This window comes from Kutzneria chonburiensis (genome assembly GCF_028622115.1).
Taxonomy (GTDB): Bacteria; Actinomycetota; Actinomycetes; order Mycobacteriales; family Pseudonocardiaceae; genus Kutzneria; species Kutzneria chonburiensis.
In genome coordinates, this window is record NZ_CP097263.1 from 1,304,073 (window position 1) to 1,359,882 (window position 55,810).

A 55,810-nucleotide genomic window follows, 5' to 3' on the forward strand; every position below is an offset into this window, starting at 1 on the left:
CAAGGCCGACTACGTCGTGGTGTTCGCCTGGAACTACGCGGAATCCGTGCGCCGCAACGCCTCCGCCTTCGTGGCCGGCGGCGGCCACCTCATCCTCCCGTTCCCCGATCTGGTCGTGGACTGAAAGGGCTGTCATGCGGATCTTTCTCACCGGCAACGAGGGCTACCTGGGCTCGGTCGTCCAGGAGGAGCTGATCGAGGCGGGTCACACGGTGACCGGGCATGACGCCGGGTTCTTCAGCACCGACGGCGAGCGGCGGGCGTGGGACATCCGCGACATCACCGCCGACGACCTGCGCGGGCACGACGCGATCGTGCACCTGGCCGGCCTGTCCAACGATGCGGCCGGAGAGCTGTCCGAGGACGTCACGCTGGAGATCAACCAGCGCGGCTCCATCCAGCTGGCCGAGCTGGCCCGTGAGGCCGGCGTCGAGCGGTTCGTGTTCGCCTCCTCGTGCAGCGTCTACGGCGACGCGCACCAGCCGGAGCTGACCGAGGACGGCGAGGTCCGCCCGCTGACGGCGTACGCGCGCAGCAAGCTCGTGGCCGAGCGGGCGATCGTCGCCCTCGACGGCCTGTGCGCGACGGCGCTGCGTTTCGCCACGCTGTTCGGCGCTTCTCCCGCGCTGCGCAACGACTTGATGGTGAACCGGATGGTCGGCACGGCCGCCCGCTACGGCAAGATCACCGTGACCGGCGACGGCGCCGCCACCCGTCCGCTGCTGCACGTCCGCGACGCCGCGACCGCGATCGTCAGCACGCTGGAAGCCCCGGCGGCCGCTGTCCGCGGGCAGGTGTTCAACGTCGGCGTGCCGGGGGCGAACTACACCATCCGCTCGGTGGCCGAGCTGGTGACCGATCGGTTCCCGGCGGCGGAGATCAGCTTCGCCGGCTCGCCGGACCACCGTAGCTACACCGTCTGCTTCGACCGCTTCACCTCGACGGTCACGGCGTGGCAGCCCCGGTACGACGTCGAGTACGGCATCCGCGAGGTGGCCGAGTACCTCGAGCACGCCGAGCCGTTCCCGCGCATCGGCAACCCGTGGGGCCGTGGCGAGCGCAGCTCGTGGCTGCACCTGCTGCGGCAGGAGAACGTGCTGACCGACGCGTTCCGCTGGACCCGAGCCCATTCCTGAGGGGGAACCGCCATGCCGCTGTCCGTTGTCGTCCCGGCCTACGACCAGGCCTACAGCCTGGAGCTGGCGCTCGGCTCCCTGAGCCGGCAGACCCTGCCGGTCGAGGACTTCGAGATCGTCATCGTCGACGACTGCTCGACCGAGGACCTGGCCGCGGTGGTCGACCGGTTCGCCGACGTGCTGGACATCCAGTACCTGCGCAACGAGGTCAACCTCGGCCGCGCCCGTACCCGCAACCGGGGTATCGCCGCGGCCCGGCACGACGACCTGATGCTGCTGGACTCGGACTCCTACTGCGCACCGGATCTCCTCGAGCGGCATCACCGCTTCGCCGACCGGCCGGCCGGGCAGATCCTGCTCGGCCGGCGGCTGGAACCGGAGTGGGATTCGCTGTCCACCTTGGCCCGTGGCGATTTCCCGTCGGCGCACAGCCCGCTCGAGCAGGATCCGCGCTACAACCTGGGGTTCGAGCCGGACACCTTTCTCGACAGCCGCACGCCGTGGCTTTTCGCCTACTGCAACAACATGTCCGTGTCGCGCAAGCTGCTCGACACGGTCGGCGGCTTCAACGAGGACTTCCGGCGGTGGGGCTACGAGGACAACGAGCTGGCGTACCGGATCTTCCAGCACCACGGCCGTGCGTCCGGCTACTTCCGGTACGACGCCGACGCTGTGACGTACCACCTGCCGCACTGGCGGAACTGGAGCGTGGACTGGGCCGGCGCGCAGGGCTACGTGCCGTACATGAAGGAGCGGTACCGGCACTTCGACGTCGAATTCCTCGGTGCGCCACCGGCAGTGCTGGCGCGGATGGTGCCGTACTACGAGCAGTGCCTGGAGGCGCTGCGCACGGCCGGGTCGGTTGTGCCTTCGTTGCCGTCGGCCGGGCGGGAGCTGTGGTTCGGGTTCGGGGTCGGTCGAGGGTGCGACCACGCGGCACCGGTCGGTGCGGACAACCTGCACCTGATCGGCGTTTCGACGCCGTTCGCCGAAGGGGCGTACGACCGGGTGGTCAACGTGGACCTGTGGCGGATGCTCAACGCCGCCGACATGTCCGCGCTGCTGCTGGAGGGCTTCCGGCTGGCCGGCGAGGTGACGCTGGTGTGGTCAGCCGCCGTGGACGCCCCCGTGGCGACGGACCTGGATTACGTGGTGGCGATGTTGCGGCCGCACTGCCGGCTCGAGGTGCGGGCGGGGGAGGGGTTCGCGCTGCTGCACTGTCGGCCGCTCGGCGGCTGAGGCGCAGGTCACTTGACCTGAGTGAACAGGTCTGTCTAGTCTCGGTCAGGGATTGAACAGACCTGTCTACTCATTCACGGAGTGTGTGCCATGACCCAGGCCATCACACGGAGCCGCGCCGCCCGGCCGACGGTCGGCGCCCCGGTCGCGAGATCGGGAACCCGGGGCACCGGCACGCTGGTGCTGCTGGCCTCGGTGGTCATCTCGCTGCTGGCCTCGTCCAGCGCGCCGATCCCGCTGTTCGCCGTCTACCAGGCCGAATGGGGCTTCTCGCCGATCACCACGACGATCGTCTTCGGCGTGTATGCGGTGTCGGTGCTGGTCTCGCTGCTCACCCTGGGCAAGCTGTCCGACCACATCGGCCGCAAGCCCGTGCTGATCACGGCGCTGCTGGTCCAGGTGGTCACGATGATCATCCTGGCCACCGCCGACGGCGTGCCGGCGCTGGTGATCGGCCGCGTGGTGCAGGGCCTGGCCACCGGTGCCGCGGTGGGCGCGCTCGGCGCGATGATGCTCGACGTCGACGCCAAGCGCGGTCAGCTGACCAACGCCTTCACGCCGGGCATCGGCACCGGTAGCGGCGCGCTGCTGTCGGCGTTATTGGTCAACTTCCTGCCGGCTCCCACGCAGCTCGTCTACTACGTGCTGGTCGGCGTTTTCCTGCTTCAGGCGCTGGGCATCGCCCTGGTCCGTGAGACGGTGACGCGCGCTCCCGGCGCGCTGGCCAGCCTGAAGCCGGAGATCACCGTGCCGCGTGCGGTCCGCGTGCATCTGCTGGCGGCCACTCCGGTGCTGTTCGCCGTGTGGGCGCTGACCGGTCTGTACGGTGCGCTCGGCCCGGCTCTGCTGGCCAAGCTGCTCGGCGGCAACAACACCGTTCTGGCCGGTGTGCTGGTGTTCGGCTTCGCCGGCATCGCCAGCGTGATGGTGCTGGTGCTGCGGAACGTCGGCGCGATGGCGGTGATGCAGACCGGTGCGATCCTGCTGTTCGTCGGCGTCGCGGTCAGTCTGGTCGCGATCGGCACGGGTTCGGTGGCGCTGTTCTTCGTCGGGGCATTGATCAGCGGCGCGGCCTTCGGCGCCGGCTTCCAGGGCGGCATCCGTATCGTGGTGCCGCAGGTCGCGCCGCACGAGCGTGCCGGCACGCTGTCACTGCTGTACGTCGTGTCCTACCTCGGCCTTGGCGTTCCGGCCGTGGCGGCCGGCGTGCTGGCCGTGCACGGCCCCGGCCTGTTCGGGGCGGCGACGATCTACGGCATCGCGGTGATGGTGCTCGCCCTGGTGGCGCTGGCCGCCCTGGTCCGGGCACGCCGCACCGCCGTGGCGTAAACTGAACAGATCTGTCTGGTATGAGGGAGTGGATGTCAATGGCGACCAACTCGGGCCAGGCGACCGCCGGCCGCGTGACCGCCCGCGAACGTCTGCTGGCTGCCGCTGACGAGCTGTTCTACAACGAGGGTGTGCACACGGTCGGCATCGACCGGGTCATCGAGCACGCCGGCGTGGCCAAGGCCTCGCTGTACAACACGTTCGGCAGCAAGGACGAGCTGATCCACGCGTACCTCAAGTCCCGGCAGGACCGCATCGCCGGGTACATCCAGATCGCCGTCGACGCCGCCGACACCCCGCGGGAGAAGGTGTTGGCGGTGTTCGACGGCCAGATCGCGGCCTACGCGGAGAGCGGCTACCAGGGCTGCGCCTTCTACCGGGCCAGCGCCGAATCCCGGCCCGGCGACCGGATCGACCTGACCGCCCGGGACTACCGGGCCTGGGTCCGCGGCCTGTTCGTCGATCTGGCGGAGCGGCTCGGCGCCCCCGATCCGGAGCTGTTGGCCACTCAGCTGCACATGATCTACGACGGCAACGGCGCGGCCACCCGCAACGACCGCGGGCCGGGCAGCAACGCCGTCGCCAAGGCCACCGCCGCCGTGCTCCTCGATGCCGCGTTGGCTCACGCGTAGGGGTCGGTGACGTCGCGCAGCCGACCAAGCAGTTGCCGTAGCTGCGCCATGTGGCGCTTGCCCAGGTGGGCCTCCCATTCCGCCTCGACCTCGGCCACCGCGGCGGCGGTGATTGGCAGCGCTTCCCGGCCGCGGGCGGCGATGCGGACCAGGCGGGCGCGTTTGTCGGTCGGGTCCGGCACGCGCTCCACCCAGCCGGCCTTCTCCAGTTGGTCGACCAGGAAGCCGGCGGTCTGCTTGGTCACCTGGGCCTGCTCGGCCAGGTCGGTCAGGCGGGTGCCGTCGGGTCCGATCCGCTGCACGATCTTCATCTGCGCGGTGGTGATGTCGTCGTAGCCGGCCCTGACCAGCGCGTCGATCACCCGGTTCTCCAGCCAGCGGTACGGGATGTACAGCAACAGGCCGGTGTTGAGCCCGTCCTCGGCCACTACGCCTCCCTTGACATGGTCAGAGTCTCTGACTAATTTGGTCAGAGTCTCGTACCAATATAGGGGAGGCGCGCGGTGGATCCGGAGCGGAGCTGGCTGGTCGTCGAGCAGGAACGGCGGTATCTGGCCGACCTGCTGGAATCCCTCGACGAGACGGAGTTGAACCGACCGTCGCTGTGCGACGGCTGGCGCATCCGCGACGTCGCCGCGCACGTGGCGCTCGCACCGCAGCATCCAGGACCGGGGGAGATGCTGGTCGGGGCGGTGCGGGCGCTCGGCCGGTTCAACAAGCTCAACCACGACATGGCCGTGCGGCACGCGTCGCGGCCCGACGTCGACCTGGTCGCCGACCTTCGCGCGCATGCCGGCTCGCGGCGGCTGCCCGTGGTCACCAGCCTGGACAACATCGTGTTCGACGTCCTGGTGCACGTCCAGGATGTCGCGATCCCGTTGGGGCGTCAGCACTCCATGCCCGTCGATGCGGCCGTGTTCGGCGCCGACCGGGTGTGGCGGATGGGCTGGCCGTTCCACGCTCGGCGCCGGCTGGCCGGCTCACGCCTGGTCGCGACCGATGCCGAGTGGAACGTCGGCGAGGGGCCGGCCGAGATCCGGGGGCCGATCGACGCGCTGCTGATGCTGCTCACCGGTCGGACCGTGACCGGTCTGGAGCGCGTCTAGCAGCTGCGGGCGAACTGCCAGGCGTTCTGGCCGTTGTTGCCGGGAACCGCGTTGTAGTTCCACTCCGTGGCGTACCAGAGACGGCCCTGGTAGGCGACGATCGAGCCCCGGTCGTACGCCGTGTTCCACTGCCAGTCCGCCACCGCGCACCTCGTCGTGGTCGTCGTCCGCTGCGTGGTGGTCGTCGTCGTGGCGTGCGTCGTCGTTGTCGTCGGGCGCGCAGTCGTCGTGCGCGGCCGGGTCGTCGTGGTCGTCGTCGGCGGGGGAGTCGTCGTGGTTGTCGTCGGCTCCGTGGTGGTCGTGATCGACGACGACGCGGCCAGCGGCGTCGGCGAGTCCAGCGTCGGCGAGGGCACCGGCTCGGCCACGCCCGCGGCGACATTCGCGTCGAAGGTGTTGGTGGCCAGGAAGATCAGCACCGAGCACACCAGCGAGCCGCCGGTCGCCGCCCACACGAGCAACCGATCGCGCCGGCGGGTGTCACCGCCCGGAGGTTCAGGGTCCATCGGGTCCATTGCGGCGGGAGCATACGCTCGGCTCCGAGGCGGTTCGCGACCGACTCGCCGTGCCGCTCCCTGCCTACAACCCGTGCACGGCCTGGTGGGTGGCGGCGTCGATGACGCGGCGGTTGGCCAACTCGTCGGCGCCGAGCAGGGCGCTGGCGGCGGTGACGATGCCCTGGATGAGACGGGCGCGGAGCGCGGGCTGGTCGATGCCGAGGTCGGTGAGGGCGTCGACGAGCGGGGCGAAAAGGCGGGCGTGCTCGGCCATGATGCGCTCCTGCGCGGCGGGCCCGAGGGCATGGCCGGCGAGGACGACGAGGGCGGTGTGCCGGCCGTCGGTGAGCATGCGCAGCTGAGCCCGGACGAAAGCGGCGACGCGGTCGGCTGGGTCGCTGTGGCGGAGGACCTCGGCCTCGAGCTCGGTGATCCACCGCGGCAGCTCGTCCTCGACCATGGCGGCGACGAGGTCGTCCCGAGAGCGGAAGTACTCGTAGAGGCTGGGCCGGGACAGACCGACCTGGGCGGCGAGGGCGGACAAGGTGAGCGCCTCGGTCCCCTGCTCGGCGACCAGCACCCGGGCGGCCTCGAGCAGCGCGCGCAGGCGCTGCGCACGGTGTTCGGCGACGGTGGGGGCGCTGATCTTCGGCACGAGCGGAGTCTACCCGCTGTTGCCGACGTCACGTCGGCAAAGCATTGCCTAAGTTTCCCGACGCTGTGTTGGAATAGTTGCCGACAAGGTGTCGGAAAGAGGTGCTCATGCGGTTTCTCGCCTGGCGCGAGGTGCGCCACGCGCCGGTCAGGTTCGCCCTGATCGCGGGCCTGGTCGCGCTGACGGCCTTCCTGGTTTTCGTCCTGACGGGACTGACGGTCGGCCTCGGCGCGGCGGACGTGTCGGGGCTGCAACGACTGTCGGCGGACGGCATCGTCTACGCCAAGGGCTCGGCCGGCGACCTGTCCCGCAGCAGCCTGCCGGCCGGCGACGCGGCGCTGATCGCCAAGGTCGACGGGGTCAAGGACGTGCGGCCGATCGGCTTCACCCTGGCCTCTCTGACCAGCGGCCAGCACAGCGTGCCGGCGGCGCTGCTGGCCTCGGACGACGCCGGAAGCGGTGTGGTGCTGGACAACCAGGCCCGAGACAAAGGCCTGAATCCCGGCGACACGGTCCGCGTGCAGCCGGGCAACGTCCCGCTGACCATCACCGGCTTCACCGATCTGGGCAGCGTCCAGCACTCGGCGGTGGCCTCGATCCCGCTGGCCGACTGGCAGCGGCTACGTAACGCCAATGGCGTTACCGCGTTTGCCGTGTCCACAACGGACGATGCCGTGCTCGACGCGATCGCCAAGGCGCTGCCGGACACCGAACCGCTGACGAAGGCCGCGGCGATCGACGCGGTTCCGGGCTATCAGGCCGAAACCGGCACGATCGGCCTGATCAGGACCTTCCTGTACGCCGGTGCGGCGCTGCTGATCGGCGTCGTGTTCTGGATCCTCACCCTGCAGAAGGAAGGCCCGCTGGCGGTGCTGCGGGCCACGGGCGCGTCCCGGCGGCTGCTGATCGGTGCGCACGCGACGCAGGTACTGGCGACGGCACTGACCGGCGTGCTCGTCGGCGCGGCGGCCGGCGTGGCGATGGGTGCCGTGATGCCGCCGAACGTCTTCGTCCTGCCGCCCGGTGACGCGGCCACCGCCGGCGCGTTGCTGCTGGTCGTGGCCCTGGCCGGCGCGGCGGCATCGATCCGCCGGCTGTTCACCGTCGACCCGCTGCTCAGCCTGGGAAGGACCGCCTGATGACCGCCGTACTGCACGACATCCGCCACGGCTACGGCGACGTCGAGGTGCTGCACGGCATCGACCTCGACCTGCCGGCCGGCCATCTGGTCGCCCTGCTGGGCCCGAGCGGCTCCGGAAAGACGACATTGCTGGCCATTGCCGGCGGATTGCTCACGCCGACCGCCGGCACCGTGCACATCAACGAATCGCCGCTGTACGTGAGAGGTAAGGTCGACCGAAAGGCCGCCGGAAACACGGCCTACGTGCTCCAGGCCTCGGCCCTGATCGGATTCCTCACGGTGATGGACAACCTTCTCGTCCGAGATATCACCACCGGTAAGAAGCCCGACCGGAAAAGGGCGGAAGAACTGCTCGACGCGGTGGATCTGGCGGCGAAAGCCGGTCGGTATCCGTCGCAGCTCTCCGGTGGTGAACGGCAGCGTGCGGCGGTCGCGGCCGCCCTCTACACGCAGGCCCCGGTGATCCTGGCCGACGAGCCGACGGCGGCCCTGGACCGCGAGCGCGGCCGTGCGGTGATGGAGCTGCTGGCCGCGCACGCCCACGACCGGGACGCGGCGGTGCTGGTCGTCACCCATGACGAACGGGCCCTCGACCTGGCCGATCGGGTCGTGCGGATCGAGGACGGCCGCCTGGGCTGACACCGTATTGTTCGGCTTCGCGGGAGATTTGCCAGACAACCGACACTGTTCAACGATCGAGGTCGACGAACATCGGGGGGTGTCTGGCCATGCCACGAAACGAGCGGCCGCTCGACCCGGGCGACACGCCGCTGCTGCGGTTCGCCGCCGGTCTCCGGCGGCTGCGGGAATCGGCCGGCGGCCCGGTCTATCGGGAACTCAGTGTCAAGGCGCATTATTCGGTCGCTGTGCTGTCCGAGGCGGCCGGCGGCCGGAAACTGCCCTCATTGGCCGTGACACTGGCCTATGTCGACGCCTGTGGCGGCGATCTGGCCGAATGGGAGCGGACGTGGCGGGACGTGGCCGAGGCGCAGGAAGCCCCGGCTGAACCGGACAGTGGTGAGCCGCCGTATCTGGGTCTGTCCGCTTTCCAAATCGAGGATGCCACGCGATTTCACGGCCGCGGCGCGTTGCTGGCCCATTTGTCCAATCAGATCCTCAACCGCCGGCTGGTGGTGGTGTTCGGGGCGTCCGGCGCCGGCAAGTCCTCGTTGCTGCGCGCGGGTCTCGCGGCGGCGAGCCTGCGCGACGGGGTCGACGGCCTCGGCTCGCAGCCGACGGTCGTCTTCGCCCCCGGCGCGCACCCGATCGACGAGTGCGCGCTGGGGCTGGCCGGTCCGACCGGCACCTCGCCGTCCGAGCTGCGGGCGGAGTTGCGGGCCGACCCGGCCGCCCTGCACCTCCGTCTGCGGCAGGCGATGGAGCGGGAGGAGGCGGTCCGCGACGCGCTGATCGTCGTCGACCAGTTCGAGGAGGTCTTCACCCTCTGCGTCGACGAGGACGAGCGGCTGGCGTTCATCACCGCCCTCCTGCACGTCGCCGCGGCGCCGTCCGGCCGGGCCCGGCTCGTGCTCGGCGTCCGGGCCGACTTCTTCGGCCACTGCCTGCAATACCCGCAGCTGCGCCAGGTTCTCGGCGAGGGGCCGGTGCTGGTCGGCGCGATGACCGCCGACGAGCTGCGGCTGGCCATCACCAAGCCGGCGATCGACCTCGGCTACACCGTCGAGACGGCCCTGGTCACGCGGCTCGTCTCGGAGGCCACCAACCAGCCCGGCGTGCTGCCGCTGCTGTCCCATGCCCTGCTGGAGACGTGGCGACGCCGTCAGGGCATCACCCTCACCGCCGCCGGCTACGACGCCGCCGGCGGCATCAGCCACGCCCTCAACCGCACCGCCGAGTCTGTCTACTCTGGACTGACCGACGAGCAGCAAACCGTTGCCCGCCAGGTCTTCTACGTCTCACCGCGCTCGGTGACGGCACCGAGGACACGCGCCGCCGCGTCGACCGGTCCGAGCTGGACCACGTCAACGGTCTCGACGAGGTGCTCGACGCGTTGGTCGCCGCCCGGCTCGTCACCGTCGACCGGGAGAGCGTCGACATCGCCCACGAGGCCCTGATCAGCCACTGGCCCCGGCTGCGCGAGTGGCTCACCGAGGACCGTGACAGTCTCCGCGCGCACCGCCAGCTCACTGAGGCCGCCGAGATCTGGGACGGCCTCAACCGCGACGACGGCGCCCTCTACCGCGGCGCACGCCTCCAGCTCGCCAGGGATTGGGTCCGCTCCTGCACACCGTCGCTGTCGCACCGCGAGCAGGCCTTCTTCGACCGCAGCGTGGACGTCCGTGAGCAGGAGCAGTTGGCCGCCAAGCGTCAAACGCGACGGCAGCGACGGTTGATGGCGTTGCTGGTCGTGCTGCTTCTGGCGCTGTCCGGCACCACCGCGTACTCGCTGATCAGCCAGCAAACCATTGCCCAGCAACGGGACGACGCCACCATCCGCAACGTGATCGACAAGATTCCGGCGGTCGCCACGGACAACCAGCCGCTGGCCGACGAACTCGCGCTCGCCCTCTACCGCTACGCGCCCTCGGATCGGACCCGTGGCCTGCTGCTGAGCACGAGCGTCAACTCGACGCGCGTCGGGGTCGGCCGGTCGGACGAGCGTTTCGACCCCGGCAATGCCCTGAGCGCCGATGCCAGTCACTACGTGTTCGCGGCGGACGACGGGACGGTCGTGCTGCAGGAGCTGGGCCCGGGCGGAACCACCGTGCGGTCGCAGCTGCCGATGCCGCCGGGCATCGTGGGCGCGGTCGCCGCGGTCACGGTCGCCACCGACGTCCGGCACGTCGCCGTTGTGTACAAGGAAAGCACGAACGCCGAGACGGTGGCGCTGTGGGACGTCGCCGACGTCGGCCACCCGAAGGTGCTGCGCACCTACAAGACCGACAACGAGGTCCACGCGATGTTCAGCCCGGACGGCCGGCTGCTGGCGATCGGGAGCATCGAGGGGCCCGGCATCGACCACGGGCCCGGCGACCTGACCGTGTTGGTGCCGGCGGACCGGGACACGCGCCTGTGGGATGTGACCAACCCCGTGGCCGACGCGCCGCTGGCCCAGCTGCCGGTGTCGGCCATGGAGATGCAGTTCTCCGCCGACGGCGGCTCGCTGCTCACCGGCATGGTGACGTCGCCGACCGTCCACAAGAACGGAGGTGGCATGGTGATCGGCATTGGTCCGGCGGAGATCTGGGATGTGAAGCAAGCACTGCAAGGCAAGCCGCCGACGCCGGCAGTGATCGACACCGCCCAGGAGGCGGGCGCCACGGCGTTGTCCGCGGACGGCAGGCTGATCGCTGTCGCCCGGGGCGGAAACTCCGTCGCGTTGTGGCGGCACGACCCACCCGGCGCGCCGGTGAAGATCGGCGACATCACCGTCGGCACCGATCCGTTGCAGCCGGCTTTCAGTCCGGACGGACGCTACCTCGCGCTGGAGGATCTCGCCGGCACGGTCAAGGTGTGGGACGTCAGTGACAGCACGCGACCGGCGCTGGCCGCCACCGTCTCCCGGGCCGGGGCCGGCCTGCTCCGCTTCACCACCGACAACCGGCTGGCCATCGTCGGCAACGGTGCCGTGACGACCATGGGGATGGATGTCGATGTCGCGGCCAAGAAGGTCTGTGCCGAGGTGCGGTACGCGCCGATCGCGCGCAGCCTGTGGAACTGGGACAGCTACTTCCCGGCGATGAGTGTGCCGGAGCCGTGCCCAACCTAGCCCTGCCACTCCCAGGAAAGGCGGGGCGCAGCCATCGGACCGGTCGACGCGGCAGGCTTGAGCTGCGAGACCGAGACGATGGAGAGGTACGAAGCAATGAGCCTTGGCACGATCACGCCGGCGGACGGCCTGACGCTGACCCGCATGGGGTACGGCGCGATGCAGCTGGCGGGGCCGCACGTGTTCGGCCCGCCGAAGGACCACGATGCGGCGATCGAGGTGCTGCACGCGGTGGTGGCGGCGGGGATCACGCACATCGACACGGCCGACTTCTACGGCCCGGTGGTGACCAACGAGCTGATCAGGGAGGCGCTGCACCCGTACGCGGACGGGCTCCACATTGTGACGAAGGTGGGCGCGCGGCGCGGGGCGGACGGCGGCTGGGTGCAGATGCAGCACCCGGAGGACCTCAAGGCGCAGGTGCACGACAACCTGCGCAACCTGGGCCTTGACGCGCTCGACGTGGTCAACCTGCGGGTGGGCGGGCACGACGAGTCGGACGACGACCCGATCACGGAGCAGTTCGGAGCGCTGGCCGACATGCGTGAACAGGGCCTGATCCGGCACCTCGGCCTGAGCGGCGTGAACGCCCGCCAGCTCAAGGAAGCCCAGGCGATCGCCCCGGTGGTGACAGTGCAGAACCTGTACAACATCGCCGACCGCCGGCACGAAGCGCTGCTCAACCAGTGCGAGCAGGAGAACATCGCGTTCGTGCCGTTCTTCCCGCTCGGCGGCTTCTCGCCGTTGCAGTCGGATGCGCTGACGGCCGTGGCCACCCGGCTCGACGCATCGCGGCAGCAGGTCGCGCTGGCCTGGCTGCTCCAGCGGTCGCCGGCGATCGCGGTCATCCCGGGCACGTCATCGGTGGCGCACCTGCGGGAGAACATCGCGGCCGCCGACTTGCGACTGGACGCCGCCACCGTCGCCGAGCTCGACGCGATCGGGGGCTGACGTGACGACGGTCCGGCAGGCCGTGGACGGCGCTCAGGGCCTGCCGGAGCTCACCGAGGTTATCGGCTGACGGTGAACTGGTCGACGGCAGTGCCGTCCTCCGTCAGCGACCGCACGGTCATCTTCGCCGGCGTGGTCGCCGTGCCTGGCACGACGTCAACGGCGACAAGGCAATACCCGGTGTAGCGGACGCGGGACCACGTCACCTTGATCGTCTTGTCGTGACCGCCCTCATCGGACACCTTCATCGGCTGCGTGCCGTCATTGCTGGTCTCGTGGCCCATATAGGTGTCCGAGCCGGGGAACTTGTAGATGCCGCCGCCCCCGCCGCCGGCCACCACGTAGGTCGTGCCGTCCTTGGCCGGGGTGACGGTGTCGCCCGAGGCCAGCTTGCGGGTGGCCTTGCCGGCGCGGATCGGGTCGGTGCGCTCGTAGATGTGGTTGTGTCCATTGAGGACGACGTCCACCTTGTACTGGTCGAACAGCGGCGCCCACTGCTGCTGCGCGCCGAGCTCGGCCCCGTTGTCCTGGCACGTGGAGTACAGGCACTGGTGGAAGTACACCACGATGAAGTCGATGGTGGCGTCGGCCCGCATCGCCTTGAGCGTGTTCTTCAGGAACGCCAGCTGCTTTCCCTTGGTGTAGTTCAGGTTGGCCGGCGTGTTGTAGCAGATGTCGTTGCCGTCCAGGCTGATCAGGCCGACGTTCTGGTAGCGCCACGAGTAGATGCCGGTCGAACCGCTCCAGGCGTTGTCCGGCATGGAGAAGCGGGCCCGCACGCCGCCGTAGCCGTCGGCGGCGTACCACGGCTCCATCTCGTGGTTGCCGATCGCCATCATCCACGGGATCTGCGCGGCGGCCGGCTCGTTCTGGTTGAAGAAGTGGTCCCAGATGCGGGCGTCGTACTCGTCGGTGGTGTCGCCGCCGCCGCTCGAGTTGGCGTAGCTCAGATCGCCCATGTGCAGGTGGAATGCGGGGGACAGGCCGGCGATCAGCGTGGTGGTGGCCGTCGCGTTGTAGCCGACGCCCTGGTCGCCGAAAGCGGTGAAGCCGAAGCCCTTGCCCTTGCCGACGGCCGGCGCGGTGTGGAACGTGGCGACGCCGTCGAGCCGGCCGGCCGGGTCGTAGCCCTGGTGGCCAACCACGTAGTAGTACGTGGTGTCCGGGACGAGCTGGTCGAGCCGGGCGTGCAGGTAGTACTGCACAACGGTTTTCGGCTTGATCAGCGGCTCGTCCTCGGTCGGCTTCTGCCAGGACAGCTGGCTGGTCAGCGTGCGGACCTCGGCGGCGATCGCCTGGCCGAGGTCGGTCGGGCTGGTGCCGATCCGGATGAACGGCGCCGTCACCGCGGCCGGCACCTGCCAGGACACGACCACCTGCTGTGAGGGGTCCGCGCCGAAGGCGATGTGCCGGCCGAAGGGCCGCAGCGACGAGCCCGCGACCTTGTCCACGGCCTTGGGCGTAGGCAGGTTCGTTGCGGCCGAGGCGGTCGCCGGCAGCACGCCGCCCACCGCCAGCGCCGCGCCACCGACCGCCCCGGCACGGAACAGCGCGCGCCGCGAGTAGCGAGCCGTGTACTGCTCATGTTGCTCGGCCAACGTGAGCCGGCGTCCAGATGTCTCCCGCATGAACGAAAAAGTTAGGAAAGTTTCCTATTTAGTGTCAAGAGTCACATCGGTGGCCGCGATCGGTGGTTATCGGCCTGGAGCTGCGTGGAACCGGTGTCGAAACTCGTCACCGGCGGTCACGGTTGATCGAGTCAGGCGTGGCGGCCGGCGTGGGATCGGACATTTCATTTCCGCGATGGGGAAAGTCGGCGGGCCGCTAGGATGGCCGGCAATGCCAGGGTCGTAGCGCAGAGGCAGGCGCATCGGACAGCTAATCCGGAGCTCACGCCGGTTCGAATCCGGCCGCCCTGGCAGGCTCGGTCCCGTAGCGCAGGGGCAGGCGCCCCGCCCTCTCCAGGCGGACACGTCGGTTCGAATCCGGCCGGGACCACGGACTCGGGCAGCGTGTGCTCGCGGACAGCGCGAGCCACGTCGTCCGTCATCGCTTTCCGGGGGCGACCCCGGGACCCCCGATGCCGGGGAACGGAGGGGAGCATGATCACCGAGGCCGAGCTGGCGGTGTTCCACGACACAGTGGCCCGGCTGCGGGCGCTGCCGGCCGACGATCCCGTGCGCCTCAAGGCGGAGCGGGTCGCGGAGTCGTTCTCCCGTGACGGGCGGCAGCAGCGGAAGAAGGTCCGCTCGGCCGAACGGGCGCAGGCCGATGCGGCCATCGACGCCGTGACGGCGACCGGCGGGCGCGACCGCCGCGAGGACGCGCCGCTACGGCCTGACCCGGAGGCCGTCGCCCGGCCGTTGGCCCGGGGTCGGCGTTGCTACATCTGCAAGGAGCCGTACCAGCTCGCCGATCCGTTCTATCACCGGCTTTGTCCGCTTTGCGCCCGGGAGAACCTGGATCGGCGGGAGGCGGTCGCCGACCTGAGCGGCCGCCGCGCGCTGCTGACCGGGGGCCGGGTCAAGATCGGCTTCCAACTGGCCTTGATGTTGCTGCGGGACGGGGCCGAGCTGCTGGTCACGACGCGGTTCCCGCGTGACGCCCAGCGGCGTTTCGAGGCCGTGCCGGGCAGCGCCGAGTGGCTCGATCGGCTCACGCTCGTCGGGATCGACCTGCGGGATCCGCGCCAGGTGCTCGGCCTGGCCGAGTCGCTGCGTTCGGACGGCCGGCCGCTCGACATCCTGATCAACAACGCCGCCCAGACCGTGCGCCGGCCGCCGTCGTCGTACGCCGCGCTCATCGGCGGCGAGACCGGCGCGCTGCCGGCGAACGCCTTGCTGGCGCCGGGTTTCAGCCCCATGCTCGCACTGGGGCCGAGTCACGGTGCCCTGGCGCTGGCCGAGATCGACGAGGCCGGGCTGCTGCCCGACACGGCGCCGGTCAACTCCTGGTCCGCTCGGGTCGGTGAGCTCGATGCCGCTGAGGTGCTGGAGACGCAGCTGGTCAACGCCCTCGCGCCGACGCTGCTGTGCGACCGGCTGCTGCCGCTGCTGCTCGCGTCGCCCCGGCCACGTCGCTACGTGATCAACGTGACCGCCGTCGAGGGGCGCTTTGCCGTGCGCAACAAGACTTCCGGTCATCCGCACACCAATATGGCCAAGGCGGCGTTGAACATGCTGACCCGCACCGCCGGGCCCGATCTGGCCGCCCAGGGCGTGTACATGTGCTCCGTCGACACCGGCTGGATCACCGACGAGAACCCCGCCCCGAAGAAGGCCCGGCTGGCCTCCGACGGTTTCCGCACGCCACTGGACATTGTGGACGGTGCCGCCCGCGTGTACGACCCCATCGTGCGTGGCGAACAGGGCACGCCTTTCGCTGGCGTGTTCCTCAAGGACTACCGGGAGGCCGCGTGGTGAGCCAGCTCGAGCCGTTGCTGACGTGGCTGCGTACCGGCGTGGCCACCGCCGAGCGGCTGGACTTTCCGACTGGCACGGCGTTGCCGGACGGGCGGCTCGACCTGTGCAAGTCGGCGATCGGGTCGGAGGGGGCGGCGCTGGTGGCGGAGTCGTTGCGGCCCGGTGTGGTGCGACACCTGCTGCTCGGCACTGACGGTCTCGGCGACGGCGCGGCCGAGGTGGCAGCGGAGGCGGTCTCGCGCGAGGTGGAGACGCTTTACCTGGGCTGCAACGGCATCACGGCCGGGGGAGTGTGTCGCATCGCTGACAACCTGCGGATGTCGCCCCAGGCCAGTGCGGTGACGGGCATCTGGCTCAAGCGCAACCCCATCGGTGACGGGGATGCGGTGGCGGCGATCATGGAGTCGGCCCGGTCGCTGCGGACCATCGACCTCGTTCAGACCGACCTCGACGCCGATGCCGTCGGTCGGGTGGTGGCGGCGGTCATCGCGGCTCAGCAGGCCGGCCGGCGGATCGAAAGGCTTTATCTGGGTGGCAATCCGCTCGGACCGGCCGGTGCGGTGCACCTGGCGGCGTTGCTGGCGGCCGATACCGTGAGCGAGCTGTACGTGTCCGCCGCCCAGCTCGGTGACGACGGGGCGAACACCATCGCCGATGCCGTCAAGCCCGGTCGGCTGCGCCGAATCTCCCTGGCCAGCAACGGAATCGGTCCGCAGGCCGCAGCACGCCTGGTCATCGCCGCGGCCCGGGCCGGCGTCGAGGTCTGCGACCTCGGGCGGGTCCGTGCGGCCAAGGTCCTTGGTGCCCAAGGAAACCGGCTCGACGAGTCCGCCACCACCGCCATCGCCGCCGCCTTGATCGCGCCGCACCGGTTGCAGCACCTCGTGCTGACCAACACCGGCCTCACCAGCCGCGCTGCTCATCGCCTCCTGGACGGCGCTCAGCACGCCGCCACGCCCACCCGCTTCGCGCTCGGCAAGGGCGTTGCGACCAGCATTCGGCAACGCCTCGATGCCTTGAGCGCCACCATTCCCGCTCGTCCTCCGGTGCCGGAGGACGTGGCGGCGGTGCGCAGTGTGCACCGCCAACCGTTGGCCTAGCGCGGTATCTTCGCGAAGACCTCGATCCAGAAGCGCTGTCGGTCCTCGGCCACGCCGACCAGGTACGTGGCCCGTAGCTTGGGCGGCAGCAGGGCGACCAGCCGCGTGACGACCTTGCTGTGCCGGCGCAGCTGGGAGAGCTCGGCGTTGGCCAGCACCTGGTGCACGAGGTCGCCGCCGTTGCCGCCCTCGGGCGACGCGGCCTCGGACCGTAGCCGGGATTCCCAGTGGCGCACGTCGGCGGCGATCTCGGCCAGACCGGTGACCTGGCGGTTGGCCAGGCGATCGATCAACGCGGTGAGCGGCACGGGGGCGTACTCGCCGTCACCGAGATAGATCGTGGCCAGTTCCAGGGGCAGGCCGCGGCGGTGGAGCTTGACCAAGCGCTCCAAGGTGCGCTTGGTGATCCACTCCCGGCCTTCGTCGTCGATGTCGTGTTTCCACCACTCCAGCACGGTTTCGGCGACACTGCCGTACTGGGCGATCAGCCACTCGTTGGCCGGGATGTCGCCCGGGTCGACCTGAAGCGACACGGTGAACCGGGTGGCCTGGGCGATGTTGTTGCGGGAGACCAGAAGCTTGCGGCCCAGGTGATACGGCGGATTCTGGATCGCCACCTGGGCCCGCAGCCCACGGATCGGCTGGCCGGCCAGCGACCACTCCTGCGTGATCTCCATCAGCCGGGCGAAGGCCGCCTTGTCCTTGGGGCGGTTGTACTCGTCCCACACGATCGCCTTCGACCCGTCGCCGGTGAACGGCCGCGACAGCAGGTTCTCCAGCGTGCCGTCGGCGGTCGGCAACGGCACGCACAGGTCCTCGACATTGGTCACCGGCAACGAGAAGTACAGCGGCTCGTGGCCGAGTTCGGTGCGGATCGTCTCCCGCACCAGTTCGGTCTTGCCGCAGCCGGGCGGCCCCTGGAGCAGCACGCACCAGCGGTTGCGCAGCGCCGCCCGTAGCACCTGCCGCACCGGATCCGGGATTGTCGAAGGGTTTTCGACGCCGAGAGCAGTGGCCAACCGGTCGAGGATCTCCTTCGTGCGGTCGATGCTTTTCTGCCCGCGCGTCTCGGCCAGCCGCAGCCGCTCGCCGTTGACCAGCGGCAACGCCCAGCGCAGCGGGAATCCCTCGCGCGCGTTGGCCAGGACGTGCTCCATCGTCCTGGGGGACAACAACTCCCGCAGTTCCGGGCCGAGCGACTTCCACACGTCGAAGAACGGCTGGAGGTTCCAGTCGCGATGGCGGGCCGCCAAGGTCGTGCGCCAGGCGGTGTCGTTCGCGGTCACCCGCACGGTGACCATGCGGTCGAGGATGGCTAGATCGCTGCGCCGGGCCGAGGTCTCGGCCAGCGACTCGTTGTCGGTCAGGAACACGCCGACACAGCCGAGTTGCCGCAGATCGTGCTCGCCGAGCGTCCAGTTGCAGGCGATCTGCATGAGCTGCGACTGGATGGTCTCGCCGGCCTGGAGCGAGTCGTCGATCAGCAGTACGAACGGCTTGCCCGGCCGCAGCTGGCTCATCACCAGCTGCCGCAGCACCAGCTCGCCGTCCTCCCGCACCGGGGCGTTGACCAGCAGGTCGTCCGGCGTGAGATTGGCCGCCGGCACGAACACCAGCGCGGTGTCCGGATAGGACTCCCTGATGTGCGAGAAGAAGGTCGCCGTCTTGCCGATGCCGTGCGGGCCGAAGACCTGCCCGGTCTGGCCGATGTCGATCATCGCGTCGATGAACGAGGCCAATCGGGAGCCGGTATCGGGCGGCGTCCGGTAGGTCGCGTTGGGCCGCCAGGTCTGGGACGTCGTCATCGGCTCGGTCTTCCGGTCACGGGCCGCACGCGGTGGCAGGCCATGGGTGGGGTGTGCGTGTCGGGCCAGTCGTCGCCGCCCTCGGTGATCAGCCAGATCCACTTGTCCGGCTCGGCCGGCGTCACGTGTGGGGCGTAGCCGTCGGTCAGCATGATCACGGCGTCCGGGCGTTCCTCGAAGTGCTTGCCGTCCACTGTGGACTTGCCTTCCACGTAGTCGACGACGTTCTGGAAGCTCGTTCCGCCGCCGCCGAGCACGCGCTCGCCCGGCTTGAACGGCATGACCACGCCGTCGAAGGACAACCAGTGCGCCTGCACGCCGTCGATGCCGCCGACCAGCTCGATCATCCAGTCCACCACACCCTGCGGCATGGAGCCGGAAGTGTCGTAGGCGATGACCAACACCTTGTCCCGCACCGGACCGCAGCGGGACAGCATGGGCTCGTGGCCGAGCATCGCCAGCACCGCGCCGCGCTTTTTGGGGTACACCAGGCGTTCGCCCTCGCGCAGCTTGGAGCCGAGCACGTCGACCAGCCAGCGTTGCCACCAGTCGACCTTGCCCGTCTTCGCCGTCGTGCCGCGCAGCACGCCCGCGCCGAGCCTGTCCCAGGCCTTGCTCGCACCGTCCTCGGTGCGCCCCATCAGGTCCAGCAGCTCCTGCTCGGCGCCGGAATTGCCCCGACGGGCGGCCAGCAGCGAGTTCAGCAAGGTCGACGACACCACCGAGTCGACCGTCTCCTGGTCGGACGGAATCTGATGCGTCACGTGCACGCACAGCGGCGGCGGCACCGGCGGGTGCTTCATGCGCTTGAGTTCGGTGTAGACGGTCAGGTCGGTATCGACGAAGTCCCGGTACTCCAACGGAACCAGGCCGTGTGCGGTCAAGTCCTCCCGGTACAGCGCGTGGATCTTCGCCGGCTCGATGCCGATCGGTTTGCCGTCCAGCACCGGCAGTCCCTGCTTGAGTCGAACCAGGCCGACGTGGTTGATCGCGACCTCGGCGGCCAGCGTGAACACCGGGTCGTCGCGGAGTTCCTGGTCGGCGAACAGGTGTCGGTGCACCAGGTGCCGAGCCTCGTGGAACAGCGCGAATTTGACGCCATCCAAGCCGATGCCGACGAAGAAGTCCGGGTTGAACAGCAGCAGGCAGGTGCCGTCGCCGGAGGCCACCACCGCGGCGGTGTCGACTGCCGTGGTGGCGATCTGGTGCGGGCACTTGGCGAACAGCCACGAGCCGACCACCGAGTCGTTGAGGCCGAAGTCCAGCAGGGCAGCCTCTTTGAGGCGCCGCGCCTCGGCGATCACCTCGGGCGCGGCCGGCCGCCAGTCGGCCAGCGCGCGGCGATCGGTCAGGTCGACGACCGGCAACCGCTTGCGGTGCTCCATTTCTCCCTCTGTAAGATCCGAGTCGACGGGTCGTAGCGCAGAGGCAGTCGCGCCACTATCGCATGGTGGATACGCTGGTTCGAATCCAGCCGCCCGTCACCTACTTGCAATGGCTCCGCAGGTGCGGAGCAGTTCCGGCAGCGTGCCGGCGAACGTCGGCAGCAGCTGGGCCAGCACCGCCCAGGCGTCCGGGTCGGCCCCGATCTCGGCTCGTACCAACGGCGCCAGCAGCGCGGCCGCCTCGCCCGCCCGCTGCGGGAACAGCTGGGCGCCGGCTTGCAGCACTTCGAGCATCCGCTGCGGCGGCCGGCTTTGCTCGACGTACTCGCGCAGCTCGACGATGCCCGCGTCGCGCAGCCGGTTGGTGAACTTGGCGTGCGACCCGAACTGGGCCCGAACCTCAGGCGGGCAGTCGATCCGCTCGGCCAGCGCCCACCGGGTGTAACCGGACAGCGGCTGCACCCGGTCGGCCCCGGCCACGTTGTCCCAGTCCCGCACGCCGACCGCCTGGACCGCCTCCCGGGCCAGGCCCAGCGTACGCGCGTGGCGCAGCTCGCCGATCACGCCCCGCGGCCCGGCGAAGATCTCCGGCTCACGATGCGTGCACGACCTCCCCGGGCAGGTCGTCGGCACCGTCAGCGGCTCGCGGGCGGGGCCGAATGCCCGGCCCCGCAGGATGTCTCGCTTGAGCACGTCGGGGATGGTGTGCTGGTGGAACACCAGCAGGTTGGTGGCCGGGTCGTCCCGCTCCAGCATCCAGAACCACACCACTTTAGGTGCGTCGAGGCGGAGCAGGTCCTGCGCCGCGGTGCTGTCCGCGTACTGCTTGGGCAGCTGGATGCCCAAGCGCTCGCGCACGGCCGCGGCGTCCTTCGGTTCGATCAGCGAGAGCAGGAAGTGCACGCCCGCCCCGTAGTTCCCACCCTTCACCGCGGAAGTATCGCAGAGCCCCCGGCCCGGGCACGCCGTATTTCCGGTGGGAGCGGTCATACTCGGCGGGTGCGCAACGAGTTCTCCGGGATCGCGCGGAACGTCGTGCAGGCGCGGCGGATCAGCGGCGGCGTGCACTTCCACGAGTCTCGGCCGGTGCCGACCGGTCTTGCCGGGCTCCCCGCCGTCGACCGCCTCACCGGCCGGTCCGCCGAACTCGCCGTCCTCGCCGCCGTTCTTTCGCCCTCCAGTGAGCAGGCCGTGTGCACCATCGCCGGGCTCGGCGGCGTCGGCAAGACCACCCTCGCTGTCCACGCCGCCCGTCAGGCCCAGTTCGCCGGTGGCGTGCTGTTCATCGACCTGCACGGCTACGACTCCACCCGCCGCGTGAGCGCTTCATCCGCTTTGTCGACTTTGTCGCGGATGCTCGGCGTGGCCGACGAGCACATCCCCCAGCAACAGGCCGACCTCGAAGACCTCTACCGCACGGTCTTGTCCGCCCTTGCCGACGACGGTCAGCCCGTCCTCGTGCTCGCCGACAACGCCTCCGACGTCTCCCAGGTGCTGCCGCTTCTTCCCGGCCGCCCCGAGCACCGCATGCTCGTCACCGCCCGCGTCACCCTGCCCATTCCCCGCGCCCGCCGCCTTTCCCTCGACGTTTTGCCTGTTGCGGACGGCGTCGAAGTCCTCGACCACGCCCTCCGCGCCGCCAATCCCTCCGACACCCGCATTTCGGACGAGCCCGTCGAGGCCGCGGCTTTGGTCGACCTGTGCGGTGGCCTGCCCCTGGCCTTGTGGATCATCGCCCAGGTCCTCGCCGACCACCCCGATCGCCCGGTCGCCGACCTGGTCTCGACCGTCGCCGACGAACAGGACCGGCTAGGGGAGTTGGCCTACGGCGATTCGTACGCGGTCCGTTCGGTGTTCATGGCGTCGTATCGGAGCCTCCCCGACGAACAGGCCCGCCTGTTTCGCCTGTTCGCGGCCCATCCCGGCCCCTTTCTCGACCGAGAGACTGCCGCTGCGCTCGCCGATCGGCCCGAAACCGCCACCCGCCGTCTGCTGGACGGCCTGACCCGTGCCCACCTGGTCCGGGAGGAGCATGGTTGGTACACCATGCACGACCTGGTCCTGCTCTTCGCGGTGGAACGCTTTGCCGAAGACAACGACGAGTCCGCGATCGAACGCCTCGCGATGCACTACCGGGACGTGGTGAAGGCGGCGGTGAGCCACCTGGAGCCGGACTTGGCCAGCTCGGACCGATTCCGGGACCGGGCTGGTGCCGTCGCCTGGCTGGACGCCCAACTGCCCAACACGATGGCCGTCGCCGAACTGGCCGGCGACGGGGGTTTGCCCGAAGTCGTACGGGACATCGGCCTTTCCCTGGTGCCCTACTTCGACTTCCGGCGGTACTGGCTGACCTGGGCGACGGCCGGCGAACTCGCGCTCACCGCCGCCCGCATCCTGGGCGACGCCACGGCCGAGGCGGACGCGCTGAACAGCCTCGGCCTCGCCTATCAGGGGCTGCGCGGCCGCGGCGACGACGCGATCGAGAGTCTCGAGCAGGCTCTCGCAATCCACGGGTTCCTTGGCGATCGGGCCGGCATGGCGGCGGCGTTGACCAACCTGGGCAACGCCGAGCTGCACCGGGGCCGCCCGGATGAGGCTGCCGATCGGCAACGCCAGGCGGCCGCGTTGTACCGGCAGCTCGGCCACCGTCGCGGCGAGGCCGCCACACTGGTGAACCTCGCCGCTGTCGAAGAGAAACGCGGCCGTTTTCGGGAGGCGTTGGCGACCTATCGGACTGCGGTGCCGGCGGCCGTGGCCAGCGGCGACCGTCATCGCCTTGCGGCCACCTTGTCGAGCATCGCGGGTGTCCTGGTGAAAATGGGAGACACCGCGCGGGGAGAGGAGGAACTCGAGCGCGCGCTGTCGCTCCACCGCGAGCTGGGCGACCGGGAAGGCGAGGCATGGTCGCTTCGGACAATGGCCGGCGCCTATGCCGACGCCATGCGGTTCGACCAGGCCATCGACGCCTATCAGCGGGCACTGGCCATTTTTCGGGAGGTCGGCGACATGTTCGAGGAAAGCGAGACGCTGATCCGGATGGCTGAGATCTACCGGCGGGCCGATCGCCACACCGAAGCGATCGAGCACGGGTTGCGGGCGATCGACCGGCACCGGGAGCTCGGCGACGAGTTCGGCGTGGCCACGATCCTGAGCTACCTGGGCCGGGCCCACCGCGCACTCGGCGAGCCCGACACGGCCGCGGACTGCTTCGAACGGTCGATGGCGATCTTCGCTGAGATCGACGCTCCGGAGGATCTCGAGTTTGTGCGAGAACTAGCTGACCGCGGCGTGTCGGGAGGCCAGGACCTCGCGGGCGGCGGCGGCGATGGCTTCGGCGTCGATGCCGGCGGCGCGGAGTAGTTCCTCGGGGGTGCCGGAGGTGGGCATGATGCGGACCGCCAGTTTGCGCACGATCACGGGCTCGTCCAAGCCGGCGAGGGCGTCCAACACCGCGTCGCCGAGGCCGCCCTCGGGCCAGTGGTCCTCGGCGACGATGACGGCGTGGGTGTCGCGGGCGGCGGCGATGAGGGTGTCGGCGTCGATGGGCTTGATCGAGTAGCAATCCACGACGCGGGCCTGGATGCCTTCGGCGGCAAGGAGTTCGGCGGCGCGGTCGGTCTCCTCGACCGTGATGCCGCAGCCGATCAAGGTGACGCGATCGTCCGAAGTGGACCGGAGGGTGCGGCTGCCGCCGATGTGCACGTCCTCGTCGGGGGACGTGCGGACGAGGGTCTTGCTGCGAAGGGTGCGGAGATAGGAAATGCCCTTGCGAGTCGCCATTTCCTCGACGAGACGGGCGGTCTGGTTGGCGTCGGAGGGGTGCAGCACGGCGCTGCCGTGCACCGCCCGCAACGAAGCCATGTCCTCCAAGGCCATCTGCGACGGGCCGTCAGGACCGATGGAAACGCCGGCGTGGGAGCCGGAAAGACGGAGGTCGGCACGGGAGATGGCGGCCATGCGGATGAAGTCGTAGGCCCGGGAGAAGAACGCGGCGAAGGTCGAGGCGAACGGCACCCAACCGCGGGCCTGCATGCCGACCGCGGCGGCGATCATCTGCTGCTCGGCGATGTACATCTCGAAGTAGCGGTCGGGATGCGCGTGCGCGAACTCCTCGCTGTGGGTGGAATTCGACACCTCGCCGTCCAAGGCCACCACATCGCCGCGCAGAGACCCGAGGGCGGCCAAGGCCTTGCCGTAGGCCAACCTGGTCTCGACGTGAGAACCGGTGTCCCACACGGGAAGCGAACCACCGGGCACCGCAAACGTATGCGGGGAGCACGATTCAGGCTTGGCCACCGACACGCTGAGATCCCGGACGCCGCCCAACTCGGCGATGGCGGCCTCGGGGTCGTCCAAAGGCTTGCCGTGCTTGCCGGGCAGGTCCTCGACCGCCGCGACACCCTTGCCCTTCTTGGTCCGGGCGAACAACACTGTCGGCCGGTCGGTCACCTCGGCCGCGGCATAGGCGACCTCGATGGCCTCGACATCGTGCCCGTCCAACGTGATCGCGTGCCAACCGAACGCCCGCGCGCGGGCAGCGTAGGTCTCGACGTCCCAGCCGAGCATGGTCTCGGTGGTCTGCCCCAACCGGTTCACGTCGACAATGGCGACCAGATTGGACAGTCCATAGTGGGCAGCGTGCTCGAAGGCCTCCCACATCGACCCCTCGGCCATCTCGGAATCCCCGCACAGCACCCAAACCCGGTACGGCAGACGGTCAAGCTTCTGCGCGGCCAAGGCGATCCCGACACCGACCGGAAGCCCCTGGCCCAGCGAGCCAGTGGCGACGTCGGTCGGCGGAATCCGGGGAGTCGGGTGCCCCTCCAGCCGGCTGCCGAACTGCCGGTACGTGGCGAACTCGTCGGCGTCGATCGCCCCCACCGCCTTGAGCATGCTGTAGTACAGCGGCGACGCGTGGCCCTTGGAGAAGATCAGGTGATCGTTGTCCGGAGCGTGCGGATTGTCGTAGTCGAGGCGCAGGTGCCCGTCCAGCAGCACCGCCATCAGGTCCGCCGCGGACATCGACGAGGTCGGGTGGCCCGAGCCGGCGTCGGCCGCCAGGCGGACCGAGTCGACCCGCAGCTGCTGCCCGAGCTCGCGCCGGAAATCGGCCTGGTTGTCGCTCATACGGGTGGGCTACCCCGGCTCGGCCGGCCTCAACGTCGGATCGGCCACGAGTTTGAGCCGTGTCGACGGGGTACCCGGACAGTCATGACGAGCCCACCCGATCCCGACCTGACCACCAGCGAGCAGCTCGACGAGGACGAGCTGGGCACCGATCCGCTGGAGGGCGGCGTGGAGCCGCCCGAGGACTGGTCGGCGGCGGACCGGTTCGGCACCACGCCCCGTGAGGAACGCGAGGGCGAGACGCTGGACCAGCGGCTCGCCGAGGAGGAACCCGATCGGTACGCCAACCCGAGAGAGGCAGTGATGTCCGAGCAGCTGCGCGGCCGTACGGTCGCGATCCTGGCCACCGACGGCGTCGAGCAGGTGGAGCTGACCGAGCCCATGGCGGCCGTGGAACGGGCCGGCGGCGTCGCGAAACTCGTGTCCATCAAGGACGGCGAGATCCAGGGGATGAATGCCGACGTCAACGCGGCCGACACGTTTGCCGTCGACGTCGCCGTCGATGACGCCACTGTGGACGATTTCGACGCGCTGATCCTGCCCGGTGGCACCACGAATCCCGACAAGCTGCGGCAGAACGACCGGGCCGTGTCGCTCGTGCACGACTTCTTCGAGGCCGGCAAGCCGGTCGCGGCCATCTGCCACGGCCCGTGGCTGCTGGTCGAGGCCGACGTCGTGCGTGGCCGGACCTTGACGTCGTACCCGAGCGTACGGACCGACATCCGCAACGCCGGCGGCACGGTGGTGGACAAGGAAGTCGTCATCGACGGCGGCCTGGTCACCAGCCGAAACCCCGACGACCTGCCGGCGTTCTGCGAGGCGCTGGTGCGGGAATTCGCCGAGGCGCGGACGTGACGCTGGATTGGCACGGACCGCCGACCGGGCCGACGGTGCTGGTCCTCGACCCGGCCGGGCTGGCCGATCACGGCGCGCTTCCGGCGACGTGGCGGCCGCTGGCCGAGCACCTGCGCATCGGTTGGGCCCGCTACACCGGCTTGGACGGCATCGATGCGCTGCTGGCCGGGCTCGGCCCGGTGCACCTGGTGTCCAGCGGCGCGGGAACCGAGGCCGTGCTGCGGCTGGCGGTGCACCACGCTGACCAGGTGAACTCGGTGGTGATCGTCGATCCGACGCCGACGGCCGAGGTCGTGCGGTCTGAGCTGGCCGAGAACGGCGTTGTGCTGCGGACCTTCGTGAGCGACGAGTCCGTGCGGGTGGAGCCCGCGCCGCTGGGCCACCCCGATGTGGTGGGCCGGGTCGTGGAGACGCTGTTGGCCGTCGAGCCCGAGCATGGCGAGCTGGCCGACGACTGGGAGAAGGTCCGTGCGCAGGTCGCCGAGGCGCTGCGACGGGCCCGCGAGACGAGGTTGTGAAACGCGCTACCCGTTGTTTGTGCCCCCGGGGCGCGTGGGTAGGCGATCTTCATGACCCGAATGGAGGAGAACGCTGTCCGACTGCGCCGGCCACTCGTGTGGGTGGTGTTGGCCGTCGTCTGCCTGATCGTGGTGAACGCCCCGGAGGCCGGGCTGATCCCCGTGCACGACCCCGTCATCTCGAAGGCGATCTCGTTGTCCGGCGCCCTGTTGTTCGTGATCGCCGGCGTCTTGGCGACCAGGCGGATCGCCGACTACGTCGACGCCCGCCTGGCCCGCCGCGGCATGGGATCCGCCGGCTCGGTCCTGGCCGTCGTCATCTCCGCCGTCGGCTACTGCATCGTCGTGTTGACCGCCTTGAGCGTGTTGGCGATCCCCTTGCAGCAGCTCGTCGTCGGCGGCGCCCTGACCGGTGTCGTCGTCGGTATCGCCGCCCAGCAGACCCTCGGCAACGTCTTCGCCGGCCTGATGATCCTGATGGTGCACCCCTTTCGTGTCGGCGACACCATCGAAGTGCGGTCCGGCGCGTTGAACGGGCCGTTCACCGGCCGGGTGCGGGCACTGGGGCTGACCTACGTGACCCTGGCCGCCGAGAACGGAACCCTGCTGCTGCCCAACGCAGGCGTCCTGGCCGCCGGCGTCACCGTCGGCCTGCACGAGGCGGAGTGAGGTGGTCAGTCCTGGCGGGCGCGCGGTTCGAGGGCGCGGCCCACGTCAGTGCGGCTGGTGACCCCGAGCTTGGCGTAGGCCCGGCGCAGGAGCCGACTGACAGACTGCCGGCTGAGCGACAGCTGATCGGCGATCTGCACGGCCGTCCTGCCTGCCGCCGCCAGCGTTGCCACGTCGAGTTCGCGCCGTGTCAGGCCGAACGGCGGGTTGGCTGCCCGTGTGTAGACGTCCGCGAGGCCGGCGTCGACGTCGAAGCCCACCGGCTCCGGATCAGTCTCGTGTGCATGCCTTACCGCGTCTCGGGCGGCGGTCTCGTCCGGCTCGGTCATGACGGTTCGCCTCGTTTCGTGGTGTTGGTCAGCTCTGTGATGAGCGGTCGTAGCTGGTCGACCATCTCTTTTGTATGTGAGCCCACAGTGGATTCGTTCATGTCCAGCCACCTTGCGATCTCGCGGTATGTCCAGCCGGCAAGAAAGCGGAGGGCGGCAACCTCTCGTCGCCGTCGCGGCTGTCGGTCGATCAGCGCCCGGACCCGCGACAGCACGGCGAGATCGTCGAGAATCCGGTCATACCCCGGCTCGTCGCCGCCATGGTCCAGCTCGGCTGGTTCGAATCGGCTCTGGGCGCGATACCAGGTGGCGACCTTCTTCACCGCAATGCCGATGACGTACCGATGGTTGGCGTCGAGCGAGCGCATGGCGTGCAGGTCCCAGCGTTCGAGCATCACGACGTAGGCATCCTGGGTGGCATCGAGGGCGACGTGTCGATCGCGGGACACCCGTAAGGCCGCTCGCAGCGTGCTTTCCACGGTCTTGCGGTAGAAGGCGTCGAAGTCGGGGCGGCTCACCGGGGCGGCACCGTGATCTCGAGGCACGCCCCGGCAACGTCCCGGTCGACGATATGGATGCCGGCGGAAGCGTCCCGGGCCAGCTGTTCCAGACCGGCGCGGCGCGATCGGTCGCGGATCAGCGCGACGATGGTCCTTGCCGCGACGGGTGTCGCCACCATCGCGAATCCCCAGAAGTCGGCCATGTGGTGCCCCCTTTCACCACCTAGTCGGAACCGGCCGTCATTTTGTCCAGCCGCAGCTGTGGCAGTCCGAGAATCACTCGTTCGGCCGAGCGGTATCGTCCAGGCGACGTGGCCTGGGAAGGGGAACCCGTGCAGGAGCTGTTCTCGATCAGCGGCAAGGTGGCGCTGGTGACCGGGGGAACCCGGGGGATCGGGCGGATGATCGCGGAGTGCTACCTGCGCGCCGGGGCGAGGGTGATCATCTCGTCGCGCAAGGTGGAGGCGTGTGAGCGGGCGCGGCGGGAGCTGGAGCGGTACGGGGACGTGACGGCGGTGCCGGCGGACGTGTCGGACCGGGCGCAGTGCGAGCGGCTGATCGGGCAGGTGGGGGACGAGCTGCACGTGCTGGTGAACAACGCGGGCGCGACGTGGGGAGCGGCGTTCGACGAGTTCCCGGACTCGGCCTGGGACAAGGTGATGGGCCTGAACGTGCGGGCGCCGTTCGTGCTGACGCAGCTGGCGAGGCCGCTACTGGAGGCGTCGACGACCGAGGAGGATCCGGCGAGGGTGATCAACATCGGCTCGATCGACGGCCTGGTCGTGCCGGGGTTCAAGAACTTCTCCTATAGTGCCTCGAAAGCGGCGCTGCACCACCTGACCCGGCACATGGCGGCCGAGCTGGCGCCGAAGATCCTGGTCAACGCGATCGCGCCGGGGCCGTTTCCGAGCAAGATGATGGACGCGGCGCTGGCCGAACGCGGCGACGAGATCCGGGCCAAGAGCCCGGTGGGCCGGATCGGCCGTACGGAGGACGTGGGCGCGGCGGCGATCTACCTGGCGGCGCCGGCGACGACCTTCATGACGGGCGCGGTGATCCCGCTGGACGGCGGCCTGAGCACGACGATCGGGCTGGGCGTCGAGCTCTGACCGATGCGGGACAGGAGGACCTGTCCCGCACCGTAGAGCCCTACGTCAGTTCGGGTCTGGCGCGCCGGGTCCACGTGCGGACCCGCCGCAGCACCGGATGCCGTTGCCGGGACAGGAGTTGCTGGCCGCGCTCGGCCAACAGTGGGGCCCGCACGGGTACGTCGACACAGTCGGCGTACGCGGAAGCCCCGTGCTCGAACGGGAAGAGCGCGAGCACCTGCCCGATCGGGCGTGGGGCGTCGAACAGCAGGTGACAGGTCGGCGTGACGCGGGCGTTGACCTCGATGAGCCAGGCCGTCCCGTCCGCGTCGATGACGAAGTCGAGACCGCAGAACCCGCTGAGTCCGAAGTGCCGGACGATCCGCCGGGCAGCCTCGGCCATGCCGGCATGATCGATGACCCGTACCACCGCTGACGGCCCGCGCAGCTCCTCGGCGAGCACAACCTCCAGGCACACCAAGGAAAGCAGCTCGCCGTCACGGCAGGCCACGGTGGCGATGGCGTCCTTGCCGGCCCGGAACCCCTGCGCGTTCACGATCGGCTTGCGGCGCAACACCGTCGCCGCCAGGGAATGCAGCTCCCGGTTGATCAGAGCGCGTTTCACGGCCACATGCGGCGCCGGCGGACGGGAGATCGCCCGCCACGACCGGGCCAGCGACGCCTGCTCGACCACCGCGACACCCCGGCCACCGGAGCTGCCGTCGGTCTTGAGCACCACCGGAAACTCGTGCAGCACACCAGGATCGGTGATCACGGAGGTTTCCGGCGCGTCAACCCCGGCGGCCCGCGCGTTCTCGGCCACGCCGGTCCGGGACATCAACTTCGTCCAGTCACCCAGCGACCGCGCCAAAACGGCGTCCGGACGTCGAGAATGCAAGCGGCGCAACAGAACCAGCGACCGCTCGTCGTCGCACATGACCAGATCCGGGCTGGACGCGGCAATCGCCCGTGCGATCGAGCGCAGCGGCCGCGTCCGGTGCAGCACGTACGAACCGGCCAACCCGTCGACCACGTCCACCGGATGACCGGACGGCCGGCACACCGATACCGTGAAGCCGGCCTCGGTCATGGCATCAGCCAACCGCGCGGCGGAGAACCACCGCATGGTCGACACGATCAGCACCCGCTCGAAGCCCGGCGCCGGCCGAACTCCCGGCCCCTTGTTCAGGTGCCGCGCGATGCCGTCGCCCACGTGCGCTGCCGCCTCGGCCGAGCTGACGATCGTGAGGTGATCACCGACGATCCGCCGCACATACATCTCGCGGGCCAGTCCCTGCCAGCATTCGGCCGTGTCGCAACCGAAATGCCGATTGTCGGTCGCGGCCAGCACGGTCACCGGGCCGTCGTAGAACGTCGGCTGGTAGCGCGGCATCGCCCGATACGCCCGCTCGCCGGCCTCCGTCTCGCCGGTGGACACCGAGGTCGCCTCGCCGCCGGATGATCTCCGGGCCAGCCGCCGCAGCAACCGCTGCCCACGCAACCCGAACTCGCCCAATGCTTGACGTAGCGGCAACTGACGGATCCGTGCCAGCTGGTTCATGCCCCGCCGGCGCATCGCGATCAGCCACAGGCGACGGTTCCAGAACCGCTCGTCGAAGATCGCCTCGATCAGGAACACCTGCCCCGGCTGCCGGCCGGAAGCCTTGAGCTGCTGGGCGATCTCCCACGCGATCAGCCCGCCGAACGAGTAACCGCCGAGGTGGTAACCGGAATCGACGACCTCGTCCAACGCGACGATCATCAACTCGGCCATCCGCTCGACCGTCTCGATCGCCTCGCCGTCGTCGTCGACCAGCATCGGCGCCGCACAGTAGACAGTCTCTGTCCCGGTGTAGCCGGCGATCACACCGGCCAGCTCCTCCGGATCGCCCTCCAGGCCCGGCACGAGCACCAGCGCGCCGGCGGAACCCTCGCGGACCAGGTCGATCCGCACCCCGCCGGCCTTGTAGACGATCACCGGACCAGCCATCGTCTGCGGCGGGAGCCGACCAGGCCGGGGCGGTCGGCCAGATGGTGCGCGACCCGCGGCGCCACGTACTCGGCGCCGACCATGAACCGCATCAGCGGGCCGAAGGTGTTCACCGCGGCCGGTCCGACGAAGTACAGGCCACGCACGGAACTCTCGAACCACTTGGACACCATGGGCATCCGGGCGTGGCTGCGGACCGCGCGCCGCAGGCCGTCGTCGAGGAACTCCAGCCGGGCCAGGTCGGGATAGTAACCGGTTGCTGTCAGCACGTGATCGGTGGTCAGCGTCTCGCCGCCGAGGTTCAGCTCTACCCGGCCGTCAACTTCGCGCGCGGCCACGATGGACCGTCCGAGGTGGGTCTGCACGTTGGCGTCGAAGCGGGCTTTCATGTGCCACGGTGACTTCGGGCCGAGGTGTGTCTTGATCAGTCGCAGCCGGAATTCCCCTGGCAGGAAGCGGAACAGTGACGGCATCGCCTCGCACAGCCAGTTCCGCAGGCCGGGGCCGACGCCGGAGGACGGGCTGCGGAGCTTCTCCCACAGGCCGCGCGGCTCCGGCTTGCCGCCGAACTTCACCACATTGCTTCGCGCCACCAACGAAACCGTGGCGCCGTTGTCGCTGAGCAGCACGGCGGTGTCCACGGCCGACGAACCCGCGCCGATCACCGTCACGTGCTTGCCGGCGAACTGGCTCAGGTCGTGGTGGTCGTAGGCGTGGCTGACCAGCTCCGGGCGCAGCCCGGCCAGCTCGGTCGGCCGCACGGCGAAGTGGCTGATGCCGACCGCGCACACGACACGGTCGGCGAGCACTTCTTGACCGTCCGTCAACTTCAGTCGGAAGCCGTTGCCGTTGCGCGACAAACTCGTGACCAGAACTTCTTCGAGATCCGGCACGAACCGGCGCTGGAAGTCCACCGCGTAGTCGCTGAAGACCTCGAGCGGCACCGGGATGTCGGTCTCGTGATACGGGATCGAGCGCTCCTGGCAGTACTCGACCAATGTGCCGACTGCCTTGGGTCCGTACACGTTTGAGGCGAAACCGTCCGATTTGAGCAGCATTCCGGCCGGCATGTGGCTACGCCACGTGTCCAGCGGAATACCGAAAACGCGAGTGTTCACACCGTAGTCGCGCAGATACGCGGCGATGGACAGCCCGTACGGCCCGGCCCCGATGACGGCAACGGATGTCACGCGTCCTCCACTGTGGATGAGAGTTGCGCGTGAAGTCGCCGAAGCCGATCTCCGCGTTACCACCCGGGTCGGCGACCGGTCGAGGGTACTTCCGTCCAGAGTCGTAGGACCCTGTGGCAGCCCTTCGACCACTGGCTGCAAGCACCCGTGTTCGCTGTGAATGCGAACGTGGTCGATCCGGCCCTCGCGCGGGACGCGTACCCGACCCATGCTCGGCTCCGGTAGACCACGCCGGGTGCCCGCCGCGCGACTACTCGGCGGAAGTGATCGCCTACCGTCGGATTCCGTGACAGACTCGGCTCACTGCATCTGAGCCCGAGGGGGACTCTGTCGTGGGAACACGTCTGCTCACAGTCATCTCGATCATCGGCCTGGCCGCCGTCATCACGCCCGCGGTCGCCGATGGCGCGCCGGCGCACATCTGCCGGTGGGAGGCCAGTGCCCTGGCGTTGCCGGCCGGTGTCGACCGCGGCTGGGTCACCGGCTCGTCGGCCAACGGCTCGTTCGTCGGCGTCGTCAGCGATCACGGTGGGGCACACCAGGTTGCCGTCTGGCGTAACGGTAGTCCGACCTTGGTCGGCGGCCGCGGCGTCGACACCGAGGCGTTCGACGTCAACGACGCCGGCGACCTTGCCGGCGCGACCTACCCCGAGGTCGGTGTGTCGACCCCGGTGATCTACCACAACGGCGCTTGGTCGACGCTGAGCAACGGCACCCGGTCGCTGAACGGCGAGGCCGTCGGCGTCAACAACGCCGGGCAGGTCGTCGCCACCGTGCTCGACGGCGCCCGGGTCCACGTCGGCGTATGGAACGTTGATCACCCCGATCAGGTCACCTACCTCGACCTGCCGCCCGGCGAGGACGCCGCGTACACCGCCATCGACGAGCTGGGCAACATCGTCGCCTCCACGTGGAGCGGCCGGGCTTTCTTGTTCACCGCCGGCCGCTCCACCGTCGAACTGCAGGCCGAGACGCCTCACGACTGGATCGAGGCTCGGGGCGTGCACGACGGTCACATCGTCGGCCGTTCCGGTTCCAACGCCGTTGAGTGGGACTTCACCGGCGCCGTCGTTGCCGACCTTGTCGAGAACGGCAACGCTTTCGCCGTCAACGCCGCCGACCAGGTCGTCGGTGACAGCGGCGCCAGCCACTACCTCTGGCACCGCGGCCAGGTCGACGGCGTGCTCGGCGCGCCAGAGGGCGCCAGCTCGTGGAGCGCCGCCACCATCACCGACTCCGGCGTGGCCGCCGGCTCCTTCACCAACGGCACCCCGCTCCCCGCGCAGTGGAGCTGCCAGGGCTGAACCTCAGGCCTGTCCGAGGGCATCGGCCAGGCGGCCGATGCCCTCGGTGATCTCGTCGGGGCCGGAGATGTCGGCGTAGCTGAGGCGGACGTGGGGTTCGGCGGCCTCGGCGGCGAAGTAGGGGCGGCCGGGGGAGACGGCGACGCCGGCGCGGAGGCAAGCGGTGACGAAGGTGGACTCGTCGGTGCCGTCAGGGAGCCGAAGCCAGAGGTAGTAGCCGCCGGCGGGGGAGCGGACGTCGAGGCGGTGGGAGTACAAGGCGGAGACCATGGCGTCGCGGCGGTCGCGAAGGGCGGCGGTGAGGCCCCGGAGGTGACGGTGCCAAGCGGGCGTGCCGACGAGGTCGAGGGTGGCTTCCTGGAGCGGCCGAGGAACGAAGAAGGTGTCGACGACCTGGTGGGAACGCAGGCGTTCGAACACGGGACCGCGGGCGATGAGCGCGCCGACGCGAAGGTTGGGGGAGGTGGGCTTGGTCAACGAGCTGATGTGCACGACGGTGCCGTACGGGTCGTCGGCGACGAGCGGCGGTGGCAGCGGGAGGCCGTGCCCGAGGCGGCGCGCGTAGTCGTCCTCGATGACGAAAGCGCCGGCGGCATGGGCGATCTCGACGAGCCGCTGCCGACGCTCGGGGGCGAGCGCGGTGCCGGTGGGGTTGTGGAACAGGGGCTGGCAGTAGAACACCCGAGCGCCGGTGGCGGCGAAGGCGTCTTCGAGCAGGTCGAGCCGTACGCCGTCGTGGTCGAGCGGCACCGGCATGGGGCGTAGGCCGGCGGCCCGGGCGACGGAGAGTGCGCCGGGGTAGGTCGGGGACTCGACGAGCACGGGCGAGCCGGGTGGCGTGAGGGCGTGCAGGGCGGTGGCCAACGCGGCCTGGCCGCCGGCGGTGATCAACACCTGTGCCGGGGTCAGGCCGACCTCGCGGGCGAACCACGCGCGTAGCGGCGTCAAGCCTTCCAACGGCGGCCGCTGCCAAGCGCCGGGGCGCCGGGCGGCGCGGGCGACGGCAGCGCCGAGGGCCCGCTCGGGTTGCAGCGACGGGTGCAGGTAGCCGCCGTTGAACGCGACGCCCGCGCCACCGCCCGCCTGCTCGCCACCCGTGAAGGCATTTTCGCCGGTTTTTCCGCCGGTGCCAACGTTTTCGCCGCCTTGCGGCTGCTGCGCACCGATCTGCCCGGGGCGACGATCGCCGTCGTCGTCCCGGACTCCGGGCTGAAGTACCTGTCGACCGACCTGTGGCCAAGTTAGGGCCGGTACTGCGCAAGGTGTTCGGCGCACAGGTAGAGCGTGAGGCCTTCCGGTGTGTCGTAGCGGGACAGGCCGCCCCACTGCTCGTCGGCGTCGAGTTTGGTCAGCATCGCCCGCAGCGCCCGGAAATCGGCCTCGGTACTGGCATGCGCGGTCGGGGCGGTGTCGCCGGACGGGTCGCCGGGCAGCGTGCGGTCGTGGTCGATGTCCTTGGGCAGCTGGTTGGCCAACTCCTTCATCAGGTCGCAGTCGGACTTGACCTGCTGGTTGAGGACATCGACCGCGACACCGAGAATCGGGCCGGCCAGCGGGGCGGCGTGTTTGAGGACGCGGATCAGGGTTTGCAGGTGTGGCCCCAGTTTGACGAACCACTCGCGCGGCTGGGTGATCGCGTACACGCCCTGGTTGCCCGGCAACCTATGCCACGCACCGGGTTCCTCGCAGTAGAGGTGGATCTCGTACACCGAGCCGGTGATCCGGCGACGGTCGGCCGGCACGATGGCGAACACGCTGGGGCAGCGGGCTTCGTGCAGGTTCTGGAAGCCGCGCTGCATGCGCAGGAACATGCGCTGCATGACGTCGTTCTGCTCGCCGACCCGGTCGCCGAGCTGTTCAAGCAGGGTCTCGATGCTGGATCGGCTGGACGGTGCCAGCCCGAGCAGCAGCTCCGGCACCGACACCATCTTGGCCGAGTGATGGCATTCGATCTCGTATCGCGGCGGGGTGAGGGCCAGCCGGTTGCGGAGGTTCTCGTAGTCGAACATCTCCGGGCAGTCCTCGGTGCAGCGGCACGGCACGCGACGCGTGATGTGCAGGCCGGGGAAGCGTTCCAGGGTGAGGTTCAGGCCGTCGTCCAGCACCATGAAGAAGCCCGCCGGCGACGGGCCACGCACCGCCAGCTCGACGACATTGCGCTGGCGGTCGGCGCTGACCAGCGCCAGGTGCTCGCCGTCGCTGTGGCCGAGCAGCGCACCCGTACGCCAGTGGACGCCGCGGCTGAACCGGTGCGAGCGGGCGATGAACCAGGTCGGGATGCCCGGCGGTGTCGTGTTGAGCTGGTACACCACCTTGATCTCACGGGCGTTCGGCTGCCGCCGCATCTCGTCCCACTCCGGGTGGTAGTCCGGCGGATCCCATTGCAGCCGTTCGACCACAAGGCTCAGGTCACCCGGCTTCGACGGATCCACCCGGTAGGACAGGTCGTACTTGTCCATCATGCCAAGGAAGTGGTCGCGCACTCCGCGATCAAGGTCCCGCCACAACGCATTCAGGTGCTCGCGCGTCAACAATCCATGCTTGCCAGCAACTTCCGCGCTGTCCAGCACCCGGCTGATGTAGTCGTTCACCCAGGCCGGGCGCAGCACCACGATCTCGCTCAGCTCCGGATCCTCGGCGTAGTACAGGATGTCGCCCAGCTCGTGCAGGGCTCGGGCGATGAAGCTCTGCCGTCGGGTGTCCGTCACCCCCGCCGCCGCCATGATCTCCCACATCCGCGCCGGCGTGATGTGATTCTCCTTGGTGGCCCGCAACGCATCCGCCGCCGCCAGCCACGTCGTCGGCCACTCCGCCCCCATCAGCGGCAGCCCCGCCGCCTGCCTTCCCAGCAGCTCCCGGAGCCCCGCAACCCCATCCCTCGACGCGTTGTCCACACTCACACTGTCGGCGATGTTCGGGTACTTCTTCCTCAGCTCCGCCAGCGGCAGATCCACCGGCCGATCCCCGATGTGCGTAGCCACCAACACAATCGGCGACTCCGGCGCCCGGGCCGTGATGATGTCCAGCCAGTAGTGCAGCTTCCCCTGCTCCCACCCCAGCCGCGCGTTCCACAGCAGCACGAACAACGACCGGTTGGTCAGGAAGAACTGATGCGTGGCATGGTAGATCTGCTGACCCCCGAAGTCCCACGCACTCAACCGCATTCGCACGTCCTGACTCGGGTGATCAAGCTCGAGATCCCTGATCAACAGGCCATGCGTCGACGGCTCCTTCGGGTCGTGATCGTCCTCAGCCAGCGCCTTCACGAGGGATGTCTTGCCCACACCCCCTTCGCCCACCACGAGGAGCTTGGAAACCCACTGCGCCTCACTGCCCCGAGTCCTTTCGCGCAGAAACTCCAGCACGGACTCGGATCCGCCGGCAGTGACCTCCGGCGGCGGGCTCACCAACGGATTGCCGGTCACGATGAGGTCGACCAGGTTCGGCAGTTCGACCAGGCAGTCGGGCAATGCGCGCAACCAGTTGCCACCGACCTGAAGCGTGACGAGGGAACGCAGCTCGGCGATGCTGTCGGGCAGTCCGGTCAGCAGGTTGTCGTTGAGGTACACCCGTTTGAGGTCGCGCAGGAGGCCGATGGTCGCCGGCAGCGCTTCGAGCTGGTTGCCGCCGAGGAACAGCTCGGTCAGCTTGGTCAGACTGCCGAAGTCATCGGGTAGCTCTGCCAGGTGGTTGGACGCGAGCATCAAGGTCTGGAGATCGGTCAACCGGCAGAAGCTTGCGGGCAGCGACGTGAGGTCGTTGTCGGTGACCGAGAGGGCGGAGAGTTCGGTCAGGTGGCCGATGTCCTCGGGCAGTGTGGAAAGCAGGTTCCCGGCCACGTGGAGGGCTCGGAGTTGGGTCAGCCCGGTCAGCCAGTGCGGCAGACGGCCGAGGAAGTTGTCGTTGAGCAACAGCGTTCGGAGGCCGTCGAGCTCGCCGAGGCTGTCGGGGAGTTCCACGAGGGCGCACGCGGTAAGGTCGAGCAGCGTCAGCGAGGTGAGCCGGGTGAAATCCACGTCGATCGTCTGAAGCCGGTTCCCGCGCGCTGACAGGTAGGTCAGGGCTGTGAGGCCCCCGATCCAGGCCGGCAGGCGGGTGAGCCCCGTGTTGTCGCATTCCAGTTCGGTCAGGCTGGTCAGGTCACCCAACCAGTCCGGCAGCTCGGGGATCGGGTTGTCGGTGATCCACAACCCGGTGAGCTCGGCCCGCCGCAGCCACTCGGGTAGCGACGTGAGCTTGTTGCCCGACAGGGAAAGCCGGGCCAGCAGATCAAGGTCGGCCAGCTGCTCGGGCAGCGCGGTGAGACCGTTTCCGCCCAGGTACAGTTCGGTCAGGCTGGTCATGCTGCCGAGCCACTCCGGCGCGTGGTCGACGCCGATGGAATGAGCGTTCAGAGCCGACAGCCGAGGCAGGTCCCGGAGCCACTCGGGCAGCTCGTGGATCTTGCAGCCCTCGACGGCCAGCTCGGTCAGCAGGGTCAGCTCGCGCATTCCGTCAGGCAGCACGGACAGCGGATTGTGGTTCAGCCACAGCTTCCTGAGCTCGGTGAGACCGGCCAGCCAGTCCGGCAGCGTGGCGATCCGGTTGTTGTTCAACGCCAGCATGCGCAGCTCGGTCATTCCGTGCAGCTGCTCGGGCACGGTCTCGAATTCGTTCTGGCTGATCCACAGCTCGGTCAGTCTACCGAGCTGCCGCAGCGAGTCCGGCAACTCGCGGAGCGCGTTGACGTGCAGGCGCAGGCACCGTAGCGAGGTCAGGTTGCCCAGCCGGTCGGGAACCGCGGTCAGACCACACTCGCCGAGGAACAGGTGCGTCAGCCCGGTCATCTCGCCGATCCAGGCCGGCAGGTCGCCGAGCGGGTTGGTCTCCACATCGAGCCTGGTCAGGTCGTCCAGGTCGCCGATCCAGCGCGGCAGCGTGGTGAGCTTGTTACCGTCGATCCGCAGGTTGTTGAGGTGCGGCGGGGCGGTGAAGTCGGTCGGCAGCTCGCGCAACTCGTTGTTGCTGAGCCAGAGCACGCTGAGCCCGGTCAGGTTGCCGAGCCACGGTGGCAACTCGGTCAGGTGGCTGTCGCTGATGGCGAGCGAGCTCAACGCGGTCATCTCACCGAGCCAGTCCGGCACGCCGCGCAACGAGTTCCCCTGGGCGTACAGGCGGCGAAGGTTCGGCAGCCGGCGGAGGCTCGACGGGAGTTCGGTCAGGCGGTTGTCGTTGACCCAGAGCGAATCCAACGTGGTCAGGTCGGCCAGCCAGTCCGGCAGCGCGGTCAGCCGGTTCTGGTGCAGCCGCAGCATTTCCAGGCTGGACAGGTCCCTGATCCAGGCGGGCACCTCGGTCAGCCGGCACCAGCCGAGACCGAGTTCGGTCAGCTCGGTCAGCGCGCCGAGCTGGTCAGGCACGGCCCCAAGGCGATTGCCGTCGACGCTCAACGACGTCAAGCCCGAGGGGAGGTCCGGTAGCACGGTCAACCGGTTGTAGTCGAGGTCGAGTTCGGCCAGCGCCGGCATGTCGGCCAGCCAGGCCGGCAGCGTCGAGAGGTGGTTGCTTTCCAGGTCGAGCCGGGTGAGTCCGCGCAGACCGGAGACCCAGTCCGGTAGTGCCCGCAAGCCTGAGTCGCCGATGCCGAGTTCGGTCAGCGCGGTGAAGTTGCCGAGCCAGTCGGGGAGGTGCCGTAGCTGGTTTTCGCCGACGTACAGCTCGGTGAGAGCGAAACCGGAAAGCCACGGGGGTAGCGCGGCGAACTGGTTGTCTTGCAGGTACAGCTTGGTGAGGTCGAACCCCGCGAGCCAGTCGGGGAGTTCACGCAGGCGGTTGCGGCCGAGGTCGAGCTCGGTCAGGCCGGTCAGGTTGGCCAACCAGTCCGGTACGGCCGTCAGTCCGCAGGTCTTGAGGTGGAGGGTGGTCAGGCCGGTCATGGTGCCGAGCCACTCGGGCAACGCCGCGAAGCGGTTGGCATCCAGGTAGAGATTGCTGAGGTCGAGGTCGGCGATCCACCGGGGTAACTCGGTGAGGCGGTTGTTGTCGAGATCGAGTCGGCGGAGGCCGGTGAGGCGTGACATCCAGGGCGGCAGCGCGCGGAAGCGGTTCTCACCGAGGCGGAGGTCGGTGAGGGGAAGGTCGGCGAGCCACTCGGGGAGGGCGCGCAGGTAGTTGGTCTGGAGGTCGAGCTTGGTGAGCGACGTGAGCTCGGCGACGCGGGGCGGCAACTCGGCGAGGTGCAGGTCGCTGAGGTCGAGGAAGTGGCCTGAGCGGCCAGGGCCTCGTCGATGCGGCGGTTCGCGGCCTCGGGACCAACCATCATGATCGGTAGTGAAGCACCGGGGGTGGACGGTGTCGGTGGTATGCGGCGGATTCGCCCGGGTGGCTCAGCCGCTGAGAGCGCTCACGGCGGCGAAGGAGTCGAGGTAGTCTCGCCAATGGGTGATCTTGCCCTGCTGCACGGTGATGATGGAGACGAAGCGGTTCTCGTACGGGGCGCCGGTGGCGACGAGGGTGCCCTGGACGCGGTACTCCAAGACGGTGACGTGCTGCTGGGGATCGCGGTAGACGCGAAGGTCGTCGCCGCGGGAGAGGCGGATGGAGTCGCCGTAAGGGCGATAGAGCTCCATGAGCGCCGCCCGGCTGTCGATGCGGCGGGGGTAGCCGGGGACTGTGACGACGTATTCCGTGACGGCGTCCTCGGCGAAGAAATCGAAGAAGTGGGCGCCGTCGACCTGGCCAAGAAGGCCCTGGCGGATGACGTCGAAGAAAGGGTCCAGTGCGGTGTAGTCGTCCATGGATCTGACGGTAGGACGTGACCAGGTCAGATACTGTCCTGGTCATGGCGGGACCGTCGGACCGGGTGCTGAGGCTGCTGTCCGTGCTGTCGACCCGCCCGTCCTGGACGAACCGAGAGCTGGCGGAACGGCTCGAGGTGACCGAGCGGACGGTGCGGCGGGACGTGGCTCGGCTGCGGGAGCTGGGCTACGGGATTGAATCGGATGCGGGGCCGTGGGGTGGGTATCGCCTCGCCGCCGGCACGGCGATGCCGCCGCTGAGTCTGGACGACGACGAAGCGCTGGCGGTGGCGGTGGCGCTGCGGGAAGTGGCGCTGAAGGGAACGCTGGGCAGCGATCAAGCGGCGTTGTCGGCGTTGTTCAAGCTGCAACGGCTGCTGCCTCGACGAGTGGCCGACCGGCTGGGGCGGTTTGCCGATGCCTTTGTGCATACGCCGCAGGGAACGCCGGATCCGGTGTCGTCGGGGGTGTTGCTGGAGCTGGCGAGCGCGTGCCGGTATCAGGAGCGGCTCCGGCTGGCGTACCGGGATCGCAACGACCGGCAGAGTACGCGCGAGGTCGAGCCGTATCGGCTGGTGCGGACCAGCAACCGCTGGTACCTCGTGGCGCTGTCGGCCGGAGAGTGGCGCACGTTCCGGGCTGATCGGGTCATCGAAGCTCACCGAACTGGCTCACCGGCGCGGATTGCCGATCCGCCGGATGCGGCGCGCATGGTCGCGGACATGCTGACCAGCCACTATCCGGTGTACGCCACGATCTACCTGCCGATGTCGATGGGCCAGGCACAGCAGCTCATCCCGCCGGGCTCGGGCGTGCACGAAGCCGAAAGTAACGGTACACGCGTTACTCTCGGCGGCACCGATATCGACGCGCTGGCCACGCGGCTGCTGGAGCTGGCCACGCCGCTGACGGTGCTGGCGCCGGACGAACTCCGCTCGGCGCTGCGCGAGCGTCTTCAGGCGCAGCTGGCCGCCCTGACGGGCTGACCGGGAATAACGCGGCACCCGTCGGACATGATCCGGTCATGACGGTCGACTTCTCGGTCCTCGACAACCCGGTCCGCAGCTCGCTGAGCGGCCCGCACGCGCGGTTCGCCGAGCAGCACGGGCAGGTGCTGCGCTACCAGCCCGACGTGGCCCCGTTCATGGCGCTGCCCGACCGGCCGGACGAGGCGGCGTGGCGTGACCTGGCCGACTTTGCCGGCCCCGGTGCGGAAGTCGTGCTCACCGCCGGGTCGGTCACGCCGCCTGAGGACTGGGAGGTCGTGGCCGAGTTCCCGGCCGTGCAGCTGGTGGACGACGGGGTCGTGGGCGTCGAGTACCCCGAGGCCGTACGGCTCGGGCCGGCCGACGTGCCGGAGATGCTCGACCTCGTGGCCCGGACGCAGCCGGGGCCGTTCCTCCAGCGCACCGTCGAACTGGGCACCTACCTGGGCGTCCGCCGCGACGGCGCGCTGGTGGCGATGGCCGGCGAGCGCCTGCACCCGCCGGGTTTCACCGAGGTCAGCGCGGTCTGCACCGACCCCGGCCACCGCGGGCAGGGCTACGCCGCCCGGCTGGTCCAGGCGGTGGTCGCCGGCATCAAGGACCGCGGCGACATCCCGTTCCTGCACGCCACCGCGACCAACGAGAACGCGATCCGCCTGTACGAGGCGTTGGGCTTCCGGCTGCACCGCCGCCCGGTGTTCAAGGTGACGCGGGTGGGCTCGCTGGAGAAGGTGGGCTGACGGGACGTCAGGAAGGGGTCCTTCCTGACGTTGGACGCGAGGATCGGTCCCTTGATCAAGGTTTAGCGCGGGGGTTCGAGACGGGCCAGCCAGGTCGTGAGGAGTTCCTCGAGCTGCGTGGCCTCGGCGGGGGAGAGGTCGGCCAGCACGCGGTGCTCGTTGCGCATGTGGGCGGCGAACGCCTCGTCGATGAGGGCACGGCCGGCCGGCGTGAGGGCGACGACCCGGCCGCGGCCGTCGGCGGCGCTGGGACGCCGGGTGACGAGACCGGCGGTTTCGAGGCGGTCGAGGCGCTTGGTCATGGCCCCGGTGGTGACCATGGTGAACGCCGCCAGCTCGCCGGGCGCGCGTTCGAACGGGTCGCCGGCCCGGCGCAGTGCGGCCAGCACGTCGAACTCGCCCTCGGACAGCCCGAACCGCTGGTACACGGCGTTGAGCTGGTCGGACAGCAGCACACCGATCCGGTGCAGGCGGCCGATCACGCCCTGCGGGGACACGTCGAGATCGGGCCGCTCGCGATGCCATTCGGCCTGGATCCGGCCGACGTGGTCCAGAGGCTGCTGCGTCACAGCGCCTAGGATAGCTTCCCGGGAAGGTATAAAGTAGCTTCCATGGAAGCTACCGTGAAGTGGAGCCTGGTGGCGGCGATCGCGCCGGTGGCCTGGGGCACCAACTACTTCGTCACCCACGAGCAGCTGCCGGCCGGATATCCGTTGTACGGCGCGGTGTTCCGGGCGCTGCCGGCCGGACTGCTGCTGCTCGCGGTGGCCCGTCAACGCCCGAAAGGCAGCTGGTGGTGGAAGTCGTTGGTGCTGGGCGGGTTGAACACCAGCGTCTTCTTCACCCTGGTCTACCTCGCCGCGCAGGCCCTGCCGACCAGCCTGGCCTCGATGATCATGGCGACCTCGCCGGTGATGCTGATGCTGCTGGCCTGGCTGATCAACGCCGAGCGCCCGGGATCGGCCGCCCTGATCGGCGCGGTGATCGGCATCGGCGGCGCCTGCCTCATGCTGGCGACCTCAGCGGCTCATGTCGACCTGGTCGGCGTGCTTGCCTCGATCGCCGCGATGGCGTTGTCCTCACTGGGATACATCCTGGCCAAGCGCTGGGCCGGCGAAGTCGACGTGCTGGCCTCCACGTCGTGGCAACTCACGTGGGGCGGTCTGCTCCTGCTCCCGTTCGCCGTGCTGTTCGAAGGCGCCCCGCCCGCCCTCAGCCTCAACGCGACCCTGAGTTTCGCGTACGTCACCGTGGTCGCGACGGCCATCGCCTTCGCCGCCTGGTTCGCCGGCCTCAAGCACCTGCCGGCCGGCACCGTCGGCCTGATCGGGCTGCTCAACCCGGTCACCGGCGTGCTGCTCGGCACGCTGGTCGCCGGCGACGGCCTGACCGGGCAACAGGTGGCGGGAATCGCCTTGGTGCTGGTCGGTCTGCTGCTGGGACAGCCGGTGGTGAAGCGCCTGTTCGGCAAGGAAACCCTTTTGTCCCCCATCGGGCAGAAACAGTACTGATGGCGGGTTGATGGCCGTACGGGCAACCGGGAACCTGTCGATGGCCCCGACGGGCGGGGCCACGAAAGGAATCCCCATGAGACGCCGGGCAATCCCTGCTGCCCTCTCGCTGGCGGTCGGGCTATTCGGACTAGTGGCGGTGACCCCGCCCGCACAGGCCGCGGCCTGCGGTGACCAGGTGATCGGCAACGCCGACTTCGAGACCGGGACCGCGCCGTGGACCGGCTCCACCGCCGCCATCGTGGCCGGCACGACGGCCGAGCCGGCGCACGGCGGCACCCGCCTCGCCCGGCTGGACGGCACCGGCGTCACGCACACCGACACGCTGTCCCAGTCGGTGACGGTGCCGAGCGGCTGCTCGTCGGCCACGCTGACCTTCTGGTCGCACATCGACACCAAGGAGACGACCTCCAGCACGAAGTACGACACGCTGGCGGTGCAGATCGGCTCCGACACCGTGGCCAGCTACTCCAACCTGGACAAGAACACCGGCTACGTGCAGCGCAGTGTCGACGTCTCCAAGTACATCGGCCAGACGGTGACGCTGACCCTGACCGGCCGCGAGGACTCCAGCCTGGCCACCAACTTCGCGCTGGACGACTTCTCCCTGACCACCGGCACCGGCAACCCGCCGCCCCCGCCGGACTCGACCCGCACGCCGATCAACCCGGCCTACACGGTCAACCTGACGTCCAACAGCGCCGGCGACACCTGGACCGGGCACCAGAGCGTCACCTTCACCAACGGCTCCGCCACCGCGCTGCCCGAGGTGTACCTGCGGCTGTGGGACAACTACCACGGCTCCTGCCCGTCGACGCCGATCACGGTGACCAACCTGACCGGCGGCACCGCGTCGGCGCTGACCGTCGGCTGCACCGCGATGAAGGTGACGCTGCCGACCCCGTTGGCGCAGAACCAGTCGGCCACCATCGCGTTCGACCTGAGCATCGTGGTGCCCAGCGGGGCCGACCGGTTCGGCAACGACGGCGGGTTCAACATGATCGGCAACGCGCTGCCGGTGCTGGCGGTGCGCGACGGCTCGGGCTGGCACCTGGACCCGTACACCAACAACGGCGAGTCGTTCTACACGGTGATCAGCGACTTCGACGTGACCCTGGTGCACCCGACCAGTCTGCTCACGCCGGCCACCGGCACCTCGACCGAGACCACCAGCGGCAGCACCACGACCACCCATGCGGTGGCGGCCAAGGTCCGTGACTTCGCCTGGGCCGCAGGGCCTTTCGCGAAGATCAGCAAGACCTCGGGCAAGGGCGTGCGGGTCAACGTCTACTCGGTCAGCGGGATCTCCAGCAGCAGCGCCACGTCCATGCTCAACCTGGCCGCCGACGCGGTCGACGTCCACTCCGGACGGTTCGGCGACTATCCGTACGGCGAGCTGGATGCCGTCATCGACAACAACTTCTGGTTCGGCGGCATGGAATACCCGGGCTTCGTCATGGACCTCGTGTCCAACGTGGCCCTGCCGCACGAGATCGCGCACCAGTGGTTCTACGGCATCGTCGGCGACGACGAGTACAACTCGCCGTGGCTGGACGAGGGCTTCACCGACTACGCAACGGACCTCTACCGCGGCGTGACCGGCTCCGGCTGCTCGATCTCCTGGGCGTCCAGCGCCGAGAAGCTGACCAACTCGATGGCCTACTGGGACGCGCACTCGTCCCGGTACTCCACCGTGGTCTACAACTACGGCAAGTGCACGCTGCACGACCTGCGGCGGCTGATCGGCGACACGGCGATGACCAACCTGCTCAAGTCGTACGCCCAGTCGCACTGGTACGGCGTGTCCACGGTGGCCGAGTTCAAGGCCGCGGCGCAGGCGGCGGCCGGCTCGACCGACCTCACGTCGTTCTGGACCTCGCACCGCGTGGAAGGCTGACCCACCACGGAGTCCCTGCGCACTGCGCAGGGACTCCGTGCTTTCACGGGCGTAGCAACGCTTTGACGGCCCGGCGCTCGTCCATGGCCCGGTAGCCCTCGGCGACGTCGGCCAGCGGCAGCGTGAGGTCGAAGACCCGGCCCGGGTCGATCGTGCCCCGCCAGATGCGGTCGACCAGGTCGGGCAGGAAGCGCCGCACCGGCGCGGGGCCGCCGAGCAGCTGGACGTGCGAGTAGAACAGCTCTTCACCGGGCAGGGCGACGTCGTGCGCGACGCCGACGTAGCCGACCGCGCCGCCCGGGCGGGCCGACCGGATGGCCTGCATCATCGACTCCTGCGTGCCGACGGCCTCGATCACGCTGTGCGCGCCCAGTCCGTCGGTCAGCTCCTTGATCACCGCCACGCCGGCGTCGCCGCGTTCGGTGACGATGTCGGTGGCGCCGAACTCCAACGCCAGCTTCTGCCGGGACTCGTGCCGGCTCATCGCGATGATCCGCTCCGCGCCCAGCTCGCGGGCGGCCAGCACGCTGAGCAGGCCGACCGCCCCGTCGCCGACCACGGCCACCGTGGCGCCGGGCTGCACACCGGCGGCGACGGCGGCGAACCAGCCGGTGCCGAGCACGTCGGAGGCCGCGAGCAGGCTCGGCACGAGGTCGTCGGACGGCACCTCCGGCGTGGCCACCAGCGTGCCGTCGGCCAGCGGCACCCGCAGGAACTCGGCCTGCGTGCCGCCGACGAACTCACGGTGCCGGCACGAGGTGTGGAAGCCGGCCCGGCAGATCTCGCAGGTGTTGTCGGAGGCGAAGAACGAGCCGACCACGAACTGGCCCGGCGTGATGCCGGTGACCTCGGCCCCGACCTCCTCGACGATGCCGACGTACTCGTGACCCATCGGCGTCGGCCCGGTGATCGGGTTGATGCCGCGGTACTCCCACAGGTCCGACCCGCACACGCAGGCCGCGGACAGCCGGATGATCGCGTCGGTCGGCGCCTGGACCACCGGGTCGGGGCGCGCCTCGAAGCGGACGTCGCCGGGGCCGTGGATGACAGCTCCGCGCATGATGTGAGTGCTCCTCGTATCGTCGGATCGCTACGTCTCGATGGAACACTCGGCGGCGGCATCGCGGGAGGTCGGGTCGTTCAGGGTTCTGACAGAACCCCCCACCGCGGGCCGGCCGGCCGTACCGTTGACTCCCATGAGCGCCAAGAGCACCGACGTCCGTGACTTCCTGGTCACGCGCCGGGCGAAGATCACGCCGGAGCGGGCCGGCCTGACCGTGTACGGCGGCAACCGCCGCGTGCCGGGCCTGCGCCGCGAGGAGGTCGCGATGCTCGCCGGCGTGTCGGCCGACTACTACACCCGGCTGGAGAAGGGCAATCTCGCCGGCGTCTCGGACAGCGTGCTCGACGCCGTCGCCGGCGCGCTGCAACTCGACGAAGCTGAGCGGGTCCATCTGTTCGACCTCGCTCGGGCCGCCAACGCGGCCGGTCGTCCCCACGGTCGGCCGGGCGTGTCGCGCCGCCGCCAGAATCGGGTCACGCCGGTCGTGCAGCAGATCCTCGATTCGATGACCACCACTGCTGCGTTCGTGCGCAACGGCCGTCTCGACATCCTCGCCACGAACCTGCTGGCCCGCGCCCTGTGGTCGCCGGTGTTCGACAGTCCCACGCGGTCGAGCGAGGTCACTCCGCCCAACCTGGCCCGGTTCGGCTTCCTGGACCCGGCTGCCCCCGACTTCACGCCCGACCACGGCAAGTTCTGCCACACCGCGGTGGCCATCCTGCGCACCGAGGCCGGCCGCGACCCGCACGACAAGGGCCTGTCCGACCTGGTCGGGGAGCTCAGCACGCGCAGCGAGGATTTTCGTACCCTCTGGGCCGCGCACGACGTCCGCCTGCACAGCACCGGGACCAAACGGTTCCACCACCCCGTTGTCGGCGAGGTGGTGGTGGCCTACGAGGTCATGCAGCTCACCAGCGACGCCGGCCTCGTCCTTGACGTCTACGCCGCCGAGCCCGGCTCGTCCTCGGCGGAGGCCATGCGACTGCTGGCCAGCTGGGCCGCGACCGAGTTGACCACGACCGGGCTCACCGCGGCGGGTCGATCTGCTGGTGGATCCAGCTGAACACGACGTCGACCCGGGCCACGACCTCGAGGCCGGGCTGCGGGCAGGCCGGCCCGTTGTCGACGATGGCCACCAGCGTGCCGGTCACGTTGTCGGCGGACACGAAGAACGGGCCGCCGGAGTCGTCCGGACAGGGGCTGTTCTCGACGGTGCGGGCCACGGTGGGCTCGGCGTCGAGCACGGTGTTGTGCAGCACCGCCACCCGGAACTGCCCGCGCTTGAGGTGATCGGACGGGGCGACCACGGTCGGCGAGGTCGAACCCCAGCCGGCGAACTGGAGCGGCAGGCCGACCGTCGGCGGCTTGTTGGCTAACGCCAAAGGCGTTATGTCGGTGATCGGCCGGTCCAGCTTGACCACGGCCAGGTCGTTGACCGGGGACTGTCGAACGTCCACGACCTGTGCCGACTCGCCACCCGGATCGCTGTCCTTGAGCTTTCCCAATACCACTGTCATATGGTATTGGGGTGTACCGCCGATGCGCGTGTCATTCACATCGTGAAAGCAATGCCCGGCCGTGACCACCCATTCCGGGGCAATGAGTGAACCGCTGCACGCGCCGCTGCGTAACCCGCCGCCAGGAGTGGGAATGTCCTGCGACGTGAGTTTGGCGTTAAATGGCAGCACGGCCGAGGGGCCCGGCTTCGTGGTGGTCGTCGTGGTGCTGGGCACCGTGACCACCCGCGGCCGTTGGGCGGCACTACCGCTGGTGAGCACGGCGTTACGCGGCACTGTCGGTGATCGTTCCGTCACGGTGTACGCGCAGGCGACACCGGCACCGAGTACCGCCGCGGCCGCGATGGCCCCCAGGCGCACGGGCGCCGGCCGGCGCGAAAGCGTGCTCATGTCAGCTTGATACGTACGAGTCGCGGAAAAGGTTGTCTCCATCCGCGAATGTGCGACTTGTTTCACGGACGAACGTTCCCGAACGGACAACCGCCGGCCGTTAGTGGACGCCGATGTCCTCCCCGGCGGAATTGTCCGGCGGCGACCGGGTACCCGAGGCCATGGACGAGGACCTGCACCACCCGCCGGCCGGGGCCGTGGTGGCCTACTTCGACCCCAGCCGCTACCCGGTCGGCACCGTCCGGACCGGCACCACCAGCGACGTCCCCGTGCTGGATCCGGGCACCAGCGAGCGATGGATCCCGGTGCGACGGACCGATGGCACCGTCGAGCTGGTGCCGGCGGCGCTGATCATCGACGTGCTGCCGCTGGAGGACTGACCGGAAGGGTCGGAGCTGCCGTCCGTTCGACGCCGGCGCTGTGACCGGGGCGCCACACAGGGTGAAGGTGTTGGTGGGAGGCGTGATGGACGAGACCAAGGCGTTGTCCGCCCGGCAGCGGCGGTGCCTGGCCCGGCTCGACCGGTCGCTGGCCGGTGACGCCGTGTTCCGGCAGCTCGGCGGGCTGTTCCTGGAGCCGGCGCGGACCCGGCCGCCGGGGCGGAAGACACTGTGGTGCCTGGTCGTGATGGGCGCGGGCTTCGTGCTGGCGGCGGTGGGTGCGGCCAGTGATGCGCTGATGGGCGTCGGGGCAGCGGCCGCCGTGGTCGTCGGCGTGACGGCGTTGACCGGCGCGCTGGCGTTCCTGCTGGCCGACAGCACTGGCGATGCGCCGCTGCGCACGCGATCCTGGGGCCTATGACCGCTTGGCGGGACGTCGAACAGGCCGCGCCCGAGTTCGCCCGGCGCGTGCGGGCGCTGCTCGACGCGCATCGGCACAAGACCATCGCCACCCTGCGGGCCGACGGCTCGCCGCGGATCTCCGGCATCGAGGTCGTCTTCGAGGACGGCGAGCTGGTGTTCGGCTCCATGGCCGGTGCGCGCAAGGGCGCCGACCTGCGCCGCGACCCCCGGTTCGCGCTGCACGGCGCCACCGTCGACCCGGTCGACGGCGAGGAGGCGGCGTGGCCCGGCGAGGTCAAGATCGCCGGGCGGGCCGAGCCGGCCGGGCCGGTCACCGAGGGGCCGGACGGCGACAAGTTCCGGGCCGACATCGGCGAGGTCGTGCACACCCGGCTGAACGAGGCGGCGACGCTGCTGGTCGTCGAGTGGTGGACACCGGAGGCCGGCCTGCGGCGCGTCGAGCGGGAGTAGCGCCTCGCGGCCGCGGGTGATCACTCGTTGGAGTTGAGCGGGCCGAGCAGTCCGACGGGCGGGAATGTGTACCATCGCGCCTGGCGCCGATGTACGAATTGCGCCGGTGTGGTGGTTTCTTCACGGGGGGATGAGTTGTCACGTCTCGGTGCGTCACGAAGATCGAAGCCGGCTGACTCCGGAGTTCCACGATGACCGCCACGCGCGTCGAGTCGCCGCCGAGCGCGTCGCCCGACCTTCTCGAACCCGTTCGACCCCGGCGAACAGCGCCGCTGAGCTGGTGGCACCGCCTGAGCACGGCCTGGCGCGAGGCGCTGTGGGCGTTTCTGCTCAGCCGCGTGATGCTGGTGTTCATCACTTTCGTCGCCACCAGCAAGGGCGGTCCCGGCGGCTTTCAATGCCTTTCCCAGCCGGTGGACTGCGTGAAGACCTGGCGGCACTTCGATGTCGGCTACTACCTGCAGATCGCCGCGCACGGCTATTGGGATCCGCACCTTCCCGCGCGGTGGGCGGCCGACGGCAGCCGCTTCAACGGGGAGTATCCCGAGGCGGTGGCGTTCTTTCCGCTGTGGCCCAAGCTGCTCGGCTGGCTGTCCACCCCGTTCGGCCGCACCTATTGGCATGCCTTCTACGTCGGCCTCGCGCTGGCCGCGGTGCTGACGCTGGTGACCTACTGGCTGCTCTACAAGCTGATCAGCGAGCAGTTCGACGACCGGGTGGCCCGGTGGACGCTGTTCTTCTTCGCCTTCTCACCCTTCGCGATCTTCTATGCCAGTGGGTACGGCGAGGTGCTCTTCCTCCCGCTGGCGTTGCTGGTCTTCCTGTTCGCGCGCCGGGAACGCTGGTGGCTGGCCGGGTTGTGCGGGCTGCTGGCCGCGCTGACCCGTCCCAACGCCGTGCTGCTCGTGATCGTCTTCGCCGTCGCCCTCGTCCGCATCTACGGTTTCCGAGGCCTGTTCACGCCCCGTGACCTCGGCGCCAAGCTGAAGATCGTCGGCGCCGCCGCCCTCGTCCCCGCCGGGGTGGGGCTCTACATGGCCTACCTGTGGGTGAAGTGGGGCGAGCCGCTGGCCTTCGTCCGGTGGCAGACCGACTACTGGCATCGCACGACGCAGTGGCCGTGGCAGCCGATCGTGCGGGCAGTGGACGTCGTGATCCACAGCACCACCATCGCGGGCAGCAATCCCACCGACTCGCTGTGGGAGCTGGTGTGGATCGCCGTCCCGCTGATCGCGGTCGCGCTGACCTGGCGGCGGATGCCGGTGGAGTACTCGCTGTTCACGACCGCGGTCTTCCTGATGACCATCACCGTGGCCTCGCCGGAGGGCGAGCCGCTGCTGTCGATCACCCGGCATCTGGCCGGCGCGTTCCCGGTCGCCGTCGCCTATGGGCTGCTGGCGGGCCGGAACCGGCCGCGGCAGCTGCTGCTGGTGTTGAGCCTCGCCTTCTTCGGCCTGTTCACGGCGTACTTCGTCACCGGGCGCTGGGTGGCCTGAGCTTGCCTTAGATACGTACATGCATGTATGAATAGCCCATGCGGCGAACGGCGGAGGAGTCGGCCCGGACGCGGGCGGCCCTGATGGATGCGGCCTTGCTGGTGTTCGCGGAGACGGGGGTGGCGAACGCGCGGCTGGTGGACATCGCGGCCCGCGCGAACGTGACGAGAGGGGCGGTGTACCACCACTTCGAGGACAAGATGGCGCTGTACGGCGCGATTCTGGCGGAGTCGTGGGACGCGCTGACCGTGTCGGTGTGGGCCGAGCTGGACGGCGAGGGCCCGGCGCGGGCCCGCCTGACCGCGTTTCTGCTGGCCTGGCTGCGTGACCTGCGGGAGAACGAGCGGTTCCGGGCGCTGCTGGCGATCACCATGAACGGCAGCAATCCGATGCCCGACGGCATGGACGACACCGCCAAGATCGAAGGCCTGTACGACTGGCAGCAGCGGCTGGCCCGGGTGGTGTCGCCGGCCGCGGCGGCATCGCTGCTGGCCTGGCTGTGCGGCACGGCGATGCTGGCGGCGGCCGACCCCGGTCTGCTGCCGGCGGCCGATCCGGCCGGCATCGAATCACTGCTCGGGGGGATGCTGTGAACACGACAAAACCGGGCGCGGCCGTGGCGGTCACCTCGATCGCGCTGGGCGTCGACATGTTCCTGTACGGGTCGATCGTGCCGATCCTGCCGCGATTGCCGGCGGTCAACGGCTCGGCGCTGATCTCGGGGCTGCTGTTCGCGGCCTACGCGGTGGCGCTGCTGGTGGCGACGCCTTTCGTGGGCATCTGGGTCGACCGGGCGGGACCGCGGCCGGCGATGCTGGCCGGGTTGGTCGGGCTCGCCGTCACGACCGCGTTGTTCGCCGGCCTGGCCGGCGGAAGTCTGGCCGTGCTGCTCATTGCCCGGGTGGCGCAGGGAATCGCGGCGGCCATGTCGTGGATCGCCGGTCTGGCCCTGATCGCGGCCACGCATGACGTCAGTCGGCGCGGGCGGGTGATGGGTCTGGCGCTGTCGGCCGTCGGGGTCGGGGTGCTGCTCGGCCCGGGCGTCAGCGGTGCGTTGGCCGACGCTTTCGGTACCGCGGCGCCGTTTCTGGTCGTGGCCGTGCTGGCCGCCGGCGACGCCGTTGCACGGATGATCCTGATCAAGCCGATCGAGGTGCCGGAAAACCGTACTCCACTAAGGACAGTCCTTAGTGGACCCAATGTGCCGCTGCTTGTGCTGCTGACGGCCGTCGGTGCGGGCAGTATCGCTTTTCTGGAGCCGATCCTGCCGTTGCATCTCGGCACGCTCGGCCTCGACTCGACGTTCATCGGCCTGGTGTTCAGCGGCGGCGCGGTGGTCGGCGCGCTCGGCGCGCCGCTGGCCGGCCTGTGGGCCGACAAGCTGCGCCCCGCCCCGACGGCGGCCATCGGCGCGGTTGTCGCCGCGGTTGGATTCCTGTTGGCCGGTATGGGATCCACGCTGATCAGCATTGCCGGCGTGCTCGTTGTCGACTTCGGCGCCCAGCTCATCCTCGCGCCCACGCTGGTCCTGATCGGCGTGCTGGCCGAGCACACCAGCCCACCGGCGTACGGTGCCGCGTACGCCCTCTACAACCTGGCCTACACCACCGGCCTGGCCGTCGCGCCCATCGCCGCGGGTACGACGGCACGGCTGGTCAGCGTGTCGACCGCGACCATCGCCGCCGCGGTCGTCGTCGCCGTGCTCGCGGCCGCCGCCCTGGCGATCCGCGGCAAGGCCCACCAGCCTCAATGACCGTGGAAGGCCTCGGCCAGCCACCATGAGCCGCCGTCCTCGATGATCTTGGCGTCAATCACCAGCGGCGTCTCGCGGGGGCCGGCGAGCCAGTCGTGGACGGGCTTGAGGTCGTCGAGGGTGCGCACGGTGAGGCCGGTGCAGCCGAAACCGCGGCCGATGGCGGCGATGTCGGTGGGCGGGAAGCGGACGGTGCTGTGGTCGCCGGCGAAGTGGTGCACCTCGGCCCCGTAGGCGGCGTCGTTGTAGACGATGACCACCAGGGGAAGGTCAAGGCGCGCAACGGTTTCCAGCTCGCCGGCGGCCATGTGGAAGCCGCCGTCGCCGAGCGCGGCGACGGGCAGCCGGTCGGGGCGGGCGATCGCCGCGCCGATGGCGGTGGCCAGACCGAGGCCGATGGACTGGAACGCCTGCGTGAAGCAGAACCCGAACTCGTCGGGCACGGCCAGGTAGGCGCTGGGATAGCCCATGAAGTTGCCGGAGTCGACGGACACGATCCGCTCGGCCGGCAGAATCCGGTCCAGCTCAAGGGAAAGCGTGCGGGGATCGATGAGCTCGGCGGTCGAGGCGTCAGTGAAGTCGGCCGCCGACCACCGGGCCCGGGCGGCAATGCGGGCCCGGATCTCAGGCGAGCGGTAGCCGGCCTTCTGGTTCAGCTGCGCCACAACGGCACGGGCGGTGGCGGCGGAGTCGCCGACCACGCCGACGTCGATCGGCCGGTGTGCGCCGAGGGCGTCGGCATCCAGGTCGACCTGGGCCAGTCGGGTCGACGGGCCGATCAGCTTGCCGTGCCGGGTGGTCCACCGGTTCAGCGCGCAACCCCAGCCGACGAGCAGATCGGCGTCCCGGATCAGCTCGGCGGTGAGCGGCGACGAGAAACCGCCGGAAATGCCCAGGGCCCAAGGGTCTTCGTGGAACAGGCCGTGCGCGACAGCCGAGGTCGCCAGCAGTGCGCCGCAGGTGTCGGCCAGGGCGCGGATCTCCGCGGCGGCCCCGCGGCCACCACGGCCGGCGATGAACACCGGCCGCTCGGCGTCGGCGATCAAGGCGGCCAACTCCGTGACATCAGGCTCGGCCGGACGTGGAAACGCCGGCAGTGCAACGGATTTCACCTCGGCGCCGGTCATCGCCTGCACGTCCACCGGCAGGTTGAGCACGACCGTGCGCCGCTCGAACCAGGCTGTCTGCACCGCGCGAACGGCGTCGACAACAGCTGTTGTCGGGTCGGTGATGCGCATCGGCACCGCCCCGACCGAGCGGGCCAGCGCGTCCTGATCGATCCGGAAGTTGTTGAGGGGATCGGAATCCGGCGACTCGGCGGCGAGCACGATCATCGGCGTGCGGCTCTTCGCCGCCTCGCCGATGCCGGTCATGGCATTGGTCAGCCCGCAGCCCTGATGCGTCGACACGAGCGTCACCCGGCCGCTCATCCGCGCGCAGGCATCGGCCGCTGTCGCCGCCGCGCCTTCGTGCCGGGTGGCGTAGTACGGGACTCCGTTGTCCCGCAAGGCATTGGTCACGTGGAAGTTCCCGCTGCCGACCACCCCGAACACCGGGCCGACGCCCGCCTGAGCCAGCGCCTTCCCGACGGCTTCGGCCACGATCACGATTGCTCCACGAAGGCGTACACGCGGGCCGGGCTGCCCGTGCCGCCGACGATCGGCAGCGGCGACACCACCAGCACGGCCCCGGTCGGCGGCAGCTCGGCAAGGTTGCGCAGCTGCGTCAGCCCGAACTTGCCGGCGCCCAGCAGCAGGTTGTGGCACGGGAACATCGGCTCCAGCTCGGCCGCGCGCCCGGCGTCCGTGCCGACCGTCTCCACGCCGAAGCCGACGATCGGCGTCTCCTCGGCCAGCCACCGTGCGCATTCCGGCGACACGCCCGGGCTGTGCTGGCCGTTCAGAAAGCTTTCCTGGTCACCCGACCGCGCGTCCCACCCGGTCCGGTACAGCAGCCAGCCGCCGTCCGGCAATGGTCCGTGCTGGCCCTCCCACTCCCGCACGTCGTCGATGCCCAGCAGGAAGTCCGGGTCCGCCGCCTTGTCCGTCGCGTCCAGCACCACCGCCGGCGCGACCAGGCTGCGCAGCGGGATCTCGTCGACGCCGATGCCGTCCTTGCCGGTCAGCCAGTGGATCGGCGCGTCCACGTGCGTGCCGACGTGCTCGCCGGTGTGGATGTCGTTCCAGTGCCAGGCCGGGCCCCGGTCGTCGTAGCGGCTGATCTCCTCCAGCCGGAAGCTGATCGTGTTGGCGAACGGCTCCGGCAGCTGGAGCACCGGTGTGCTGGCCGACAGCGGCGCGGTCAGGTCCACGATTCGCACGCCGCCACTGGCGAGCGCGGACACCAGGTCGGTCAACAGGGACATCATTGCCTCCTCGATTCTCCGACCCTGCCGATCCTTGCCTAACCTGGGGGCCATGACCATCGACAACACGACCGGGCCGTTCCGCCGGGCCGTGCAGGCGCCCGTCCGCCGGGCGGCCGAGGAGTTCCGCCGGCTGGCCGACGCCCTGGACAACGCGGCCGCCGAGGTCGAGGTGCTGGACCGGGGCCTCGGGCCGCATCCGGCCGGTGACCTGGCCCGTACCCTCGTGGCCCAGATCCAGGCGGTCAACGGGCAGGTCGACTACAGCACCCTGCTGCGGGCCGCCGCCGACCTCGACCTCGTGCTGGTCGGGGCGGCCGTCGGCCAGCCCGTCTCCCAGCCGCTGGCGCAGCCTTCGCGATTGG

Annotated in this window: 53 protein-coding genes, 3 tRNA genes and 1 pseudogene (2 of these 57 only partly in view); 36 read left to right on the forward strand and 21 right to left on the reverse strand. The window is 69.7% G+C overall.

The window, feature by feature from the left end:
* The 5 genes from M3Q35_RS06215 to M3Q35_RS06235 all read left to right on the forward strand — a co-directional run.
* Nucleotides 1–124 carry the 3' end of a class I SAM-dependent methyltransferase gene (locus M3Q35_RS06215; protein ID WP_273944267.1) on the forward strand. It extends 1,076 nt beyond the left edge of the window, so 124 of the gene's 1,200 nt are visible here — the last part of the coding sequence; the start codon falls outside the window, past its left edge; it ends in the stop codon at nt 122–124.
* Nucleotides 125–134: 10 nt separating this feature from the next.
* Nucleotides 135–1,136, forward strand: coding sequence for an NAD-dependent epimerase/dehydratase family protein (locus tag M3Q35_RS06220; protein ID WP_273940687.1), 1,002 nt, complete (start codon nt 135–137; stop codon nt 1,134–1,136).
* Between the two features lie 12 nt (nt 1,137–1,148).
* The gene (locus M3Q35_RS06225) at nt 1,149–2,375 is read left to right on the forward strand and encodes a glycosyltransferase family 2 protein (protein ID WP_273940688.1); all 1,227 of its coding nucleotides are present in this window, start codon (nt 1,149–1,151) and stop codon (nt 2,373–2,375) included.
* Between the two features lie 90 nt (nt 2,376–2,465).
* Nucleotides 2,466–3,704 (forward strand): MFS transporter, encoded by a 1,239-nt coding sequence (locus M3Q35_RS06230; protein WP_273940689.1) that lies wholly within the window; start codon nt 2,466–2,468, stop codon nt 3,702–3,704.
* A gap of 38 nt (nt 3,705–3,742) precedes the next feature.
* Nucleotides 3,743–4,336, forward strand: a complete 594-nt coding sequence (locus tag M3Q35_RS06235; RefSeq protein WP_273940690.1) for a TetR/AcrR family transcriptional regulator — start codon at nt 3,743–3,745, stop codon at nt 4,334–4,336.
* On the opposite strand, the gene M3Q35_RS06240 is transcribed toward M3Q35_RS06235, so the two are convergent.
* Nucleotides 4,327–4,764 (reverse strand): MarR family winged helix-turn-helix transcriptional regulator, encoded by a 438-nt coding sequence (locus tag M3Q35_RS06240; RefSeq protein ID WP_273940691.1) that lies wholly within the window; start codon nt 4,762–4,764, stop codon nt 4,327–4,329. The two genes, M3Q35_RS06235 and M3Q35_RS06240, sit on opposite strands and share 10 nt — an antisense overlap.
* 75 nt (nt 4,765–4,839) lie before the next feature.
* Here M3Q35_RS06240 and M3Q35_RS06245 point away from each other — a divergent pair, with 75 nt between their 5' ends.
* Nucleotides 4,840–5,442 carry a maleylpyruvate isomerase family mycothiol-dependent enzyme gene (locus M3Q35_RS06245; protein WP_273940692.1) on the forward strand — a complete coding sequence of 201 codons (603 nt, stop codon included), beginning with the start codon at nt 4,840–4,842 and terminating at the stop codon, nt 5,440–5,442.
* On the opposite strand, the gene M3Q35_RS06250 is transcribed toward M3Q35_RS06245, so the two are convergent.
* Together M3Q35_RS06250 and M3Q35_RS06255 are read right to left on the reverse strand one after the other, a co-directional pair.
* Nucleotides 5,439–5,948 carry a hypothetical protein gene (locus M3Q35_RS06250; protein WP_273940693.1) on the reverse strand — a complete coding sequence of 170 codons (510 nt, stop codon included), beginning with the start codon at nt 5,946–5,948 and terminating at the stop codon, nt 5,439–5,441. The genes M3Q35_RS06245 and M3Q35_RS06250 overlap by 4 nt on opposite strands.
* A gap of 73 nt (nt 5,949–6,021) precedes the next feature.
* Nucleotides 6,022–6,594, reverse strand: a complete 573-nt coding sequence (locus M3Q35_RS06255) for a TetR/AcrR family transcriptional regulator (protein WP_273940694.1) — start codon at nt 6,592–6,594, stop codon at nt 6,022–6,024.
* 107 nt (nt 6,595–6,701) lie between these two features.
* On the opposite strand from M3Q35_RS06255, the gene M3Q35_RS06260 reads away from it, so the two are divergent.
* The 5 genes and pseudogenes from M3Q35_RS06260 to M3Q35_RS06280 all read left to right on the forward strand — a co-directional run bounded on the left by M3Q35_RS06260 (nt 6,702) and on the right by M3Q35_RS06280 (nt 12,416).
* On the forward strand, nt 6,702–7,733 hold the full coding sequence (locus tag M3Q35_RS06260) for an FtsX-like permease family protein (RefSeq protein ID WP_273940695.1): 1,032 nt from the start codon (nt 6,702–6,704) through the stop codon (nt 7,731–7,733).
* Complete coding sequence (locus tag M3Q35_RS06265) at nt 7,733–8,374, forward strand: ABC transporter ATP-binding protein (protein ID WP_273940696.1); 642 nt, start codon at nt 7,733–7,735, stop codon at nt 8,372–8,374. The genes M3Q35_RS06260 and M3Q35_RS06265 overlap by 1 nt, the downstream gene beginning before the upstream one ends.
* Before the next feature lie 89 nt (nt 8,375–8,463).
* A pseudogene (locus M3Q35_RS06270) lies at nt 8,464–9,621 on the forward strand (nSTAND1 domain-containing NTPase); the annotation flags it as partial.
* Entirely contained in the window at nt 9,504–11,465 is a 1,962-nt protein-coding gene (locus M3Q35_RS06275) for a WD40 repeat domain-containing protein (RefSeq protein ID WP_420704758.1), read from the forward strand. The pseudogene M3Q35_RS06270 and the gene M3Q35_RS06275, both read left to right, overlap by 118 nt.
* 96 nt (nt 11,466–11,561) lie before the next feature.
* A complete protein-coding gene (locus tag M3Q35_RS06280) occupies nt 11,562–12,416 on the forward strand; it encodes an oxidoreductase (RefSeq protein ID WP_273940699.1) in 855 nt (284 codons plus the stop codon).
* 59 nt (nt 12,417–12,475) lie between these two features.
* On the opposite strand, the gene M3Q35_RS06285 is transcribed toward M3Q35_RS06280, so the two are convergent.
* Entirely contained in the window at nt 12,476–14,044 is a 1,569-nt protein-coding gene (locus tag M3Q35_RS06285) for a purple acid phosphatase family protein (RefSeq protein ID WP_273940700.1), read from the reverse strand.
* A gap of 213 nt (nt 14,045–14,257) precedes the next feature.
* On the opposite strand from M3Q35_RS06285, the gene M3Q35_RS06290 reads away from it, so the two are divergent.
* The 4 genes from M3Q35_RS06290 to M3Q35_RS06305 all read left to right on the forward strand — a co-directional run bounded on the left by M3Q35_RS06290 (nt 14,258) and on the right by M3Q35_RS06305 (nt 16,938).
* A tRNA-Ser gene (locus tag M3Q35_RS06290) sits at nt 14,258–14,337 on the forward strand.
* Nucleotides 14,338–14,342: 5 nt separating this feature from the next.
* Nucleotides 14,343–14,414, forward strand: a tRNA-Glu gene (locus M3Q35_RS06295).
* 104 nt (nt 14,415–14,518) lie between these two features.
* A complete protein-coding gene (locus tag M3Q35_RS06300; protein WP_273940701.1) occupies nt 14,519–15,838 on the forward strand; it encodes an SDR family NAD(P)-dependent oxidoreductase in 1,320 nt (439 codons plus the stop codon).
* Nucleotides 15,835–16,938 carry a leucine-rich repeat domain-containing protein gene (locus M3Q35_RS06305; protein ID WP_273940702.1) on the forward strand — a complete coding sequence of 368 codons (1,104 nt, stop codon included), beginning with the start codon at nt 15,835–15,837 and terminating at the stop codon, nt 16,936–16,938. The genes M3Q35_RS06300 and M3Q35_RS06305 overlap by 4 nt, the downstream gene beginning before the upstream one ends.
* Here M3Q35_RS06305 and M3Q35_RS06310 read toward each other — a convergent pair.
* Together M3Q35_RS06310 and M3Q35_RS06315 are read right to left on the reverse strand one after the other, a co-directional pair.
* Nucleotides 16,935–18,743 carry an ATP-binding protein gene (locus tag M3Q35_RS06310; RefSeq protein WP_273940703.1) on the reverse strand — a complete coding sequence of 603 codons (1,809 nt, stop codon included), beginning with the start codon at nt 18,741–18,743 and terminating at the stop codon, nt 16,935–16,937. The genes M3Q35_RS06305 and M3Q35_RS06310 overlap by 4 nt on opposite strands.
* Nucleotides 18,740–20,128, reverse strand: a complete 1,389-nt coding sequence (locus M3Q35_RS06315; RefSeq protein WP_273940704.1) for a vWA domain-containing protein — start codon at nt 20,126–20,128, stop codon at nt 18,740–18,742. The genes M3Q35_RS06310 and M3Q35_RS06315 overlap by 4 nt, the downstream gene beginning before the upstream one ends.
* Before the next feature lie 24 nt (nt 20,129–20,152).
* On the opposite strand from M3Q35_RS06315, the gene M3Q35_RS06320 reads away from it, so the two are divergent.
* Nucleotides 20,153–20,227 (forward strand) — tRNA-Ala (locus M3Q35_RS06320).
* On the opposite strand, the gene M3Q35_RS06325 is transcribed toward M3Q35_RS06320, so the two are convergent.
* Entirely contained in the window at nt 20,225–21,058 is an 834-nt protein-coding gene (locus tag M3Q35_RS06325) for a hypothetical protein (RefSeq protein ID WP_273940705.1), read from the reverse strand. The two genes, M3Q35_RS06320 and M3Q35_RS06325, sit on opposite strands and share 3 nt — an antisense overlap.
* A 69-nt stretch (nt 21,059–21,127) precedes the next feature.
* Here M3Q35_RS06325 and M3Q35_RS06330 point away from each other — a divergent pair, with 69 nt between their 5' ends.
* Nucleotides 21,128–23,488 (forward strand): ATP-binding protein, encoded by a 2,361-nt coding sequence (locus M3Q35_RS06330; RefSeq protein WP_273940706.1) that lies wholly within the window; start codon nt 21,128–21,130, stop codon nt 23,486–23,488.
* On the opposite strand, the gene M3Q35_RS06335 is transcribed toward M3Q35_RS06330, so the two are convergent.
* Nucleotides 23,402–25,255 (reverse strand): transketolase, encoded by a 1,854-nt coding sequence (locus M3Q35_RS06335; RefSeq protein WP_273940707.1) that lies wholly within the window; start codon nt 25,253–25,255, stop codon nt 23,402–23,404. The two genes, M3Q35_RS06330 and M3Q35_RS06335, sit on opposite strands and share 87 nt — an antisense overlap.
* Nucleotides 25,256–25,558: 303 nt before the next feature.
* Here M3Q35_RS06335 and M3Q35_RS06345 point away from each other — a divergent pair, with 303 nt between their 5' ends.
* Genes M3Q35_RS06345 through M3Q35_RS06355 form a run of 3 tightly spaced genes read left to right on the forward strand, consistent with a single transcriptional unit; the run spans nt 25,559 to nt 27,297 of the window.
* Complete coding sequence (locus M3Q35_RS06345) at nt 25,559–26,110, forward strand: type 1 glutamine amidotransferase domain-containing protein (RefSeq protein WP_273944268.1); 552 nt, start codon at nt 25,559–25,561, stop codon at nt 26,108–26,110.
* Nucleotides 26,107–26,628, forward strand: coding sequence for a hypothetical protein (locus tag M3Q35_RS06350; RefSeq protein ID WP_273940708.1), 522 nt, complete (start codon nt 26,107–26,109; stop codon nt 26,626–26,628). The genes M3Q35_RS06345 and M3Q35_RS06350 overlap by 4 nt, the downstream gene beginning before the upstream one ends.
* 51 nt (nt 26,629–26,679) lie before the next feature.
* Complete coding sequence (locus M3Q35_RS06355; protein ID WP_273940709.1) at nt 26,680–27,297, forward strand: mechanosensitive ion channel domain-containing protein; 618 nt, start codon at nt 26,680–26,682, stop codon at nt 27,295–27,297.
* 5 nt (nt 27,298–27,302) lie between these two features.
* Here the strand turns inward: M3Q35_RS06355 and M3Q35_RS06360 are convergent, their stop codons facing one another.
* Genes M3Q35_RS06360 through M3Q35_RS06370 form a run of 3 tightly spaced genes read right to left on the reverse strand, consistent with a single transcriptional unit; the run spans nt 27,303 to nt 28,329 of the window.
* A complete protein-coding gene (locus tag M3Q35_RS06360) occupies nt 27,303–27,626 on the reverse strand; it encodes a helix-turn-helix domain-containing protein (RefSeq protein ID WP_273940710.1) in 324 nt (107 codons plus the stop codon).
* On the reverse strand, nt 27,623–28,144 hold the full coding sequence (locus M3Q35_RS06365) for an RNA polymerase sigma factor (RefSeq protein ID WP_273940711.1): 522 nt from the start codon (nt 28,142–28,144) through the stop codon (nt 27,623–27,625). Before M3Q35_RS06365 ends, M3Q35_RS06360 begins: the two co-directional genes overlap by 4 nt.
* The gene (locus tag M3Q35_RS06370) at nt 28,141–28,329 is read right to left on the reverse strand and encodes a hypothetical protein (protein WP_273940712.1); all 189 of its coding nucleotides are present in this window, start codon (nt 28,327–28,329) and stop codon (nt 28,141–28,143) included. Before M3Q35_RS06370 ends, M3Q35_RS06365 begins: the two co-directional genes overlap by 4 nt.
* Nucleotides 28,330–28,458: 129 nt before the next feature.
* On the opposite strand from M3Q35_RS06370, the gene M3Q35_RS06375 reads away from it, so the two are divergent.
* Entirely contained in the window at nt 28,459–29,235 is a 777-nt protein-coding gene (locus M3Q35_RS06375; protein ID WP_273940713.1) for an SDR family oxidoreductase, read from the forward strand.
* 40 nt (nt 29,236–29,275) lie between these two features.
* On the opposite strand, the gene M3Q35_RS06380 is transcribed toward M3Q35_RS06375, so the two are convergent.
* Nucleotides 29,276–31,192 carry a thioesterase domain-containing protein gene (locus M3Q35_RS06380; RefSeq protein WP_273940714.1) on the reverse strand — a complete coding sequence of 639 codons (1,917 nt, stop codon included), beginning with the start codon at nt 31,190–31,192 and terminating at the stop codon, nt 29,276–29,278.
* Nucleotides 31,189–32,394: an NAD(P)-binding domain-containing protein gene (locus tag M3Q35_RS06385; RefSeq protein ID WP_273940715.1), complete on the reverse strand. Its 1,206-nt coding sequence runs from the start codon at nt 32,392–32,394 to the stop codon at nt 31,189–31,191. Before M3Q35_RS06385 ends, M3Q35_RS06380 begins: the two co-directional genes overlap by 4 nt.
* Nucleotides 32,395–32,726: 332 nt before the next feature.
* On the opposite strand from M3Q35_RS06385, the gene M3Q35_RS06390 reads away from it, so the two are divergent.
* Nucleotides 32,727–33,698: a hypothetical protein gene (locus M3Q35_RS06390; protein ID WP_273940716.1), complete on the forward strand. Its 972-nt coding sequence runs from the start codon at nt 32,727–32,729 to the stop codon at nt 33,696–33,698.
* A 3-nt stretch (nt 33,699–33,701) separates the two neighbouring features.
* Here the strand turns inward: M3Q35_RS06390 and M3Q35_RS06395 are convergent, their stop codons facing one another.
* Nucleotides 33,702–34,742, reverse strand: coding sequence for an aminotransferase-like domain-containing protein (locus M3Q35_RS06395; protein ID WP_337960628.1), 1,041 nt, complete (start codon nt 34,740–34,742; stop codon nt 33,702–33,704).
* On the opposite strand from M3Q35_RS06395, the gene M3Q35_RS06400 reads away from it, so the two are divergent.
* Nucleotides 34,737–34,943, forward strand: a complete 207-nt coding sequence (locus M3Q35_RS06400) for a hypothetical protein (RefSeq protein WP_273940718.1) — start codon at nt 34,737–34,739, stop codon at nt 34,941–34,943. The genes M3Q35_RS06395 and M3Q35_RS06400 overlap by 6 nt on opposite strands.
* Here the strand turns inward: M3Q35_RS06400 and M3Q35_RS06405 are convergent.
* A complete protein-coding gene (locus M3Q35_RS06405) occupies nt 34,940–39,904 on the reverse strand; it encodes a leucine-rich repeat domain-containing protein (RefSeq protein ID WP_273940719.1) in 4,965 nt (1,654 codons plus the stop codon). The genes M3Q35_RS06400 and M3Q35_RS06405 overlap by 4 nt on opposite strands.
* A 159-nt stretch (nt 39,905–40,063) precedes the next feature.
* Nucleotides 40,064–40,474 carry a nuclear transport factor 2 family protein gene (locus M3Q35_RS06410; protein ID WP_273940720.1) on the reverse strand — a complete coding sequence of 137 codons (411 nt, stop codon included), beginning with the start codon at nt 40,472–40,474 and terminating at the stop codon, nt 40,064–40,066.
* A 65-nt stretch (nt 40,475–40,539) separates the two neighbouring features.
* Here M3Q35_RS06410 and M3Q35_RS06415 point away from each other — a divergent pair, with 65 nt between their 5' ends.
* Nucleotides 40,540–41,460, forward strand: coding sequence for a helix-turn-helix transcriptional regulator (locus M3Q35_RS06415; RefSeq protein WP_273940721.1), 921 nt, complete (start codon nt 40,540–40,542; stop codon nt 41,458–41,460).
* A gap of 38 nt (nt 41,461–41,498) precedes the next feature.
* On the forward strand, nt 41,499–42,200 hold the full coding sequence (locus M3Q35_RS06420; protein ID WP_273940722.1) for a GNAT family N-acetyltransferase: 702 nt from the start codon (nt 41,499–41,501) through the stop codon (nt 42,198–42,200).
* 62 nt (nt 42,201–42,262) lie between these two features.
* On the opposite strand, the gene M3Q35_RS06425 is transcribed toward M3Q35_RS06420, so the two are convergent.
* Nucleotides 42,263–42,769, reverse strand: a complete 507-nt coding sequence (locus M3Q35_RS06425) for a MarR family winged helix-turn-helix transcriptional regulator (protein WP_273940723.1) — start codon at nt 42,767–42,769, stop codon at nt 42,263–42,265.
* Nucleotides 42,770–42,811: 42 nt separating this feature from the next.
* On the opposite strand from M3Q35_RS06425, the gene M3Q35_RS06430 reads away from it, so the two are divergent.
* Both M3Q35_RS06430 and M3Q35_RS06435 read left to right on the forward strand, forming a co-directional pair.
* Nucleotides 42,812–43,711, forward strand: coding sequence for an EamA family transporter (locus M3Q35_RS06430; RefSeq protein ID WP_273940724.1), 900 nt, complete (start codon nt 42,812–42,814; stop codon nt 43,709–43,711).
* A 139-nt stretch (nt 43,712–43,850) separates the two neighbouring features.
* On the forward strand, nt 43,851–45,608 hold the full coding sequence (locus tag M3Q35_RS06435; RefSeq protein WP_273940725.1) for a M1 family aminopeptidase: 1,758 nt from the start codon (nt 43,851–43,853) through the stop codon (nt 45,606–45,608).
* Between the two features lie 43 nt (nt 45,609–45,651).
* Here the strand turns inward: M3Q35_RS06435 and M3Q35_RS06440 are convergent, their stop codons facing one another.
* Complete coding sequence (locus M3Q35_RS06440; protein WP_273940726.1) at nt 45,652–46,668, reverse strand: zinc-dependent alcohol dehydrogenase family protein; 1,017 nt, start codon at nt 46,666–46,668, stop codon at nt 45,652–45,654.
* A 136-nt stretch (nt 46,669–46,804) separates the two neighbouring features.
* Here M3Q35_RS06440 and M3Q35_RS06445 point away from each other — a divergent pair, with 136 nt between their 5' ends.
* Entirely contained in the window at nt 46,805–47,734 is a 930-nt protein-coding gene (locus tag M3Q35_RS06445) for a helix-turn-helix transcriptional regulator (RefSeq protein WP_273940727.1), read from the forward strand.
* Here M3Q35_RS06445 and M3Q35_RS06450 read toward each other — a convergent pair.
* Nucleotides 47,697–48,449, reverse strand: a complete 753-nt coding sequence (locus M3Q35_RS06450; protein WP_273944269.1) for a S1 family peptidase — start codon at nt 48,447–48,449, stop codon at nt 47,697–47,699. The two genes, M3Q35_RS06445 and M3Q35_RS06450, sit on opposite strands and share 38 nt — an antisense overlap.
* On the opposite strand from M3Q35_RS06450, the gene M3Q35_RS06455 reads away from it, so the two are divergent.
* From M3Q35_RS06455 to M3Q35_RS06485, 7 genes are all read left to right on the forward strand, one after another.
* Nucleotides 48,334–48,588: a hypothetical protein gene (locus M3Q35_RS06455; RefSeq protein ID WP_273944757.1), complete on the forward strand. Its 255-nt coding sequence runs from the start codon at nt 48,334–48,336 to the stop codon at nt 48,586–48,588. The genes M3Q35_RS06450 and M3Q35_RS06455 overlap by 116 nt on opposite strands.
* 103 nt (nt 48,589–48,691) lie before the next feature.
* The gene (locus tag M3Q35_RS06460) at nt 48,692–48,958 is read left to right on the forward strand and encodes a hypothetical protein (protein ID WP_273940728.1); all 267 of its coding nucleotides are present in this window, start codon (nt 48,692–48,694) and stop codon (nt 48,956–48,958) included.
* 85 nt (nt 48,959–49,043) lie between these two features.
* Entirely contained in the window at nt 49,044–49,379 is a 336-nt protein-coding gene (locus tag M3Q35_RS06465) for a DUF3040 domain-containing protein (RefSeq protein WP_273940729.1), read from the forward strand.
* Nucleotides 49,376–49,831: a pyridoxamine 5'-phosphate oxidase family protein gene (locus M3Q35_RS06470; RefSeq protein ID WP_273940730.1), complete on the forward strand. Its 456-nt coding sequence runs from the start codon at nt 49,376–49,378 to the stop codon at nt 49,829–49,831. Before M3Q35_RS06465 ends, M3Q35_RS06470 begins: the two co-directional genes overlap by 4 nt.
* Nucleotides 49,832–50,022: 191 nt before the next feature.
* Nucleotides 50,023–51,327, forward strand: a complete 1,305-nt coding sequence (locus M3Q35_RS06475) for a hypothetical protein (RefSeq protein ID WP_273940731.1) — start codon at nt 50,023–50,025, stop codon at nt 51,325–51,327.
* Between the two features lie 38 nt (nt 51,328–51,365).
* Nucleotides 51,366–51,920, forward strand: coding sequence for a TetR family transcriptional regulator (locus M3Q35_RS06480; protein WP_273940732.1), 555 nt, complete (start codon nt 51,366–51,368; stop codon nt 51,918–51,920).
* Nucleotides 51,917–53,080, forward strand: coding sequence for an MFS transporter (locus M3Q35_RS06485; protein WP_273940733.1), 1,164 nt, complete (start codon nt 51,917–51,919; stop codon nt 53,078–53,080). Before M3Q35_RS06480 ends, M3Q35_RS06485 begins: the two co-directional genes overlap by 4 nt.
* On the opposite strand, the gene M3Q35_RS06490 is transcribed toward M3Q35_RS06485, so the two are convergent.
* Together M3Q35_RS06490 and M3Q35_RS06495 are read right to left on the reverse strand one after the other, a co-directional pair.
* Complete coding sequence (locus M3Q35_RS06490) at nt 53,074–54,687, reverse strand: thiamine pyrophosphate-binding protein (RefSeq protein ID WP_273940734.1); 1,614 nt, start codon at nt 54,685–54,687, stop codon at nt 53,074–53,076. The genes M3Q35_RS06485 and M3Q35_RS06490 overlap by 7 nt on opposite strands.
* A complete protein-coding gene (locus M3Q35_RS06495; RefSeq protein ID WP_273940735.1) occupies nt 54,684–55,445 on the reverse strand; it encodes a cyclase family protein in 762 nt (253 codons plus the stop codon). Before M3Q35_RS06495 ends, M3Q35_RS06490 begins: the two co-directional genes overlap by 4 nt.
* Nucleotides 55,446–55,497: 52 nt before the next feature.
* Here M3Q35_RS06495 and M3Q35_RS06500 point away from each other — a divergent pair, with 52 nt between their 5' ends.
* Nucleotides 55,498–55,810, forward strand: partial view of a hypothetical protein gene (locus M3Q35_RS06500; RefSeq protein ID WP_273940736.1) — the beginning only. It continues 344 nt past the right edge of the window; 313 of the gene's 657 nt are visible here — the first part of the coding sequence; it begins with the start codon at nt 55,498–55,500; its stop codon lies beyond the right edge, outside the window.

What these genes read in the sequence shown, in the direction of transcription:
- M3Q35_RS06220 (WP_273940687.1), top strand. Translation starts at nt 135, where the DNA reads ATGCGGATCTTTCTCACCGGCAACGAGGGCTACCTGGGCTCGGTCGTC.
- M3Q35_RS06225 (WP_273940688.1), top strand. Translation starts at nt 1,149, where the DNA reads ATGCCGCTGTCCGTTGTCGTCCCGGCCTACGACCAGGCCTACAGCCTG.
- M3Q35_RS06230 (WP_273940689.1), top strand. Translation starts at nt 2,466, where the DNA reads ATGACCCAGGCCATCACACGGAGCCGCGCCGCCCGGCCGACGGTCGGC.
- M3Q35_RS06235 (WP_273940690.1), top strand. Translation starts at nt 3,743, where the DNA reads ATGGCGACCAACTCGGGCCAGGCGACCGCCGGCCGCGTGACCGCCCGC.
- M3Q35_RS06250 (WP_273940693.1), bottom strand. Translation starts at nt 5,948, where the DNA reads ATGGACCCTGAACCTCCGGGCGGTGACACCCGCCGGCGCGATCGGTTG.
- M3Q35_RS06260 (WP_273940695.1), top strand. Translation starts at nt 6,702, where the DNA reads ATGCGGTTTCTCGCCTGGCGCGAGGTGCGCCACGCGCCGGTCAGGTTC.
- M3Q35_RS06265 (WP_273940696.1), top strand. Translation starts at nt 7,733, where the DNA reads ATGACCGCCGTACTGCACGACATCCGCCACGGCTACGGCGACGTCGAG.
- M3Q35_RS06280 (WP_273940699.1), top strand. Translation starts at nt 11,562, where the DNA reads ATGAGCCTTGGCACGATCACGCCGGCGGACGGCCTGACGCTGACCCGC.
- M3Q35_RS06285 (WP_273940700.1), bottom strand. Translation starts at nt 14,044, where the DNA reads ATGCGGGAGACATCTGGACGCCGGCTCACGTTGGCCGAGCAACATGAG.
- M3Q35_RS06300 (WP_273940701.1), top strand. Translation starts at nt 14,519, where the DNA reads ATGATCACCGAGGCCGAGCTGGCGGTGTTCCACGACACAGTGGCCCGG.
- M3Q35_RS06310 (WP_273940703.1), bottom strand. Translation starts at nt 18,743, where the DNA reads ATGACGACGTCCCAGACCTGGCGGCCCAACGCGACCTACCGGACGCCG.
- M3Q35_RS06315 (WP_273940704.1), bottom strand. Translation starts at nt 20,128, where the DNA reads ATGGAGCACCGCAAGCGGTTGCCGGTCGTCGACCTGACCGATCGCCGC.
- M3Q35_RS06335 (WP_273940707.1), bottom strand. Translation starts at nt 25,255, where the DNA reads ATGAGCGACAACCAGGCCGATTTCCGGCGCGAGCTCGGGCAGCAGCTG.
- M3Q35_RS06345 (WP_273944268.1), top strand. Translation starts at nt 25,559, where the DNA reads ATGTCCGAGCAGCTGCGCGGCCGTACGGTCGCGATCCTGGCCACCGAC.
- M3Q35_RS06355 (WP_273940709.1), top strand. Translation starts at nt 26,680, where the DNA reads ATGACCCGAATGGAGGAGAACGCTGTCCGACTGCGCCGGCCACTCGTG.
- M3Q35_RS06360 (WP_273940710.1), bottom strand. Translation starts at nt 27,626, where the DNA reads ATGACCGAGCCGGACGAGACCGCCGCCCGAGACGCGGTAAGGCATGCA.
- M3Q35_RS06370 (WP_273940712.1), bottom strand. Translation starts at nt 28,329, where the DNA reads ATGGCCGACTTCTGGGGATTCGCGATGGTGGCGACACCCGTCGCGGCA.
- M3Q35_RS06410 (WP_273940720.1), bottom strand. Translation starts at nt 40,474, where the DNA reads ATGGACGACTACACCGCACTGGACCCTTTCTTCGACGTCATCCGCCAG.
- M3Q35_RS06420 (WP_273940722.1), top strand. Translation starts at nt 41,499, where the DNA reads ATGACGGTCGACTTCTCGGTCCTCGACAACCCGGTCCGCAGCTCGCTG.
- M3Q35_RS06430 (WP_273940724.1), top strand. Translation starts at nt 42,812, where the DNA reads ATGGAAGCTACCGTGAAGTGGAGCCTGGTGGCGGCGATCGCGCCGGTG.
- M3Q35_RS06440 (WP_273940726.1), bottom strand. Translation starts at nt 46,668, where the DNA reads ATGCGCGGAGCTGTCATCCACGGCCCCGGCGACGTCCGCTTCGAGGCG.
- M3Q35_RS06445 (WP_273940727.1), top strand. Translation starts at nt 46,805, where the DNA reads ATGAGCGCCAAGAGCACCGACGTCCGTGACTTCCTGGTCACGCGCCGG.
- M3Q35_RS06460 (WP_273940728.1), top strand. Translation starts at nt 48,692, where the DNA reads ATGTCCTCCCCGGCGGAATTGTCCGGCGGCGACCGGGTACCCGAGGCC.
- M3Q35_RS06465 (WP_273940729.1), top strand. Translation starts at nt 49,044, where the DNA reads ATGGACGAGACCAAGGCGTTGTCCGCCCGGCAGCGGCGGTGCCTGGCC.
- M3Q35_RS06470 (WP_273940730.1), top strand. Translation starts at nt 49,376, where the DNA reads ATGACCGCTTGGCGGGACGTCGAACAGGCCGCGCCCGAGTTCGCCCGG.
- M3Q35_RS06475 (WP_273940731.1), top strand. Translation starts at nt 50,023, where the DNA reads ATGACCGCCACGCGCGTCGAGTCGCCGCCGAGCGCGTCGCCCGACCTT.
- M3Q35_RS06480 (WP_273940732.1), top strand. Translation starts at nt 51,366, where the DNA reads ATGCGGCGAACGGCGGAGGAGTCGGCCCGGACGCGGGCGGCCCTGATG.
- M3Q35_RS06495 (WP_273940735.1), bottom strand. Translation starts at nt 55,445, where the DNA reads ATGTCCCTGTTGACCGACCTGGTGTCCGCGCTCGCCAGTGGCGGCGTG.